Source organism: Streptomyces sp. NBC_00568 (assembly GCF_026341855.1).
In the GTDB taxonomy this organism is placed as follows: Bacteria; Actinomycetota; Actinomycetes; order Streptomycetales; family Streptomycetaceae; genus Streptomyces.
In genome coordinates, this window is sequence record NZ_JAPENW010000001.1 from 690000 (window position 1) to 746256 (window position 56257).

Sequence of the window (56257 nt, forward strand, 5' to 3'; positions counted from 1 at the left end):
GATCGTGACGATCGCGGTGAGTTCGGCTCATCTGCGGGCCGCGCACTTCACGCCCTTCCTCCCGCACGGCTGGTCCTCCGTCGGCAGCGCGGCGGGCGTCCTGTTCTTCGCCTTCGCCGGATGGGAGGCGATCAGCCATCTGTCCGGCGAGTTCACGGCGCCGCGGCGCGATCTGCCCCGCGTGACCCTGCTCGCCTGGGCCGTCGTCTCCTGCCTGTACCTGGGCCTCGCGGTGGTCACGACCGGCGTGCTCGGTGCCCGGGCCGGGACGACATCCACCCCGCTCACCCTCGTCCTGGAGCGCGGGATCGGCCCGTACGCCCATGGCGTCGCCGCCGGTGCGGCGGTGCTGCTGACCTTCGGCGCCGTCAACGCGTACCTGGCGGGCGGGGCGCGGCTGGGTGCGGCGCTCGCGCGGTCCGGGTCGCTCCCCGCTCCGGCGGGTCTCGGCACCAGGGGAAGCCTGGCCCTTCTCGCTGTCCCCTGCGCGGCCGTCCTGCTGATCGCGGCGCGGGGCGTGATCGGCCTGGAGGTGCTGCTCAGGGCGACTTCGGCGTGTCTGGCGGCGGTGACGCTGGCCGGAATGGCGGCTGCCGTCGTGCTGCTCCCCCGGCGCGGCGCCCTGCGCCGCGCCGCGGTCGCCGGGTGCGCGCTGGTCGCGGTGGTCGTTGCCTGCTGCGGGGTCTACCTGGTGGTTCCGGCGGTGCTAGGCGTCGCCGCGCTGTGCGCTGAGCGCCTGCACCTCCGCGTAGTCCGGGGCGCCGCCCCGCGGGGTTCCTCCGGCCCGGATGTCCAGGGCCGTGTCCAGGGCCGCGCCCAGCGCGCGCCGGTAGAGCAGGGAGCCGAGGCTGACCCGGCGTACGCCGAGGTCGCCGAGCTGGGGGAACGTCGGGCCGAGGGGTGAGTAGAGGATGTTGAGCGGCACGTCGAACGTCGTCACCAGATCGGCGATGCGGCCCGGGTCGCTCAGCCCGGGGACGAACACGCCGTCCGCTCCCGCCTGTACATAGGCGTCGAGGCGGCGGCAGGTCTCGGCGTGGCCGCCGTCGCCGAGCCAGTACGTGTCGGTCCGCGCGTTCACGAAGAGCTCGGGCACCGCGGCCTTGACGGCCGCGATCTTCGCCGCGTGCGGGCCCACCGGCCCGAGGCCGTCCTCGATGTTGATGCCCGCCGCCCCGGCGTCGGCCAGCTCGCGTGCCAGCCCGGCCACATCGTCCGGGTCCTGGCCGAACCCGTCCTCGGCGTCCACCGACAGGAGGAGACCTTCTCCGCCCAGCTGCCGGGCGAGCCGGAGCGTCAGATCGCGGGTGGCCGCCGCGCCGTCGGGCAGCCCGGCGGCAGCGGCGACGCCGAGGCTCGTCGTCCCGACGGCCGCGAAGCCCTGCCGGGCGAGGGCCAGCGCGGAGGCGTGGTCCCAGGCGTTGGGCAGAAGCAGCGGGGCGCCGGCGTGATGAAGGGCGGCGAACGGAGTGGCGACGGGAGTCATGACACCTTCCCCACGGCATCGGCGTAGTACGTGGATCCCCTCAGGTGCAGGGCGAGTTCACGGAACGACCAGCCCTCACCGGGCGACCGGTCGAGCTGGTCGTCGGTCAGTGCCCCGAGCCGGTTCGCCCAGATCCGGGCGAGCCGGGTCAGCCGGCTGCGGGCCTCGTCCAGATCGTCCTGGGTGAACGGGGCGAGATCCGCTTCCGTCGTGGTCGCCGAGGCGTGCCAGTGGTCGGGCAACGGCTCCTCGCCCACGAGGCGTGCCTCCAACTCGGCGAGGTGGTCGACGAGATGGTCGGCGACCCGGCGGATCGCCTTGTGCGGGGTGTACACGCGATCGTCGACATGGACCGGCCGGCCGTCCCAGGCGGTCCAGCTCGCCGCCAGGTCCAGCACCTGACCGACCATGGCGGTGACGGCCTCGGCCGGGTCTTCCCTCTGCGCATCGGTCATGCGGAAACGCTAACGGCGGAACAGTTCGGCGCGGGCCGAACCGTGCCTGGTCCCCCTGAACCGTGCCTGGTCCCGCAAGGCTCCTCCGTCGAGCTCGAGTCAGGGCCGTGAAGCGACCGGCTCGAGTTCGGGGCCGTGAAGCGACCGGCTCGAGTTCGGGCCCGTGAAGCGACCGGCTCGAGTTCGGGGCCGTGAAGCGACCGGCTCGAGTTCGGGCCCGTGAAGCGACCGGCTCGAGTTCGGGGCCCGTGAAGCGACCGGCTCGAGTTCGGGGCCCGTGAAGGGACCGGCTCGACGCCCGGTGCGCCGGCCGGTGCGGCCTACCATCACCTCTCATGGCCACAGTGATCTTGACAGTCGGGCTGGCGTTCATCGGCTACCTGGCGACCTATCTCAACGGACTGCGCCTCACACAGAGGCAGGCCCGCCTGGCTCGGGTCAACCTCCAGCTGAGCGACTTCTACGGCCCGCTGTTCGCGCTGATGGAAGCCAACAGCCGCGTCTACGACACCTTCTCCGAGATGTTCGCCCGGCCCGACGGCCGCGATCCCTTCGACCACGAGACACCTCCCACCGAGGAGGAGCTCACCCGGTGGCGTACCTGGGCCACCACCGTCTTCATCCCCAACATCCGGGCGATGCGCGACGTGGTGGTCACCAAGGCCGATCTCCTCATCGAGGAGGCGATGCCCCCGGCCCTGCTCCAGCTCTGCGCGCATGTCGCCGGCTACGAGATCACCGCCGCGCGGTGGGCCGAGGGCGGCTACGAAGACCACTTGTCCCTCATACCGTTCCCCGGCATGGAGTTGAGGGAGTACACCCGCGACCGGTTCACCCGGCTGAAGAGCGAGCAGGCCGGACTGCTGGGGCGCCGGCCCGGGCGCCCGGACCGCCGACGGCGCGGCGGAGGAGCTGACTTGGTGTGATCCGACAATCTCGCGCGACGAGGGATAGCCGCGGGTCGCCCATCGCGTCGTGATGGTTGCCAAGAAGGGGAGGGTCGATGAAGGCGTCGAGTCACGAAGAGTTCCGGGAGTTCGTAGCAATGCGCTCCACCGCGCTGCTGCGGCTCGCGGTGCTGCTCACCGGCGGGGACCGGCATGGCGCGGAAGACCTGCTGCAGATCGCGTTGATGAAGGCCTACGGGCGCTGGGCGCAGATCGAGCAGCCCGAGGCGTACATCCGCCAGGTCATGTACCGCCAGCAGGTCAACCGCTGGCGGCTGCGCAGACACAGTGCAGAGACGACCGTGCCCGTGGTGCCCGAGTCCGGCGGGGAGGCCGGCTCCGAGTCGGACTCCGAGTTGCGGATCGCGCTGTGGGCGGCACTGGGCCGTCTGACGAAGCGGCAGAGAGCCGTGGTCGTCCTGCGCTACTTCGAGGACCTGCCGGAGGCCGAGGTCGCGGCGCTGCTGAGGTGCCCGGTCGGCACCGTGCGCAGTACGGCGCACCGGTCGCTCGCGAAGCTCCGGGCGCTCGTGCCGGAGCTCGGGCCCGAAGGGCGCGCGAAGGAACAGATGCAGCCGCTCAGCTACACGTCGAAGGGGATCCAGGGATGACGACGGAGCAGGTGGAGGAGAAGGTCAGGGAGACACTGCACGCGGTCGACCTGGACCGGGTCCGGGCACCCGGGGACCTGGTCGAGAAGGTGGTGCGGCGGCGCGGCCGGCGCCGCTTCTCGCAGGCCGCGGGGGCGGCGGTGGCCGTTGCCGCGATCACCGTGGGAGCGGTGTTCGGCTTCGGGGGCGGCGGCGCGGCCGAGCAGGACAGGCCCGTGCGGCCGGCGGTGTCGCCGGAGGGCTGGAAGCCGTGGCAGAGCGACACCCCGGGCGCCAGCGAGCGGGGCTGCCTGGTGGACGGTTCCGCGCTGTACTGCAGCGGGTCCAAGTACGACGCCGCGAAGATCGACGCCAACACCGGCGAGCGGCTGTGGACCGTCAAGGTCAATCGCGAAGGCGACAGCATCGACCACGCGTTCGCCGTGCGCGACGGTGTCGTCTACGCCTACCGCAATCACACCGCGAAGAACGAGCCGGGCGGGGACTACGCGGGCGGTACCGATCTGATGGCGGTGGACGCCGATACCGGTGATGTGCTGTGGAAGGTCCAGATGCCGCAGGACGACCGCACCGACCAGGCCGCCATGCTCATCGACGGCGCCGTGCTGGCCAACACCCCGTCACTGCGCACGATGTCGGCCCTCGATCCGCTGACCGGCAAGGAGAAGTGGCACCACACCTGGGACAAGGGCATCGCATGCCAGCGGGCGGTGCTGGGCGGTGTGCCCTATCTCGTCTGCGTGCGGGACTCCGAGAACCCCGACCACACGGACGTCTTCCGTCTCGATCCCGCCACCGGAAACGCCACGAAGGTCATGACCCTTCCCGGCGGCCAGCAGCTCTTCGGGACCTCGGGGCCCTCGAGGACCCGGCTGGTCCTGGGCGGAAGGCGCGATGCCGCCGGCGACGTCCGGCTGACCAGCATCAGCGTCTCCGGGGAGCGGACCTCGCACACGTACCGGATCAAGGAGCAGCTGGCCAACGCGGATGTCGTCGGTGATCGTGTGATCGCGGTGTCCTGGAAGGGCAAGGCCTCGGCCTACTCGCTGACCACGGGAAAGACCCTGTGGACCGCTCCTGTGGGCGTCACGATGCCCGACAAGGCCATGTTGGCGGGCATCGCGTCTCCCGCGGTGTCGGCGGGGCAGGGCGTCGTGTACTTCTTCAGCCCGACCGGAGATCTGTCCGGCCTCGATCTCCGCACGGGTGAGCGGGTCTGGCGCGGTCACGTCGACCTGGGCAAGGGGACGCGCGACCGCGGGATGACGCCGCAAGTCCTGCTGTACGAGGATGCGCTGGTCGTCCGGAACGGCAGCAGGATCGTCTCTCTCCTGCCACGGATCGGGAACTGACCGAAGGGTCATGGGCCGGGCGGCACCCCGTCCGGCCCATGACCCAGGTCGTGCATCGGTCGCGCTAACGCCAGATCGTCTGGACCGAGTCGAACTGGACCCAGGTGATCGGGTTGCCGCTGGTGGCGCCGTAGATCGTCACGGAGCCGGCGGTGTTCACCTCGAAACGGCAGGCGTTGATGCCCTGGCTGTTGTTCCGGGGGCTCGTGGCGCGGACGTACCAGGTGGGCGGCGTCATGGCCGCCGGCAGCGTGGCGATCTTGGTGTCTGCGGCGAGGTTGCAGGTGATCGCGCCGCGGGCCTGGAGGAACGTGGTACCGAGGATGGTGACGGTGCGGACCTGCGGGGTCGCGCCGGGCTGCGGGGTGATACCGGTCTCCAGCTCCAGATTGGTCCACGCGGTGGCGTCGACGGCGGCGGCCGCCGCAGGGGTGGCGGTGGCGACGGTGCCGACGGCGACGGCGGCGGGCAGGCCGAGAGCGGCACCGAGGATGCTACGGCGGCTGTGGGACATGGTCGTTGGTCTCCTTGACGAGGCCGTGTGGGGAAGGGCGGAGGGGGCGGGTTCAGCGCCAGACGGCGCTGAAGCTGTCGAGCTGGGCCCAGGTGATGACGTTGGTGGAGTTCCCGCCGAACAGGCGCAGTTGGCGGTCGGTGCCGGCCTCCACGCGGGCGACGCAGTAGCCGCCGACGTTGTTGCGCGGGACGTTGCAGCGGGTCTCCATGCTCGGGGAGAGCGTGTCGGGCAGGGTGCCGATGACCGCGTCGGCGTCGAAGCTGCCCTTGATCCCGCCGCTGAGCTGGAGCGTCGTCACGCCGCTGACACTGATGAGGCGCCCCTTGGGAGCGTTCTGGTCGACGGTGACACCGGAGACGAGGGGGATCGTCTGCCAGTCGGTGAGCACCTTGACGCCGTCGACCTCGGGGGTCCCGGAGAACGACGAGATGGTGCAGGTGCGCGCCCCGCTTGCGTCGCCGGCGAAACCGAAGTGGAGGTAGGCGACCCCGCCCGCCACCTCGACGGCCATGCCTTCGGGCTCGCGCCATTCGAGACACGGCGCCGCGGTGATGGGCTGCCGGTCCAGGACATTCCCGGTGGCCCACTCGACAGCGGTGATGCAGGTGTTTCCGGGCGGAGCGACCTTGTCGTAGCTCTCTCCGTCGAGCAGGTAGAGAACGCCGCTGTGGGACGCGTACGCCTGGAAGGTGCCCATGACGCCCGTGGGCTCCGCCAGCCGCTGGCGAGCCTGGAAGACGCCGGCCGCCGCCTGGGCCAAGTCGTACCGCTCGTAGTACCTCACGCCGTCGACGGCGAACCGGATGACGAGCTCGTTGGTGCTGCGGTCGATGGTGGGGGTCACGGAGGTGGCGCCCGCCTGGGGGGTGTACGGCGTGCTGTGCAGGGAGGATCCGTAGTCCAGGACCGTCCCGCTCTGGAACGTGAAGTTGGTGACGGTGGTGCCGATACCGTCCACCTTGTTGTTGACCAGGGTTTCCTTGGATTTCGTCTCGGTCCACAGCCGGATGACGCCGCCACGGTTCTCGACACCGAGACTCACGCCGTGGCCGAACCCCCGCAGGTACATGTAACCGGTGATCGTGCCCGACCGGTTGAGGCGCGTCACGCACATGTCTCCGTGAATGCGCCGGTCGTCGCCGGAGACCGGCCCGGACTCACCGCTGAGGGTCAGACCGCCCTCCGCCACCTGGAGCACGAAGATGTCGCCGGACACCGGTTCGATGCCGAACGACTGCATCACGGTGCCGTTCTTCAGCGGGCGACGGTGGAGCAGCCTGCCCACCGGTCCCGCGATGTCAATCTGTCCTACAAGGGTCACGCTCAACGACGCTGCTCCTTCTCGCACGTTCCTGTGCTGTCATGCTCAGGGCGGCGCAAGTGTCGCATGAGCTGGGCCGATTCAAGACTGCGCTGGTCAGAGGCGGTTGGGTTCCATGAGGGCGCCTTCCCGGGTCATGGCGTTCGGATGCCGCCTCAGCTCGCCGCCCTGCCACCCGCGCTCCTGCCGATGGCCAGGTCCGAACGTGCCGCCTTGTGCAGCGCGTTGAGTGCCTCTATGAGCGCGGCGCTCAGTTCCCGGCGGTCGGCGGGAGAGCGGTCGGACGGGTCCCGAGCACACACCAGGATGGCCCAGAGACGCTCATTGACCGTCATCGCCACCCGCGAAGCCGCTTCGTCCCCCAGCAGCACCAGGCCTTCGAACAGGATGGAACGCCGGGCCTCCGCGGCGTCCATCGCCGACAGCGCCTCGGAATCGTCCTCGCCACGCTCGCGTGCTTCGACGGCCTGCCGGGCGGCCCGATTCGCTTCCTTCACGCAGGAGACGTACTCGATGTAGGTGTCGAGCTTGCGTTCGTCCCACCGCGTGGCCATGCTCTGCCGGAACTTGACGCGCTCCGCCATGCCGGTGGCGAGGAACGACGTGACCGCACCCAGCAGGACTCCGACCAACGTGATGATCTGACTTGCCATGCGGATCAAGTTAGCGGTCACCCGAGACGGGAGATCGGAGATCGGCTACAGCAGGCCGAGGTCGCCGAGTTCCTTGTGCAGGTCCGCGCGCGGGTTGTCGGCGCCCGGCTGCGGGGTGCGACGCGGGGTGGTGTCCAAGGCGCCGGGCGAGGGGGCGGCCGAGTGCACCCGTGCGCGACGGTCCCGGAAGAGCCAGGCCCCGAGCAGGCCGCCGATCAGGCCGCCGAGGTGTCCGAGCCAGCTCACCCCCGGCGTCCCGGGTACGGCGACGGTGAGCAGGTAGGCGAAGGAGGCCGCCATGACGACTCCGATCAGCGTGTCGATCAGATGCCGGTCGAAGATCCCGCGGACCACGACATAGCCGAAGTACCCGAAGATCAGCCCGCTGGCGCCCACCGTCTCCACGCTGCCGCGCTCGAAGAACCACACCACGAGCCCGCTGGTCACCGCCACGAGCAGACTCAGCCCGAGGAAGCGGACCACGCCTCGGTAGGCGGCGAGGAATCCGAAGACGAACAGGGGGCCGGAGTTGCTCTCGATGTGCGCCCAGCTCCAGTGCAGGAAGGGCGCGCTGAGGATGTCGGGCAAGGTGGCGAGGTCGCCGGACACGAGCCCGTAGTCCCGCGAGAGGGCGTAGTGGTCGGCGTAATTGGCCAGTTGCACCAGCCAGACGATCGCGAGGAACCCGAACATCACGAAGAACGCCTTCCGCGCCTCCGCGATCATCCGCTCGGCATCGACCGGGCCCCTGCCGGTCCGGTCCTGGTCCGACCCACCCATGGCACGCTCCCCTCCCCCGGCGGATCCGCTTCCGCTCACCCCGAACTCTAGGGAATCCCGGCCGCGACGACCGCCCCGGCCGTCACCTCCCGTCATCCGCGCCGGGCCTCCTCGCGCGCTCCTGTCTCACGACCACCGACGGCCCCGAGGTCGCGCCTTCCCCGCCGGGGGAAACCTCGAAACGGAAGCCGGCCGTGTCCCCCGGCGCCCAGGTGACCGTCACGTCGTGAGCGCCCGGCCCGCCTTCGTCGATCGCATCCACCCGTACGGACACCAGCTCCGCGAGCGGGACGGGCTCCGGCTCGGCGGTGAGGCGGACAAGGGCGACGAAGAGGGAGGCGTCGTCCCCGGTGACGCCTTCCCCCGCTCCGGACAGGCCGTGCACGGGCACGACTTCGGAGCGTACGCCGTCCCGCGCGGCCCAGCCCGTGACCCGTACCGGCGTCCCGGGCGCCGCGCCCGACACCAGATGGGCCCGCACCTCCACGGCACCGCGGGCGATCACGAGGGAGGCGGCCCGGATGCCCTCCGACACGGTGTGCCGGGACGCCGCCCAGCCCTCTCCGGCCCCCAGCGGCTCGATCCCCGTACGGCTCGCGTCGGCACCGACGATCACGCTGTTGTCGTTCGACGGCGAAGGCTTCGTCACCGTCGAGTAGGCGAGCCGTGTGTAGTACGGGTCGTAGCGGACGTCCTCGCTGCCGTGGTTGTGAAGGCGCACCAGACCGTCCGAACGCGTCGACTGGATCAGCCAGTTGGGTGGTCCGACCGGGGTCACCGCGTCAGCGAGTTCCGCCGGGCCCGGCTCCTCCGTGGCCGTCCAGACCTCGTGCTCAGGGGGCAGCAGCAGACCGACGAAGGCCTTGCCGGCCCAGTAGGGCGAGGCGGGGCCGGAATACTTCTGCAGGAACGCCTCGTCGGGGCCGTGCCAGCCGAGGGTGAGCAGTCCCTTGTCGTCCACCGCGCCCCGGTCGAGGAAGTAGCGCAGGGCACCCGACGCGAGGCGGCGGGTCTCGCCCGGGGACAGGGGTGTACGGCCGGTGAGCGCGCCGAGCCAGAGGGGGGCGGTGGTCGCGAAACGGTAGGTGAGCGAGCGGCCTTGGAGCATCGGCGCGCCGTCGCCGCCGAACAGGCGGGCGTAGTCGCCGAGATGGGTCTCCAGGCGGCCGGCGTACAGATCGAGGAGCCGGGTGTCGTCCGCCAGCCACGCGTGCAGCACCGGGTAGAGGTGCATCGCCCAGCCGTTGTAGTAGTCGAACTTGCGCCCGTGCCCGTCGGTGTACCAGCCGTCGCCGAGGTACCACTGCTCGATGCGCTCCAGGCCGCGGTCGATCGCGGCGCGCGACGCCTCGGGCTCGTACCCGATCTCCTGGAGGAAGCCGCCGACCGTCACCGGGAACAACTCCCAGTTGCAGGGCCAGGGTTCGGCCGTCAGCGCGTCGCCGAGCCACTCGGCGGCACGCTGCCGCACGCCGTCGTCCAGGCGGTCCCACAGCAGCGGCCGGGTCAGCCGCAGCGCGAGCGCGATCGACGCGGCCTCGACGAGTGGCTGGCTGCGGTCCTCGACTCGGGGCCAGACGCCCGCGGTTCCGGCGGCGAGCCCCTCCGCGTAGCGCTCCAGTACCTTCTCGTCACGGCGGAAGGCGGCCGGCAGCAGGGTACGGGCGTACCCCTCCAGGCCGTCGGAGAGCCTGCCGGACGCGCTCGTGTGCGTTCCGGGGAAGTGGTAGAGGGCTCCGTCGTCGCTGGCGTACGGCGCGACCGCGGCGAGCAGGGAATCGGCGACCGCCTCCCAATGCGCGCGGGTGCAGCCGGTGTAGGGGCTCAGGGCGCGGTCCTCGGACGGCTCGGAAGGCTCGGAGGGCTGGGAGAGCATCAAATGGGCTTCCTGTCCGGTCTGTTGGCGGACACCACGCCCCGGACGGCCGGGGTGGGTACCTGGGGCGCCCCGGTTCCGGTCGGAACGCCCCAGGGGCTCATCCCACCCGCACCAGAGCCTTCGGCACCAGATGCAGGGCGAGGAGTTCGTCGCGGACCAGGGCCGCGTACACCGTGGCGCCGTGCACCGAGGTGTGGGTGTTGTCCCGCTTCTCGTTGTAGAGGTAGATCGCCTTGGAACCCTCGACACCGAGCGATTCGACGAGGGCCTTGGTCTTCGCCGTGAGGTCGATGAGCGGCACGTCCTCGGCGGCGGCGACCGAGCGGATGACGGCCGGATGGTCCACGCCGAGGCCGTTCACCAGCAGCGCGGTGCCGTTGTTCAGGGTGCCGTCCGCGTTGAACCAGCGGCGGACGATCGGCGTGACGAGGACGGGCTCGCCGCCCCGGGCGCGGACACCCGCGACGAGTGTCTCGAGGTTCGTCCGGTACGTCGCCTCGTCGGTCGTCTTGTCGTTGTGGGCGAGCTGGATGAGCACCAGGTCGTGCTCGCGGACGAGCGGCTGGACGGTCGGGAAGAGCGCCGGGGTGGCGAGGTAGGTGACCGTACTCTCGCCGGAATCCGCGTAGTTGGCGACGGAGAGGCCCCTGCGGAGGTACTGCGGAAGCTGCTGGCCCCAGCCGGAGTACGGGTCACCGGGCTGGTCGCAGACCGTCGAGTCGCCGACCAGGAAGATCTGACGGGTATGCGCGCGAGTGTCCGCCGGCCGGGCGGAGCGGGGTGCCCGCGGAGCGGCCGGGGTCACCCGGATGTCGGTCAGCGCGGGCGCCGAACCTCCGACGACGAGGTCCAGACCCGGGGTGCCCTCGGGACCGGTCGGTTCGCCCTCGGGGGTACGGACGTTCACGGTGAAGCTGCGCACCGCGGGCCGGCCCGCCTCGGTGACGGTCTCGGGGAGCAGCGAGCGGCGGGTCTCGCCGCTGATCGACGTACTGGCCGCGGCATCACCGCCCAGCAGCACCGTCACGTCGTACGTTCCCGGCGGGACGTCGAAGTGACAGGCGGTCGCCGTGCAGTTCTCCCTGCCCAGCACGGGCCGCCCCGGTCGGGCCTGGGCCGGGGTGGCCGACAGCGCACCCGCGGCGGCCACCGCCAGCAGCGGCACGGCGATGGTGAGACGTCTCATGTGCGGCTCCTCCGGAGGGACGACAGGACGCCAGGGCGGCAGTGACAGCGACAGGGCCTGGCGGCAGGACCGTATCGTCATTGGCAAGCGCTTCCTAGTCCGCGGCCTCATTTCATGTGACTGTCAACTTCCACGAATCGAAAGCCCTTTCGCGAAGTCGATTCGACTGTCACCCTGCGAAACACCCGCACCCCCACCTCCCGAAGGAGGCACCCCCATGTCCGGATCCCTGAACAGACCGGTCCGACGCCGCGCCTTCGTACTCGGCGGAGCTGCCGCCGGCACCGCGGCCCTCGCCGGGCCGCTCGCGACCGCCGCGACCGCCGCGGCCTTCGGCTGGAGCGACGACGGCTCGAACTACGTCGTCGACACCGGCGCGAGCCTCGTCTTCAAAGTGAGCAAGAGCAATGGCGACCTGACCTCGCTGGTCTACCGGGGCACCGAGTACCAGGGCTACGGCGGCAAGAACTCGCACATCGAGTCCGGCCTCGGCACCTCCACCGTGACGATCACGCAGTCCGGTACGACGATCCTGATCTCTGTCGCCCACGGCACGCTCAGGCACTACTACGCGGCCCGCAGCGGCGAGAACAACATCTACCTGTGGACCCACAAGGCCGACACCTCCGTCAGCGCCACCCGCTACATCGTGCGCGTCAAGGCGGGCCTGTTCCTCAACGACGAGCCCGATTCCTACACTTACGCGCCCACCGTCATCGAGTCCGCGGACGTGTTCGCGAAGCCGGACGGCCAGACCCGCTCGAAGCACTACGCGAAGCGCCGCGTCATCGACTACTCCGCGATCGGCTGGACCACCGGAAGCGTCGGTCTGTACGTCGTCCGCTCCAACCACGAGAAGGCGTCCGGCGGCCCGTTCTACCGCTCCCTGCTGCGCCACCAGAGCGCGGACGGCGGCGGCCTGTACGAGATCCTGTACTACGGCGAGAACCAGACCGAGGCCGAACGCTTCGGCCTCCAGGGCCCGTACGTCATCGCCTTCACCGACGGTGGCACACCCTCCTCGTCGCTGTTTCCGGGCACCCTGACCACCCCGTGGGCGGACTCGCTCGGCATCTCCGGGTACGTCGCGGCGAGCGGCCGGGGCAGGGTCGCCGGCGTCGGCATCTCGGGACGCGACACCGCGTACGCGTACACCGTCGGGCTCGCCAACCCGGCTGCCCAGTACTGGGGTTCGGCGCGCTCCTCGGACGGCTGGTTCTCGATCGGGGGCGTCCTTCCGGGGACGTACACGCTGAAGGTCTTCAAGGGTGAACTCGCCGTCCACACCACCTCGGTGACGGTCACGGCCGGTGCCACGACCACGCTGAACACCATCGCCATCGCCTCCTCGAACGACCCGGCCAACGCGAGCGCCATCTGGCGGATCGGCACCTGGGACGGCACTCCCGCCGGGTTCAAGAACGCGGACCTGATGACGTACGCGCATCCGTCCGACGTCCGGGCGGCCGCGTGGACCGGCAACGTGGTCATCGGCGGCGGCGGCGGCGAGACCGCGTCCTTCCCGGCGTACATCTGGAAGGACGTCAACAGCGGCCTGCTGGTCTACTTCAAGCTGACGGCCGCACAGGCCGCCGCCGCGCACACCCTGCGGATCGGGGTGACCACCGCGTACGCGAACGGACGACCGCAGGTCACGGTCAACAGCTGGGTCTCGTCGATCCCCTCACCGCCCACCCAGCCGAGCACCCGTTCCCTGACGGTCGGTTCGTACCGCGGCAACAACAACACGTTCACGTACAGCGTCCCGGCCAGTGCCTGGCTCACCGACACCAGCCGGTACAACGTGCTGAGGATCGACGTGGTGAGCGGTTCGGGGACGACGTCGTATCTCAGCGCCGGCACGTCGATCGACGCGCTCGATCTGCTGGCCTGAAGCCGGTGTCGGTGATGCCGGAACTCACGTGCCGCGTGTCCACTGCTGGTTGGTGCCCGCGTTGCAGGTGTACGTGATCAGGGCCGCGGAGTTGGCGGTGGACGCGGCGGACACGTCCAGGCACTCGCCGGAGGCCCTGGCCTTCAGGAGCACATAGCCGCCGGAGGCCGTCACCGACCACTGCTGGGCGGTGGCGCCGGAGCAGTTCTCCTGTGTGACGCCGGTGGCCCCCTCGGTCAGACACAGGGAACTGCCCCGGCCCATCAGCTCGTAGTAGCCGCCGCCCAGGGACTTGAACCAGAACTTCTGGTTCGCCCCGCCGTTGCAGGTGTACTGGGCGAGCCCGACGCCCTGCCACAGCGACTGGTTGGGCACGTCGGCACACTTGGCGGAGTGACGCGCCGTCAGGGTCTCGTAGGCGGCGCTCGTTCCGCCGGTGGTCCCGGCGGTCGTGTCGACGGTGATCTCCGGGGACCAGGACAGGGACATCGTGGTCGTCGTCGGGAAGGCGACCGGCAGCCACACGTACCGGGAGTCGTTGACGGTGCCGCCGAAGGAGTTGCCCCAGCGGTCGCCCATATAGAGGTACGAGGTGCCCGAAGTCCCCTGCACGGGAAGGACGTACGCGGTCTGCGAGCCGTACGCCGTGGAGTCGCCGACGTTGGTCATCGCGGTCCAGGGACCGGCGAGCGAGGTCGCGGTGGCGTACTGCTGCTGGTTGGCGCTCCAGCCGGTGGCGGCCGACGTCAGCATGAAATAGACGCCGCCCCGCTTGAACAGCGCGGGCGCCTCGCGGTGTCCGCCGTGCCAGGGGTCGGCCACCAGGGCCGCGATGCCGGTGTAGTCGGCGGTGAGCCGGTAGATCTGGAGGTCGTAGTTCTCGCGGGCGGCGGAGACCATGTAGCCGGTGCCGTCGGTGTCGACGAAGGTCGTGATGTCGCGGGACATGTACTGGCCGAGCGGCTGGAAGCTGCCCCGGTAGGCGTAGGCGCCGTCCACCGTGTCCGACACGGCGACGGCGGCGCGCGCCTCGCTGTAGTCGACGCCGTTCTCCTTGTGCATCCACATGACGAACTTTCCGGTGGACGCGTTGTACATGACCTTGGGTCGCTCGATGTAGGCCGTGCCCAGCTCGGCGGCGCTCGACTGGGTCAGGACGTGGTTGCGGAACTCCCAGTTCTTCAGGTCGGTGGAGCGGTACGCGTCGACGTACCGGAAGGTGTTGTCGGCGTTGCGGTTCTCGCCGAACCAGTAGTAGTAGCTGCCCACCTTGACGACCCCGCCGCCGTGCGCGTGCAGCGCGGCGCCCGAAGTGTCGGTGAACCGGGTGCCGTTGGTGATGGTCTGGGCAGCCGCCTGGGCGGGCCCGGCGGCGAGGAGTCCCCCGGCGACGGCCAGACAGAGGGCGACGAGGAGGGCGTACGCACGTCTCAGCGCGTGACGCTTCGTGCGGCTCGTCCGAAGGGGACTGATGGTGCGGCTCATGCGGTGACCGTCCGTCCGGTATGCCGAACAATATCTGCGATTACGAACGTTGCCGCCGAAAAAGTAAGCGCGTGCTACGACGAGGTCAACGGTGCGGACGGGATCGGTCCCGCGCGGTGGGGCCCGTGGGCCGGACGGGCCGGTGCCCCGAGGCGAGGCGGCTCGCTTCCGCGTAGGCCCGGACGAGGGGGCGCCGGTCGTCCGCCCGCCAGGCGAGCGCCAGTCTGCTCGGCGCGATGCCGCGCACCGGACGGGTCACGACACCGCCCCGGGTGAGCAGCGGCGCGTTCCCCGCGGCGAGCAGGCAGACGCCCCGGCCGTCCACCAGGGCCTCGTACGTCTCGTCGGCGTTCGCGGCCTCGGCACCGATCCGCGGCGGGCGCCCCGCGCGGTCGTCGAGGGCGAGCCAGTACGCGCGCAGCACTCCGGCGGACTCGGGGATGGCGATGAACGGCTCGTCGAGGAGATCCGTGAAGTCGATCTCCTCGCGGTCCGCCAGGACGTGCGTGTCGGGCAGCGCGACATGGCGCGGTTCCTCGGCCACCACCACCCAGGCGTAGCGCTCCTCGTCGGGCACCGGCAGCCAGACGAACGCGACGTCCACCGAGCCGTCCGCGAGTCCGGCGCTGGAGTCCGCCCAACTCACCTGCCGCAGTTCGATCCTGGCCGCCGGGCACGCCTCGCCGAACCGGGACCTGATCGCCGGCAGCAGGCCGCCGCGCCCCGGGCTCGTGCTCATGCCGACGACCAGGGTCGCCAGTTGCTCGGCCTTGGCGCGCTCCACGGCCTCGGCCGCGCCGGCCCACTCGGCGAGAACCCGGCGCGCGTGGGGCAGCAGGGCGGTGCCCACGGGGGTCAACCGCACGCCCTGGTGGTCCCGTTCGAACAGTTCGGCGCCCAACCGCCTCTCCAGCATGCGGATCTGCTTGCTGAGGGCGGGCTGGGAGACGAAGAGGCGCTCGGCGGCGCGTGTGAAGTGCAGGTCCTCCGCGACGGCGACGAAGTAGCACAGGTCCCGCCCGTGAACGTCCATGGCCATAACCATGGGTTATCACGAAGGGTCTTGGACGGGCGACCGGGTGCGGGGCCAGGCTCGACTCATCGGAAGCGGAACAGCGGACGAAGAGACGACCAGGGAGTCGGACATGAGCAAGGTGTGGCTGGTCACGGGCGCGGGCAGCGGTTTCGGCCGGGCGTTCACCGAGGCGGCCGTCGGGCAGGGCGACGTCGTGGTGGCCACGGCCCGCAGGCCCGAGGCGCTGGCCGATCTGGTGGCGGCTCACCCCGATCAGGTCGAGGCGCTCGCCCTCGACGTGACGGACGCGGCGGGCATCGACTCCGTCGTGGCCGATGTCGTCGAGCGGCACGGGCGGATCGACGTGCTGGTCAACAACGCGGGCCGCACGCATGTCGGCGCCGCCGAGGAGACGACGGACGCGGAGCTGCGGTCCCTTTTCGAGCTGCACTTCTTCGGGCCCGCCGCACTGGTGCGGGCCGTGCTGCCGCACATGCGGGAGCGGCGCTCGGGGGCGATCGTCCAGATGAGCAGCATGGGCGGGCAGATGACGTACCCGGGTTTCTCCGCGTACTGCGCCACGAAGTTCGCGCTGGAGGGCTTCTCCGACGCGCTGGCGGGCGAGGTGGCGCCGCTCGGCATCAAGGTGCTGATCGTGGAGCCGGGCGCGTTCCGTACACACCTGATGGGCGCGGCCGGCGCGAGCGCGGAGATCGCCGACTACGCGGACACGGTCGGCCCGACCCGGCGGGCCGTGGCCGCCGGTGACGGGGACCAGCCCGGTGACCCCGCGAAGGGCGTGGCCGCGGTGCTGGCCGCTCTCGCCGACGACCGCACTCCGCTGCGGCTGCCGCTCGGCGGCGACGGGGTGGACGCCGTCCTCGGTCACCTGGACGCGCAGCGCGCGGAGATCACGGCCTGGGAGAAGGCCGCGCGGGACACGGCGTTCGAGGAGTGAGACGCCGGTGACGGTCGGGGCCACCCGCCCCGGCTACCCGCCCGCGCCGGTGATCAGGGCCTCGACCAAGGCCTCGACCAGGGCGGGCGGGTAGCCGGGGCGGGCGCGGTCGCAGAGCTCGGCGTCGTCCTCGAACGAACACGTCACGCAGCATCCCCCCTCAAGGGGGTGTCGCCGATGCCGTGGGGTGCCGTCCGGCCCGCCCCGCCTCCGTGACACCGGGCCCTGCCCGGCACACCCCGGCCGTGTCAGCCGTGCGAGCCACGGCACCCCGGTGGACGGGCCCGCCGTCTCATCCACCGGGACAGCCGCTCAGCGGGTGGACCGGCCCCGGCGCGGCAGCCCTCATCGACTAGCGTCGAGCCATGACCAGCGACTCCGCCCTCGCCGACGCGCTCTCCACCGGTCCGGTCGTGCTCGACGGAGGGATGTCCAACCAGCTCGAATCGGCCGGGCACGACCTGAGCGACGCGCTGTGGTCGGCGCGGCTGCTCGCGGAGCGGCCCGAGGCGATCGTCGAGGCGCATCTCGCCTACTACGAGGCGGGCGCGGACGTGGCGATCACGTCCAGCTACCAGGCGACGTTCGAGGGCTTCGCCCGGCGCGGCATCCCGCACGACCGGGCGGCCGAACTGCTCGGCCTGAGCGTCGGGCTGGCCCGCGAGGCCGCCGGGCGCGCGCACGCGAAGGGCGTCGCGCGGCCGCTGTGGGTCGCCGCGTCGGTGGGCCCGTACGGGGCGATGCTCGCGGACGGCTCGGAGTACCGGGGACGGTACGGGCTGAGCGTCGCGGAACTGGAGCGGTTCCACCGCCCGCGCCTGGAGGTGCTGGCCGCCGCCGCGCCCGACGCGCTGGCCCTGGAGACGGTCCCGGACACGGACGAGGCGCGGGCGCTGCTGCGGGGGGTGCGCGGGCTCGGCGTACCGGCGTGGCTGTCGTACAGCGTGGCCGGTGACCGCACGCGGGCCGGGCAGCCCCTGGAGGAGGCCTTCGCCCTGGCCGCCGAGGCCGACGAGGTCGTCGCGGTCGGGGTCAACTGCTGCGTCCCCGAGGACGTCGACGCGGCGGTCGCCACCGCCGCGCGCGTGACGGGAAAGCCGGTCGTGGTCTATCCGAACAGCGGCGAGGCCTGGGACGCCCGGGCCCGCGCCTGGACCGGCGGCTCCACGTTCACGGCCGCGCAGGTCGGCGGCTGGGAGCGGGCGGGGGCCCGGCTGATCGGCGGATGCTGCCGGGTGGGCCCGGAGGCGATCGCGGGGATCACGGCGGCTCTGCGGGCCGCGTAGTCCCCGGGCCTCCCCGGCTCCCGCCCGCCGTCGGGTCAGGTCCGGCCGGCGCCGCCGGAGCGGCGGAAGCGGCGTACGGCCGACAGCGGGGTCGCGATGCGTGCGGACGCGTCGACGGAGGGGCGTGACGTGGGCGCGTCCTCCACGGAGCCGACCGGCCGGACCGCGGGGTCGGCGGGCCCGGCCGCGGCCCTGGCCGATTCGTCCTCCCACAGGGCGAGCTCGCGGTCGCGCGGGCCCAGCACGGTGTGCGGGTCGCCCTCGCCGAAGATCCGGACCGGGTGCGAGGCGTCCCAGGCGGACCATCCCGGGTCCCCGTCGACCGCGAACCGCACCCACGCACCGTGCATGGCGTCCGCCAGCTCCCGCGGGGCGCCCTCGCCCGCGAGCTTCGCCGACGCCGGTACATCGGCGGTGTCGAAGACGAAGCCCAGTTCCAGGGCGTGACAGGCACCGAGGCCGGGAACGTTGGACGGCCAGGCGAACTCGTAGACATGGGCGGGGGCCCGGTGCTCGCCGGGGACGTCCGCGTCGAGGGACGCGGTGGGCCGGCCGCTCCGCGCGTCGGCGAGGCGGTGCAGCGGGACCCGCAGGAGATGATCGGTGATCATCTGCCCGACGAGATCGGCGGTGCCGCCCTCCGGGTGGAGGGCTCGGTAGCCGCGGGGCACCTCGTGGCCGCAGTGGCAGCGGGCCATCGCACCGGCCAGGGCGACCGGGCCGAGCCGGTCGACGCGTTCCACGAGCCCGCCCGGTACGAGCCACAGCCGGTACTCGTCACGGGTCCAGCCGAGCAGGAGGCCGACGTCCGGGGCGGCGCCCTCGACCAGGGCCTCCAGCGGGTCGCGCGGCACGAGGTCGCCGTCGACGACGATGCCGAAGGCGGGACCGCCGAGCACCGGGCTGCTGAGCCTGCCCACGTCGGCCTGGGTGCGCAGGAGCAGGTCGCGGTCGACGGCGGCGAACGCCTCCGCCGTCGCGGGGATCTTCAGCCGGGTGGCCATCCTGCGGACCATCCGGCGCACCTTGTCCCGGTCGCTCGCCTCGGGCGGCCCGCTCTGCAGGACCGCCCGGCGGAACAGGCCCTGGGCGCGCGGGCTCGCGAGCAGCGCGCCGATGCTGATGGCTCCGGCGGACTCGCCGAAGACGGTCACCCGGTCGGGGTCGCCGCCGAACCGGGCGACGGACTCCCGCACCCACTCCAGCGCGGCGAGCTGGTCGCGCAGCCCGGGGTTGGCGGGTGCGTCCGGGAACAGGCCGTAACCCTCCACGCCCAGGCGGTAGTTGACGGACACGAACACCACGCCGTCACGCGCGAAGGCGCGCCCGTCGTACACGGGCACGGCCGAGGAGCCGCGCGTCAGGGCTCCGCCGTGGATCCACACCATGACGGGGAGCCGGGCGCCGGGGTCCGGCGCCGGGGTCCACACATTCAGATTGAGGCAGTCGTCACCGGGCACGACGGGGTCGGAGAGGAGCCGGGCGAACGCTTCGGAGTACGGCGGCTTCGGCGGCGTCGGTCCGAACGCGCCGGCGTCCCGCACCCCGTCCCAGGGCTCGGGCGGCACGGGCGGGCGGAAGCGGCGGGCGCCGAAGGGCGGGGCGGCGTACGGGATGCCCCGGAAGACCGCGATCCCGTTCTCGTACCGGCCGCGCACCGCTCCGTACGGGGTGGCGACCACCGGGTCCTTCGTCTCCGCCAACGGATCCACCGCGTCCACCGCCATCCGGGACCAGCTCCTCATCGTCGCGAGTGGTAAGGATCAGAGCACCACATCACTTCCCGGTATTCCTGCGGAGGTCCCCATTCGGCCGATACGGCTGTGCGGCTACGGCTGTGCGGCGGGGGTCGACGCGACCTGGTCCGAACCGGCCGAGGGCCCCGTCGCCGCCCAGAGGACGCCGCCGAGCAGATGCCGGCGGAAGTCCGGGTCCTCGTACGCCCGCGAGGTGTGTCCGAGCGCGGTGTAGAAGACCCGGCCCGCGCCCTGTTCCCGGCACCACACCAGGGGGTGGTCGTCGCCCATTCCCCCGCCCTCGTAGGAGGTTTCGTCGGCGGAGGCGAGCACGCGTACCGAACCGCGCGGGCTGGAGCGGAAGTCGTACCACTCGTCCGTGAACTCCCAGACGGGCGGCAGGTGCCGGGTGGCGGGATGTCCGTGGTCCTCGACGAGGACGCGGCCCGGCTGGAGGTCGGGGTGCCGGTCGAAGCGGGCGCCGAGCAGTTCGCCGTAGCGGGGCCACTCATACTCGGTGCAGGCCGCGGCGTGCACCCCGACGAAGCCGCCGCCGCCCTCGACGTACGCCGCGAGCCGGTCGCGGCCCGCCGGCGTCAGCACCTCGCCGCTCGTCGAGAGGAAGAGGATCGCCGCGTAGGGGTCCAGCGGCGCCTCGAAGGCCGCGGGGTCCTCGGTGGCATCGGCCGCGAAGCCGTGCGCGTCACCGAGGGCGCGCACGGCGGCGACGGCGGCCGGAATGGAGTCGTGCCGGTAGCCGGTGGTACGGGTGTACACGAGAACGCGGAAGACCATGACGGAACCCTAGGGGCGACCGCCGCGGTGGTGTCCGTTTCGTTCAAGACCGGTCGCCCGCGGCCCGCCTACGGTGACCGTATGACTCCACGATTCGATGTGATCGGGCTGGCCGTCTCCGACATGGCCGCCTCCCTCGCCTTCTACGGCCGTCTCGGGCTCGTCTTCCCCGAAGGCGCGGAGAACGAGCCGCACGTCGAGGCAGAGCTGCCCGGCGGGCTGCGCCTCGCGCTGGACACGGAGGAGACCATCCGGTCGTTCCACGCCGGGTGGCGGCCTCCGAGCGGCGGCGGCAGGGCGTCGCTCGCCTTCCTCTGCGACAACCCCGCCGAGGTCGACTCCGTGTACGAGGAGCTCGTCGGCGCGGGTCACCACGGCGAGCTCAAGCCGTGGGACGCCTTCTGGGGCATGCGGTACGCCGTCGTGCACGACCCGGACGGCAACGGCGTCGACCTGTTCGCCCGCCTGCCCGGGGCGCAGGCTCCGGCACAGTAGTCCGGCTCGCTACCGGTGACCGACCAGTTCACCGAGCGTCGCTCCCGCCAACTCCTTCACGTCTCGCGCCAGATGGGCCTGGTCCGCGAACCCGGCGCGCAGCGCGGTCTCCGCGAAGGGCACGCCGGCACGGGCGAGGGCGAGCGCCCGCTGCAGTCGCAGGACCCGGGCCAGGGTCTTGGGTCCGTAGCCGAAGGCGGCGAGCGAGCGGCGGTGCAACTGCCGTGCGCCCAGGCCCAGTCCGTCGGCCGTCTCGCGGACCGGGCGCCCCGCGTCCAGGGCGGCCACCACCTCCCGGAGCAGCGGATCGGGGGGCTCGGCCTCGGCCGCCCGGAGCAGCGCGACCTCTTCGAGCGCTTCCACGGGGTCGGCGGCCGCGTCGATCCGCGCGGTGAGGCGGCGCACCTCGGAGGCGGGCCACAGGTCGGTCAACTCCACACGCCGGTCCCGGAGTTCGCTCGCGGGCACACCCAAGTAGGCGGGTGCCGTGCCGGGGAAGAAGCGGACTCCGGCCCAGCCGCCGGGCACTGCGTCCGGAATGTAGGGCCGTGTGTCGGGACCGGCGACGAGCAACCGCCCCTCGGTCCACAGCAGATCCATGCAGCCGTCGGGAAGCACGGCACTCCGGGCGGTCCCGGACCCGTCCTCGGTCCCGGCTCCGCGCCCGTCCCCATGCCCGGCTCCGCGCCCGTCCCCGTGCTCGGCTCCGGAGGCGAGCGCGGACATCGCTGCCGCCACCCGCGGGGACGCCGTCTCCGTCCGGAGCGCGGGTGCCGCCGCGGTCCCGCCGCTCGGTGCGGTACCGGCCAGGACGCGGGTCCAGACCACCGCGCCCGGCAACCGGGACGCCCGTTCCGCGTACATGTACGCCAGGCTACGCCGGGCGGGCCCGGTGCTCCTGCGGGCTGACGCCGTAGACCCGCTTGAAGGCGCTGGACAGCGCGAAGGCGCTGCCGTAGCCGACGTGGCGGGCGATCGTCTCCAGGGTGTCGTCGCTCTCGCGGAGCCGGTCGGCGGCGAGGGCGAGGCGCCATCCGGTCAGATACGTCATCGGGGGTTCCCCGACGAGTTCGCCGAAGCGCCTGGCCAGGGCGGCGCGCGACACCCCGGCCTTGGCGGCGAGACCGGCGACCGTCCAGGGGTGGGCCGGGTCGTCCTGGAGGAGCCGGAGCACGCGGCCCACGACCGGGTCCGCCAGCGCCTGGTACCAGGCGGGCGCCGCGGCCTCGGGGCGGGAGAACCAGGCCCGCAGGGCGGTGATCATCAACAGGTCGAGGAGCCGGTCGAGGACGACCTCCTGGCCGGGCTCGTCGCGCACCATCTCCTCGGCGAGGATCGGTGTCAGCGGGCACTCCCACACGTCGGAGGGGAGCGCGAGCAGCGGCGGCAGGGCGTCGAGCAGCCGGCCGTTGACCTCGCCCCGCATCATGTACGTCCCGATCAGCAGCACCGTGGAGCCGTCGAGCGTGTCGCCCCAGCTGCGGACTCCGAGGTCCCAGTGGCCCTTGAGCGAGCGCCCGTCCGGGTAGGTGCACTCGCCGCCCGGCAGGATCACGGCCTGCGGCGGGGTGCCGGGGTCGTCGGCGCAGAGGTACGCGTCCGGGCCGCGCGCGATGGCGACGTCACCGGCCCGCAGCCGCAGCCGCTCGCCCCGGTCCGGTACCACCCAGGCGTCGCCGCTGACCACCAGCATGATCGTCAGGGGGGCGCGGTCCTCGATGCGTACGCACCACGGCGGGTCGAAACACGCGCGGATCATGAAGGCGCCACGCGCGCGTGGACCCTCCAGCAGGCCTGCGAGGGGGTCCCCCCGCGTGAGCGTGTTCGAGCGTGGCGGAGCGTCCATGACGCCAGCGTAGACGGCGGTCCGAACGGCCGTGGACGTCCGCTTATGGGAATGAGCCGTTCACCGATGGTTCCTTGCCGGGGGCGGCAGTTGACTGGGCGCATGACAGACAACACGCGGAACATGACGGTGCTGGTGACAGGGGCCACGGGGCGGACCGGGAGCCGGGTCGCACAGGCGGCGCGGGCAGCGGGTCTGACGGTCCGGGCGGGATCGCGCGGCGAGGGCTTCGACTGGGAGGACGCCTCGACGTGGGCCGGGGCGCTGCGCGGCGCCGACGCGGCGTACCTGGTGTATCCCACGGACGTCGGCTCGCCGGCCGCCACGGAGGCGGTCGGGGCCCTGGCCCGGGAGGCGGTGGGGCTCGGCGTACGGCGGCTGGTGCTGCTGTCGTCGCGGGGCGAGGACCGGGCCCGGCCGACCGAGGAGGCGCTCAGGACGTCCGGCGCGGACTGGACGATCGTACGGGCCGCGTGGTTCGCGCAGAACTTCAGCGAGGGCCCGCTGGTCGAGGGGCTGCGCCATGGGGAGCTGGTCTTCCCGGCCGGTGAGGTGCGGGAGCCGTTCATCGACGTCCGGGACATCGCGGACGTCGTGGTGGCCGCGCTGACCGGGGGCGACCGGTACTCCGGTCGGGAGCTCGCGATCACGGGACCCCGGCTGCTGACCTTCCGGGAGGCGGTCGCGGAGATCTCGCGGGCCACGGGCGAGGAGCTGGCGTACACCCCGGTGACGGCGCGGCAGTACGGGGACACGCTGGCCGGATTCGGGGTGCCGGCCGAGGAGGTCGAGTTCCTCGTCGACCTCTTCGAGAGCCTCCTCGACGGCCGCAACTCCCACCTCTCGGACGGCGTCGGGGAGATCCTCGGCCGGGCGCCGCGGGACTTCACGGACTTCGCGCGGGAGGCCGCGGCGGCCGGGGTGTGGAAGGGCTGACGAGGGGCGGCCCCGGACTCAGTCCCGGGGAGGGCGCTCCTCGCCGTTCTTCGGGGCGCGGTGGGTGTGGTGGGTGTTCTTGGCGTGCGTGCGCAGGCGGGACGTCACGTCCTCCGGGGGCAGGAAGCGCGACCAGCGTTCCGGGAATTCGGAGGGCATGTCGGGGTCGTCGGGGTCGGCGTCGTAGGAGCGGTGCGCGGCGGCGCGGGCCACGAACTCGGCGGCCTGGGCCTCGCGCAGCCGCTCGTTGGCGGCACGGGCGGCGGCGGTGGCGGCGGCGGGCCAGACCCGGTCGATGGCGGCGTTGACGGCCGCGCCGACCAGGACGGCGAAGGCGGAGACACCGATCCACAGCAGGACGGCGACGGGTGCGGCGAGCGAGCCGTAGATGGTGGGGCCCTCGACGGTGTTGGTCAGGTAGATGCGGAGCAGGAAGCTGCCGAGCACCCACATGGCGAGGGCGACCAGGGCGCCCGGCACGTCCTCGACCCAGGGGGACCGGACGGGGACGGACACGTGGTAGAGGGTCGTCAGGAAGACGACCGACAGCACGATGACGACCGGCCAGTACAGGACCTGGACGACGGTCGTCGACCACGGCACGATGTTCACCACGGCGTCCGGGCCCGCCACCATCAGCGGCAGCGCGACCGAGCCGATCAGCAGCGCCACGATGAACAGCAGGAACGACATCACCCGGGTCTTCACGATGCCCCGGGTGCCGTCGAGGCCGTACATCACGGTGATGGTGTCGATGAAGACGTTCACCGCGCGCGAGCCCGACCACAGGGCGAACAGGAAACCGAGGGAGATGATGTCGGGCCGGCCGCCCTTCATCACGTCGTGCAGGATCGGCTCGGCGATCTGGTGCACGCCCTTCTGGGTCAGCACCGTGCGGGACGCCTCCAGGATGTTGGACTCCAGGCTGGCGATGGTGTCGGCGCCGGTCCAGTCGTCCACGTATCCGAGGAGCCCGATCATGCTCAGCAGCAGCGGCGGCACGGACAGGAGCGTGAAGAAGGCGGCCTCTGCCGCCAGTCCCAGGATCCGGTACTCCATGCACGAGTTGACGGTGTCCTTGATCAGCAGCCAGGCGGTCCTGCGCTTGGAAACGTTCCGGTAGAGCGCGCGAGCGCGGTGGAAGCGGCCCGAGCGAGGCCGTTCAGGTGTTTCTTTTGCCTGGTGCACGTCCTTACGGTAGCGGTATGGCAGCCAGCACCCACACCGTGACCAACCAGGTCCCGCCCCTGGTCGGATATGACGTATTCGCCGCCGACCGGGCCCTCGTCGAGGCGGTCGACCGACATCTCGATCCGGAACTTCTCGACGAGGCGCGCGAGGAGCTCTCGGCGCTCGGCAGGACTTCCGGTTCCGCCCAGGTGCAGGAGTGGGGTGCGCTGGCCAACGAGAATCCGCCCAAGCTGCGCACCCACGACCGCTACGGCAACCGGATCGACGAGGTCGACTTCCACCCGTCCTGGCACCGCCTCCTGGGCAAGGGCGTGTCGGCGGGACTGACCTCGGCCTGGAGCCGCCCCGGCGGACACCTCCGGCGCGCCGCGGGCTTCGTGATCTGGACCCAGGCCGAGGCGGGCAACGGCTGCCCGCTGTCGATGACCCACGCGGCGGTGCCCGCGCTGCGCACCGACCCGGCGCTCGCCGCCGAGTGGGAGCCGCGGCTGACGTCCACGATCTACGACCAGGAGCTGCGGCCCGCCGCTCAGAAGGCCGGCGTGCTCTTCGGTATGGGCATGACCGAGAAGCAGGGCGGCAGCGACGTACGCGCCAACACGACCGAGGCCCGGCCGCTCGCCGAGGACGGTACGTACGCGCTGACCGGGCACAAGTGGTTCTGCTCGGCGCCGATGTCGGACGGTTTCCTCGTGCTGGCGCAGGCCCCGGGCGGACTGACCTGCTTCCTGGTCCCGCGCGTCCTGGAGGACGGCACCCGTAACGTCTTCCGTATCCAGCGCCTCAAGGACAAGCTCGGCAACCGGTCCAACGCGTCGAGCGAGGTCGAGTTCGACGGGACCTGGGCGCGCCGGGTGGGCGACGAGGGGCGCGGGGTGCGGACCATCATCGAGATGGTCGCGGCGACCCGGCTGGACTGTGTGCTCGGTTCGGCCTCGCTGATGCGCCAGGCGGTCGCGCAGGCGATCCACCACTCCACCTACCGCGAGGCGTTCGGCGGCCGGCTTCTCGACAAGCCGCTGATGCGCAACGTCCTCGCCGATCTGGCGCTGGAGTCGGAGGCGGCGACCACGCTGGCGATGCGGCTGGCCGCGGCCTACGACGACGGGAGCGAGCAGGAGCGGGCGTTCCTGCGGCTCGCGGTGCCGGCCGCCAAGTACTGGGTGACCAAGCGGTGTACGCCGGTCGCGGTGGAGGCGCTGGAGTGTCTGGGCGGCAACGGCTACGTCGAGGAGTCGGGCATGCCGCGGCTGCTGCGGGAGTCGCCGCTCAACTCCATCTGGGAGGGCGCGGGCAATGTGCAGGCGCTGGACGTCCTGCGCGCGCTGCAGCGGGAGCCGGGGGCCCTGGACGCGTATCTGCGGGAGGTGGGCCAGGCCCGCGGCGCCGACCACCGGCTGGACGGGGCCATCAAGAACCTGCTGGCCGAACTCGCCGACCTGGACGGCATCGAGGCCCGTGCCCGCCGTCTGGTCGAACGGATCGCGCTGGTGCTCCAGGGTTCGCTGCTCGTCCGGTACGCGCCCCCGGAGGTCGCCGACGCGTTCTGCGCCTCGCGCCTGGGCGGTGACTGGGGCGCGGCGTTCGGCACGCTGCCGCACAGTCTGGATCTGGCCACGGTCGTGGAGCGGGCCCGGCCGGTGTCCTGAGGAAGGCGCTGAAGCGGGGGTGGTGCTGCGCCGACACGGCACCACCCCCGCCTCCGGCCCCGTGCAGGAGCTCGGACGCCGCACGGGCGGCGTCGCTGTCAGTTTCAAGGAACCTTGTGACCGTTGGCGAGAGTTGCAGACCGTTGCATTCCTTTGTGCACCTTGCGCGAAGGCCCGGCGAACCCGGCCGAGAGCAGGCACGATGTGGGACGACGGCGGCGTCGCGGCTCGTACGCGGTCCTGGTTTCGGGAGTGCCCTGTGAAGACGACATCGTTCAACCCCGCCCGTTTCGCACCGCTGGACGCGCCCGAAACAGCCGGGCACCTCCAGGAGACCTGGGCCGCGTCGGTCAAGGGGGAACGCGGCCCGATCGCTCCGCGTCCGGTGATCGGCCGGTCATGGCAGAGAGTGAAGCGATTCGGTGTCGATCCCGAACAGGGAACGGACAGTGTGCTGTTGCAGACGGCCGAACTCGAACACCGGCGGACCTCCACGGCGCTCGCCGATGTGATGCCGACCCTCCGCGGCGGACTCGGAGCGGTCGCCGATGCCTCCCTGCAGATCATGGTGGTCACCGACCCCGAGGGCCGGGTGCTGTGGCGCGAGGGCAACCCGGGCGTGCTGCGCCGGGCCGACACCATCTGTCTGGAGGAAGGCGCCGCCTGGAGCGAGGACACCACCGGCACCAACGCCATCGGCACGGCCCTGACCGCGGGCACCCCCGTCCAGGTGCACTCCGCCGAGCACTTCGTGCGCACCCTGCACGACTGGACGTGCGCCGCCGCGCCCGTGCACGACCCGCGCGACGGGCGGCTGCTCGGGATCATCGACGTGAGCGGCCCGGACAGCACCTTTCATCCGGCCACGCTCGCCCTGGTCGACTCGGTGTCCAGACTGGCCGAAAGCGAACTGCGCGACAGACATCTGACAGCCATCGAACGGCTGCGCGCCGTGGCCGCTCCCCTGCTGTGCCGGCTGGACGGCCCGGCGCTCGTCGTGGACACCCACGGCTGGCTCGCCGCCGTCACCGGAATGCCGCCCGTCGACCGGGTCCCGCTGCCCGACCCCTTCGGCGCGGGCCCGGCCTGGCTGCCCTCCCTCGGGATGTGCGTCGCCGAACCGATGCCGGGCGGCTGGCTGCTGCGTGTCACCCCCGCCGACGACGACGGGAGCGCCGGCCGAGTGGTCCTCGACCTCGGCGACCCACGGCGGCCGCACGTCACCGTCTCGGGCATGGCGGGCAGTTGGGCCCAGGACCTGAGCCCGCGCCACGCGGAACTGCTCTACGTCCTCGCCGTGCACCGGCAGGGGCGCAGCGCGGCCCAGCTCGCGGTCGAGCTCTTCGGCGATCCGACCCGCACGGTCACGGTCCGCGCCGAACTCTCCCGCGTGCGCCGCCGGCTCATCGGGCTCCTCGACCACCGCCCGTACCGCTTCCGCGAGGAGGTCGAGGTCGACGTGCTGCTGCCGGACGACCCCCGGGACCTGCTGCCGCACTCGACGGCACCGGCGGTGCTCGGAGCGCGGGGGGCGGGCGAGCCGGCGCCGTCCTGAGCGCGGGGAGGGGTGGGGGAGGGGTGAAGGAGCGTATTTCGTGAGCGTCTTCCGCCGTCTTTGTCCTGGCCGGGGGGTCTCTGCCGTAGCATCCCCTCACAGGCCACCCCACCCGTCTCTCCGTCAACGCCCTCGGCGGGGGAGGCAGTTGGCCTATTCGGGAGGACGCATGAAGCAGCGCGGCAGGCACCGTCGTCGCAGAAGGGGACAGGCGCTGCGCGCCACCCTGGCCGGAACCGCGCTCGCGCTCACCGCGGCCGCCACCCTGATCAGCACCTCGCAGGCCACCGGCAGCAACAGTCCGGGCGGACTCACCGAGCTCCGCTCCAGCTCCGCGGCACAGCAGCTGCGCCTCCACGAGAACCTCACCTCCCGGGACACGCTCGACACGCTCAGCGGGAACATGGGCGGCAATGTGGGCGTCGACGGAGTCCTCGACGACACCGACCACGCGATGCGGAACACCGCCGACTGCACCACCGGTGAGCGGGCCGCGCTGCCCGTCGAGCCCACCGCCACCCGCGCGTACTGCTGGGACGACGCCGACGCGCGGACCGGGCAGTGGCAGCCGCGTTCCGTGACCACGTCCGGTGACGCCGACGGCAGCGGCCGGTGGGGCACCCGCCCGGTGATCCTGGCCGGGTGGACGCACCGCGACGGGCAGGCGGCCGCGCCGACCCGCGACGAGGGCCTGGCCAGGATCGCCTTCGTCGACGCGACCGACCCGGACGCCCTCACCTATCGCTGGGTCCTGCTGGTCGCCCCGCGCTCCGGTGGCGAGGACTTCACGGCGGTCCACTCGGGCCTCGGCGGCATGGCCTGGTACCAGGACAAGCTGATCGTCACGGCGGAGCACGGCGAGGGCCTTCTCGTCTTCGACCTGCACCGGCTGCTGCGGGCCGACGTGGACAGCGGCGCCGTGGGCCGGGTGGGCGACGGCTACTCCGCCGCCGGCCACCGGTACGTGCTCCCCGCCATCGGCTCGTACGACCAGGAGGGCGGCGCCTGTACGCGCGGCCGGGACCGCGCGGTCCCCTGCTTCGGCTCGCTCTCCCTGGACCGCACGACCGCCCCGGACAGCCTCGTCGCGACGGAGGCCGCGGGCAGCCGTTCGGAGCGCACCCGTGTCTGGCGGTACGCGTTCAGCACCGCCGCGTACCGCACGGGACTGCTCGCGGACGCCCAGGGCCACGTGGACGCGGTGGAGGCCTACTCGTCCAAGGGCACCGGAGTGTCCGGGGTCCTCTCCCACCGGGCCGCCGGCACGCACGAGACCCGGTGGTACGCCGTGCGGCCGTCCGACAGCCGCGCCCGGCACGGCTCCCTGTGGCGGCAGACCGGACACGGCGCCGAGGCGGCCACGTGCACCGCGGACCAGTCGCACGCCTGCTGGGGCCTGGGCACCGGATCGCTCTCCTACTGGCAGCGGACCGGCGAACTGTGGACACTCACCGACACCACGGCCCAGCGGGTGCTCTACGCGGTGCCGCTGTCGTCGGTCGACGGCTCGCTCGAGTAGCCGCCCGCCTTCCGGACCCCTTTTGGAGGGGCACGGGCCCCCATGGTTCCCTGGCGCTCATGAGCAACGTCATTGTGACCACCTGGTCCCTTGAGCAGACGGCCCCGACCGACCTGCTCCCCGCGGGCGCGCCCGGCGGGGACCTGCGGATCGTCCGCGCCGAGGTCCCCTCGCCCGAGTTCAGCCGCTTCCTGTACGCGTCGGTCGGCGGGGACATCCGCTGGACGGACCGGCTCGCGTGGACGTACGCGCAGTGGCAGGAGGCGCTCGACAGGCCGGGCGTGGAGACCTGGGTCGCCTACGACCGGGGGACGCCCGCGGGCTACGTCGAACTCGACCCTCAGGACGACGGGGCCGTCGAGGTCGTCTACTTCGGCCTCATCCCCGCGTTCCGCGGGCGCCGCATCGGCGGCCACCTCCTCTCGTACGGCGTCGCGCGCGCCTGGGACCTGGCCGGACGCTGGCCCGGGCGGGCCGAGACGAAGCGCGTCTGGCTGCACACGTGCAGCAAGGACGGGGAGCACGCGATGGACAACTATCTGCGCCGCGGCTTCACGCTCTTCGACACCAAGGTCGAGGAGGAGCCGGAGGTGACCACACCGGGGCCGTGGCCGGGGGCGGGGCACTCCTGAGCGGGTCACTCCTGTACGAGGGGCAGCACCATGGAGGGCAGTCCCTCGTCGAGGAATTCCTCCAGTGCCCGAGGCGTCGCGAGAGGCGCCAGGAGGCCGACGATGCCCGCGAAGATCGCCAGGCCCATGGCGCCCGACGCCCAGGTACCCCACCACTCGACCACTGCGACGCATCCGGCGAGCGGCACCACGCAGACCATCCAGGTCCAGATGTCGCCCCGGACGGCCTGATCCCGGTCCACGACGTCCGGCGCATTCCTGCGAGGAGCCCGGACAAGGGTGAAGTAGATCAGTCCGCCCGCGTTGAGGGCCAGGAAGACGATGCCCAGCCGGCCCTGCACACCCCAGGAAGAGCCGCCCAGGAGAACCGCGCCGACTCTGGCGCAGGGGGCGACGGCCAGCAGCGCGTACAGCAGCAGGGCCGTAGAGAACCTGCCGACGAAATAGGAGTTACCCAGGCGTGTGGTGCCTTCCCTCCAACTCTCCGTGCGCGCGATGCCGGTGTGGGTGAGCACCCGCACCGCGCGTAGGCATACCTCCGGCCGGAGCCACTCCAGCAGCTTCACGCGCGCTGAGGACAGGCCGGCCGCCGCCACCAGGCGGCGGCCCAGCTCGGCACGGACATCGGCCGAAGCGCGTCCACTCACGCCCGGGCCGTCGGCGAGAGCCAGTTGCATCCCCAGCTCAGTCAGTCCGTGCCGACCCGAGCCAAGCAGACGCGCCGCTCCTCCGGGGTCACCGAGAAAGGCGTCGAGGTCACCAAGGAGGGCCTGATCGACAGGCCTGTCCGTCAGGCTCAGCTCCCTCGGTCCGGCACCGCCGTAGTCCACCAGCGCGAGCGGCACGACGAGACGGGGGTCGGGCTCCACACCGGGAGGCGGGGCCGTACCGGACTCGGCGGCCTCGCGAAGGAGCATGGCCAGGGTGGCGGTGATTCCCCACAGCCGCAGCCAGTCGCCCTTGATCCAGTAGGGCGACCACACCCAGGTGAAATCCCACCAGGAAAGCTGGCGCCAGGCGCGAGACCGCCGGGTTCGCTCCCGGAAACAGTCACCCATGGCCACGGCCGTCTCACGGTCCTTCAGGAGGTCTGCCAGGTGGAAAGCGGCGCACCACGCGGTTTCCCGTTCCTCCGAGCCGAGCAGCTCGCACAGCGAGTCGATCGCCCTGGGCGTGCGGACGGTCCACAGCAGCTCCCCGACCAGCGCATCGGGCAGATCCAGCTCCGCATCGAGCAGCGCCGCCACCGCGACATCGCCCATCGACGCCAACGCCGCCTTCGCGCCGGGCAGTCGGGTGAGCTCGGACGCAAGGAACCGTGCAGCCCCCGGCAGATGCGTCGCCGCGAGTGCCCGGACCGCCGCCCGCGCCCGCTCGGGGTCCCCGAAGTCCTCGGCCGTCTCCAGCAGCAGCGTGAACACGGCTCGCCCGCGCAGGCGCCGGTCCGCGGCGACGAGCCCGAACGCGGCCACGACACCGTCCTGCCCCCGCCTCTCTCCGCTCGCCCCTCCCTCCCCGAGGCGGTCGTGGAACATCGTCACGATCTCGTCCGCGAGCCCGTCCTCCACCACCTGTGCGTCGGCCAGGCATTGGAAGGCGAGCAGCGGATCGGTGCGCAAGATCTCGCCTACCAGTCCGGAGCAGTCGTGGGAGACGACGCCGCACCACAGCCGGAGCGTCTCGCGCCATACCTCAGGATTCTGGTGGTAGTGCTCCAGGAGTGCGGCGGGTTCGTCGGCGAGGGCCGTGGCCGCCAAGTACTCCTGCAGCGTGAGGTGGGCGAACTGGAAGCGTTCGCCGTTGTCGGCGGACAGAAGCAGGCCGCTGCGGTCGACGATCTCGTCGAGCATGTCCTCGCCGCCGTCGGCCGGGTGTCCGTACCGCTCCAGGGTCTCGCGCATCACCGGCGCCACCTTGTCGTACGGCATCGCGAGCCGGTCGTACGCGTCCGGTGAGACGGCCTGGGCGGCGAGCGCGAGCCGCTGAAGCGCCGCCCGCTTCACGGGCTGGGCGAAGCGCGCGTCGCGTTGCCGGTCGCGCAGCAAGCTGACGGTGACCTGCTCGTAGAAATCGGCGCGGTTGTGCGGAAGGACCTGGCCGGTCCCCGCGTACTCGTGGCTGTAGAGGGTCGCGATCATCGTGAGCAGCAGCGGATTGCGGGCCAAGGTCATCAGCTGCGGGGTGTCGCGCAGAGCGCCGAGGAGCTGTTCCACCATGTCCGTCTCCAGCCTCGGGGGCCAGGGCCAGCCCCGCAGGAAGCGGGCGACGAGACGGTCGTCGAACTCCTCGACGCGCAGGGTCCGGTCTGCCTCCTCGTTGAACTCGCCCCGGTACACGGCGACCCGGCAGGTGACCACGGCACGGCAGCGGCCGTACCCGGTCATGAACTTCCTGATCGCCGCGGCCACCTGGGCGCGCTGCCCGGTCGGAACCTCGTCGAGTCCGTCGAAGTAGAGGGCGAGGCGACCCTCGTCGAGGGCCCGCGCAACCCACTTGTCCGCGTTCGGGAAGCCGTGATCGGCGAAGTGCCCGACGATGTGCCGGACGAGATCGCCCTGGGTCAGGTCCACCGAGTGCAGGGAGAGCAGGACGGGGACATCGGTCGCTGAGCCGAGGTCGACGCGGTGTCTTCGACGCGGGTCGTACCAGGTGCGCTCGGGCGGCAGGTCGGGCCGATAGCGATCGCCGGCCCAGGCCAGCACCGTGTGACGCAGCAGCATCGTCTTCCCCGCACCGGGGACCCCCAGCACGACGGCCCGGCGCGCCTCGCCCAGCGTCGCCGTGGCCTCTCCCCGCTCCGCGACGGCGCCGAAGCCGAACGCGGTACGCAGCGGGACATAGACGGAGGCCATGTCCATGACGCTGGACTCTTCCGGGCGGAAGGAGACGGAGAAGCGGTGGTGGCGTTCGTACATCCGGACCGTGTACCGGCGCAGCGCGGTGCGGGCGAGAAGCGCGCTGCCCGCGAGCCGGTTGTAGAGCGCGGTGGCGACCAGGTCGGCGAGGCGCTTGAACCAATCCTTGAGCTTCAGGACGAGCACGCCGAGGACGAAGGCGATCATGGCCAGGAACAAGTCGTGCGCCCGGTCCCCCATCGGCTCCCCCTCCGGCCACCGCGCCGTACCGGAAGGGCAGAATACGAGGGGCCGTCCGCATCTGTCCCCCGACCGACAGAAGTGCCTGCGCGGACTCCCGGGCAGGCAGCAGTGACAGACGCCACATCATCCCAATATTTGGGACATTCACGTCCGCATAATGGACGGTGGTGGACTGCCCCGAGATCCCCGTGACACGCTTCCGTCATGTCTGGAACTGGAATTGCCTTGGTGAGTCGGCGGCACGTCGACCTCGGCCGCATGTCCAGCGCCATCTGTCCGGCGAGCTGACCAGCCCAGCAGCGCCGACTCTCCCCCTTTTTGCGATTCTTGCGCAGTGCTGCGCCCATTCTTCCGTATGCACCCGTATGCGCAGGTCAGAGCCGCAGTCAGACCTGTCCCGCAGTCTCGAAGGACGTATCAACCATGGCCGCCACCCCCGAGAATCCTGCCGCCGCGCCCCGCCGCAAGGTGAGCCGTCACCGTGGCGAGGGTCAGTGGGCCGTAGGTCACTTCACCCCGCTCAACGGCAACGAGCAGTTCAAGAAGGACGACGACGGTCTCAACGTGCGGACACGCATTGAGACGGTCTACTCCAAGCGGGGCTTCGACTCGATCGACCCCAACGACCTGCGCGGACGGATGCGCTGGTGGGGCCTCTACACCCAGCGCAAGCCCGGGATCGACGGCGGCAAGACCGCGATCCTGGAGCCGGAGGAGCTGGACGACAAGTACTTCATGCTGCGCGTCCGCATCGACGGCGGCCGGCTGACCACGCAGCAGCTGCGCGTCATCGGCGAGATCTCGCAGGAGTTCGCGCGCGGCACCGCCGACCTCACCGACCGGCAGAACGTCCAGTACCACTGGATCCGCATCGAGGACGTCCCGGAGATCTGGGACCGCCTGGAGGCCGTGGGCCTGTCCACGACCGAGGCCTGCGGTGACACGCCCCGCGTCATCCTCGGCTCGCCCGTCGCCGGCATCGCCGAGGACGAGATCCTCGACGGCACCCCGGCCATCGAGGAGATCCACCGCCGGGTCATCGGCAACAAGGACTTCTCGAACCTGCCCCGCAAGTTCAAGACCGCGATCTCGGGCTCGCCGCTGCTCGACGTGGCGCACGAGATCAACGACGTCGCCTTCGTCGGCGTGAACCACCCGGAGCACGGCCCCGGCTTCGACCTCTGGGTCGGCGGCGGCCTCTCCACCAACCCGAAGATCGGCCAGCGTCTCGGCGCCTGGGTCCCGCTCGACGAGGTCGCGGACGTCCACATCGGCGTCCTCTCGATCTTCCGCGACTACGGCTACCGGCGGCTGCGCACCCGCGCCCGTCTGAAGTTCCTGGTCGCCGACTGGGGCGTGGAGAAGTTCCGCCAGGTCCTGGAGGACGAGTACCTGCAGCGCAAGCTCGTCGACGGCCCCGCCCCCGACCAGCCGGTCGCCCGCTGGCGCGACCACGTCGGCGTGCACCGGCAGCAGGACGGCCGGTACTACGTCGGCTTCGCCCCGCGCGTCGGCCGCGTGGACGGCGCGACCCTGACGAAGATCGCCGAACTGGCCGAGGCGCACGGCTCGGGCCGGCTGCGCACCACCGTCGAGCAGAAGATGATCGTGCTCGACGTGGACGAGACGCGGATCGAATCGCTCGTCGAGGGCCTGGAGGCGCTCGACCTGACCGCGAAGCCCTCCACCTTCCGGCGCGGCACGATGGCCTGCACCGGTATCGAGTACTGCAAGCTCGCGATCGTCGAGACCAAGGCGCGCGGTGCTTCCCTGATCGACGAACTCGAGCGCCGCATCCCCGAGTTCGACGAGCCCATCACCATCAACATCAACGGCTGCCCGAACGCCTGCGCCCGCATCCAGGTCGCGGACATCGGTCTCAAGGGCCAGTTGGTCCTGGACGAGCGCGGCGAGCAGGTCGAGGGATACCAGGTGCACCTGGGCGGCGCGCTCGGCCTGGAGGCCGGGTTCGGCCGCAAGGTCCGTGGCCTGAAGGTGACTTCGGACGAACTGCCCGACTACATCGAGCGCGTCCTCAAGCGTTTCCAGGCGGAGCGCGAGGACGGCGAGCGCTTCGCCACCTGGGCCTCGCGCGCCTCCGAGGAGGCCCTGTCGTGAGTGAGCGTGCCGCGCCGTTCTACTGCCCCTACTGCGGGGACGAGGATCTGCGACCCAGCGAGGAGGGCCACGGCGCGTGGGAATGCGCGTCGTGCAACCGAGCCTTTCAGCTGAAGTTCCTCGGGCTGCTGTCCCGGGGCCTTCGGCAGGAAGAGCGTGGAGGGGCGGAGATATGACGACGATTCAGGAAGAGCGTACGGGCGAGGACTTGAGGAGCCTGGCCGAGCAGGCCGGGCGTGACCTGGAGGACGCCTCCGCGCTGGAGATCCTCCGATGGGCCGTGGACACCTTCGGCGAGAAGTTCTGTGTCACCTCCTCCATGGAGGACGCCGTCGTCGCCCATCTCGCCTCCCGCGCGGTGCCCGGCGACAGCCGCGTCGGCGTGGTCTTCCTCGACACCGGCTACCACTTCCCGGAGACGATCGGCACCCGTGACGCGGTCGAGGCCGTGATGGACGTCGACGTCATCACGCTCACCCCGCGCCAGACGGTCGCCGAACAGGACGCCGAGTACGGCCCGAAGCTGCACGACCGCGACCCGGACCTGTGCTGCGCCCTGCGCAAGGTCAAGCCCCTCGAAGAGGGCCTGACCGCGTACGACGCCTGGGCGACCGGGCTGCGCCGCGACGAGTCCCCGACCCGGGCGAACACCCCGGTGGTCGGCTGGGACGAGAAGCGGCAGAAGGTCAAGGTCTCGCCCATCGCGCGCTGGACGCAGGACGACGTCGACGCGTATGTCGCCGAGCACGGGGTCCTCACCAACCCGCTGCTGACGGACGGTTACGCCTCCGTCGGCTGCGCGCCCTGCACCCGCCGGGTGCTGGAGGGCGAGGACGCGCGCGCCGGCCGCTGGGCGGGCCGCTCGAAGACCGAGTGCGGGCTGCACGGATGACGGCGACGACGACGGCACCCACGACGACCGCGCCCGCCGCGGACCCCACGAATTCTCAGGAGCAGCAAGTGACGACCGGAGCCACCGTCTGGCTCACGGGTCTGCCGAGTGCCGGCAAGACCACCATCGCGTACGAGCTGGCAGGCCGGCTGCGCGAGGAGGGCCACCGTGTCGAGGTGCTCGACGGCGACGAGATCCGCGAGTTCCTCTCGGCGGGCCTCGGCTTCAGCCGCGCCGACCGGCACACCAACGTGCAGCGCGTCGGCTTCCTCGCCGAACTCCTCGCCCGCAACGGCGTCAAGGCGCTCGTCCCGGTGATCGCGCCCTACGCGGACAGCCGCGAGGCCGTGCGGGGGCGCCACCAGACCGGGGGCACCCCCTACCTGGAGGTGCACGTGGCGACCCCGGTGGAGGTCTGCTCCGTACGCGATGTGAAGGGGCTGTACGCCAAGCAGGCCGCGGGCGAGATCTCGGGGCTGACCGGCGTCGACGACCCGTACGAGGAGCCCGAGTCGCCCGATCTGCGGATCGAGTCGCACACCCAGACCGTGCAGGAGTCCGCTGCCGCGCTGCACGCGCTGCTCACCGAGAGGGGTCTCGCATGACGACCGTCGCCAGTGTCTCCGAGGAGACGCAGCGCAGCCCGTACGCGCTGTCGCACCTGGACGCGCTGGAGTCCGAGGCCGTGCACATCTTCCGTGAGGTCGCGGGCGAGTTCGAACGGCCGGTGATCCTCTTCTCCGGCGGCAAGGACTCCATCGTCATGCTGCACCTGGCGCTGAAGGCCTTCGCGCCCGCCGCGATCCCCTTCACGCTGCTGCACGTCGACACGGGACACAACTTCCCCGAGGTCCTCGGCTACCGCGACCGGACCGTGGAACAGCACGGCCTGCGTCTGCACGTCGCCTCGGTGCAGGACTACATCGACCGCGGAGTGCTGCGCGAGCGCCCGGACGGGACCCGCAACCCGCTCCAGACCCTCCCGCTCACCGAGAAGATCCAGGCCGAGCGCTTCGACGCGGTCTTCGGCGGCGGACGCCGCGACGAGGAGAAGGCCCGCGCCAAGGAGCGGGTGTTCTCGCTGCGGGACGAGTTCTCGCAGTGGGACCCCCGCCGCCAGCGCCCCGAGCTCTGGCAGCTCTACAACGGCCGCCACGCACCCGGCGAGCACGTCCGCGTGTTCCCGCTCTCCAACTGGACCGAGCTGGACGTCTGGCAGTACATCGCCCGCGAGGGCATCGAACTCCCCGACATCTACTTCGCGCACGAGCGTGAGGTCTTCCGGCGGGGCGGCATGTGGCTGACCGCCGGCGAGTGGGGCGGGCCCCGCGCGAGCGAGACTGTAGAGAAACGACAGGTGCGCTACCGGACAGTGGGCGACATGTCCTGCACCGGTGCGGTCGACTCCGACGCGACCACCCTGGACGCCGTCATCGCCGAGATCGCCGCCTCCCGCCTGACCGAGCGCGGCGCCACCCGCGCCGACGACAAGGTGTCCGAGGCCGCGATGGAAGACCGCAAGCGCGAGGGGTACTTCTAGACATGACCAGCACCACCGAACCCACCGAGCCCCTGTCGGTCGAGCAGTTGTCGGCGACGACCCTGCTGCGTTTCGCGACCGCGGGCTCCGTCGACGACGGCAAGTCCACGCTCGTCGGACGACTGCTGCACGACTCCAAGTCGATCCTCACGGACCAGCTGGAGGCCGTCGAGCGCGCCTCGGCGAGCCGCGGGCAGGACGCTCCGGACCTCGCGCTGCTCACCGACGGCCTGCGCGCCGAGCGCGAGCAGGGCATCACCATCGACGTCGCCTACCGCTACTTCGCCACCGCGCGCCGCCGTTTCATCCTCGCCGACACCCCCGGCCATGTGCAGTACACCCGCAACATGGTCACCGGCGCCTCCACCGCCGACCTGGCCGTCGTGCTCGTGGACGCCCGCAACGGCGTCATCGAGCAGACCCGCCGGCACGCCGCCGTCGCCGCGCTGCTGCGCGTCCCGCACGTCGTCCTCGCCGTGAACAAGATGGACCTCGTCGAGTACAAGGAGTCCGTCTTCGCGGCGATCGCCGAGGAGTTCACGGCGTACGCCTCCGAGCTGGGCGTCCCCGAGATCACCGCGATCCCGATCTCGGCTCTCGCCGGTGACAACGTGGTGGACGCCTCCGCGAACATGGACTGGTACGGCGGCCCGACGGTCCTGGAGCACCTGGAGACCGTGCCGGTCAGCCACGACCTGGCGCACTGCCACGCACGGCTGCCCGTGCAGTACGTGATCCGCCCGCAGACCGCCGAGCACCCGGACTACCGGGGGTACGCCGGTCAGATCGCGGCCGGTTCCTTCCGCGTCGGCGAGAGCGTCACCGTGCTGCCGTCCGGGCGCACCTCGAAGGTCGCCGGGATCGACCTGCTGGGCAAGCCGGTCGACATCGCGTGGACCCCGCAGTCGGTGACCCTCCTGCTGGAGGACGACATCGACATCTCGCGCGGTGATCTGCTCGTGCCGAGCAAGGACGCGCCCCCGACCACGCAGGACGTCGAGGCGACCGTCTGCCATGTGGCGGACGAGCCGCTCACCGTCGGCCACCGGGTGCTGCTCAAGCACGGCACCCGCACGGTCAAGGCGATCGTCAAGGACATCCCCTCCCGGCTGACCCTGGACGACCTCTCGCTGCACCCGCACCCGGGCCGGCTGGTCGCCAACGACATCGGCCGCGTCAAGATCCGCACCGCCGAGCCGCTCCCGCTCGACGCGTACGCCGACTCCCGGCGCACCGGCGCGTTCATCCTGATCGACCCGGCCGACGGCACCACGCTGACCGCGGGCATGGTCGGCGAGTCCTTCGCCGCGCCGCAGCCGGTCAAGGACGAGTCCGACGACGACGGTTGGGACTTCTGACATGAACCCCATCGACATCTACTCCACGTTCGCGAAGGAGGGCGGCCGCGTCGGCAGCGGCGCCCTCGGCAGCGGGCAGGGCGGAGTCGCGCGATGTGCGCGATGACGTACGCGCACTGCCTGCGCGCCCCGTCCCCCCACCCTCCCCCAAGTTCTCGGCTTCGCTCGAACAGGGCGGTACCCCCACCCCGGATGAGACGAAGACCTGCCGACCTTCCCGGCCACGACTGAAAACGTGACCGCCGGGCCAACGAGAGGAACACCTCCCGTGCCTGCCATCCGCTCCAACCGCTCCGCTCTGGTGCGCCGCGGCATCGCCGCCGCCACCGCTCTCCCCCTCCTCGCCCTCGCCGCCTGCAGCTACGGCTCCGACGCGAAGGACGACACCAAGGCGAAGGTCGCCGCCGGTTCGAAGAAGATCGACGGTCTCGACTCCGTGAAGATCGGCTACTTCGGCAACCTCACGCACGCCACCGCGCTGGTCGGCAACCAGAAGGGCTTCTTCCAGAAGAAGCTCGGCGCCACCGAGGCGAAGTACCAGATCTTCAACGCCGGCCCGTCCGAGATCGAGGCGCTCAACTCGGGCTCCATCGACATCGGCTGGATCGGCCCCTCGCCGTCGATCAACGGCTTCACGAAGTCCGAGGGCAAGAGCCTGCGCATCATCGGCGGTTCGGCCTCGGGCGGCGTCAAGCTCGTGGTCAACCCCAAGAAGATCAAGTCCCTGAAGGACGTCAAGGGCAAGAAGATCGCGACGCCGCAGCTCGGCAACACGCAGGACGTCGCGTTCCTCAACTGGGCCGCGGAGCAGGGCTGGAAGGTCGACGCGCAGAGCGGCAAGGGTGATGTGTCGGTCGTCCGCACCGACAACAAGATCACTCCGGACGCCTACAAGTCCGGCTCCATCGACGGCGCCTGGGTGCCGGAGCCGACCGCGTCCAAGCTGGTCGCCGAGGGCGGCAAGGTGCTGCTCGACGAGCGGGACCTGTGGCCCGACAAGAAGTTCGTGATCACGAACATCATCGTGTCGCAGAAGTTCCTCAAGGAGCACCCGAAGGTCGTCGAGGCGGTCCTCGAGGGCTCGGTCGAGACCAACAAGTGGATCAACGCCAACCCGGACGACGCGAAGGCCTCGGCGAACAAGCAGCTGGAGGCCGACTCGGGCAAGGCGCTGCCGGCCGACGTCCTCGACCCGGCCTGGAAGTCCATCCAGATCACCAACGACCCGCTGGCCTCGACGCTGAACTCCGAGGCGGACCACGCGGTGAAGGCCGGTCTCCTGGAGAAGCCGAACCTGACCGGCATCTATGACCTCACGCTCCTGAACAAGGTCCTCGCGGCCGCGGGCGAGAGCACGGTCGACGACGCCGGTCTCGGCGTCAAGTAAGTCCGGATCCCAGTGAGTTCCCAGGAGGTGACGACCATGGCCACGACGCTCGCCAAGGCCGCCGACGGCGCCGACACGACGGAGTACGCCGCCCGCATCGAGCACGTCTCGAAGTCCTTCGCCGGACCGGCGGGGCCCCAGCTCGTCCTCGACGACATCACTCTCGATGTCGCGCCGGGTGAGTTCGTCACCCTCCTGGGGGCCTCGGGGTGTGGCAAGTCCACGCTGCTGAACCTGGTGGCGGGGCTCGACAAGCCCTCCGCCGGAGGCATAACCACCAACGGGCGCCCGGCTCTGATGTTCCAGGAGCACGCCCTCTTCCCGTGGCTGACCGCGGGCAAGAACATCGAACTCGCCCTGAAGCTCAGGGGGGTTCCGAAGGCCGAGCGGCAGGGCCGGACCGAGGAACTGCTCGAACTCGTCCGCCTGAAGGGCGCGTACGGCAAGCGGGTGCACGAGCTGTCCGGCGGTATGCGCCAGCGCGTGGCGCTGGCCCGGGCGCTCGCGCAGGACAGCCAGATCCTGCTGATGGACGAGCCGTTCGCGGCGCTGGACGCGATCACCCGGGACGTGCTGCACGACGAGCTGACCCGGATCTGGCGCGAGACGGGTCTGTCCGTCCTGTTCGTCACGCACAACGTCCGCGAGGCGGTGCGACTCGCGCAGCGCGTGGTCCTGCTGTCCTCGCGCCCGGGGCGCATCGCCCGCGAGTGGACGGTGGACATTCCGCAGCCGCGCCGCATCGAGGACGCCCCCGTGGCGGAACTGTCCATCGAGATCACCGAAGAACTGCGTGGGGAGATCCGCCGCCATGGCCAGCACTGAGACGAAGGCCGACGCCGCCGTCAAGGACAACGACGGGCTGGGCGGTCTGGAGGCGGGCCTCGACGCGCTCGAGTCCTCCGTCGCCGGCCGCAGGTCCTTCGGCACGACGTTCCGGCAGAAGGTGCTCCCGCCGCTCGTCGCGTTCGCGATCGTCCTCGTGGCGTGGCAGGCACTGATCACGTTCAAGATCGTCGATGACCCGACCAAGCTGCCCTCGCCGTCCGACGTCTGGGCCGAGGTCCAGGACGCCTGGCTCCAGGGCACGCTGCTCGACTACATCTGGACCAGCGTCTCGCGGGGTCTGCTCGGCTTCCTGTTCGCCCTGGTGATCGGGACCCCGCTGGGCCTGCTGGTGGCCCGGGTGAGGTTCGTGCGCGCCGCGATCGGCCCGATCCTGTCGGGCCTGCAGTCCCTGCCCTCGGTGGCCTGGGTGCCGCCGGCCGTGATCTGGCTGGGTCTGAACAACTCGATGATGTACGCGGTGATCCTGCTCGGCGCCGTCCCGTCGATCGCCAACGGGCTGGTGTCGGGCGTGGACCAGGTGCCGCCGCTGTTCCTGCGGGCGGGCCGCACGATGGGTGCTACGGGCCTGCGCGGGACCTGGCACATCGTGATGCCGGCCGCGCTGCCCGGCTACCTGGCCGGTCTGAAGCAGGGCTGGGCGTTCTCGTGGCGCTCCCTGATGGCCGCGGAGATCATCGCCTCCTCCCCCGACCTCGGCGTGGGCCTCGGCCAGTTGCTGGAGAACGGCCGCAACGCCAGCTCCATGCCGATGGTCTTCCTCGCCATCTTCCTCATCCTGTTCGTCGGTATCGCCATCGACCTGCTGATCTTCAGCCCGGTGGAGCGGCGGGTACTGCGCAGCCGCGGACTCCTGGTGAAGGGCTGACCCCGTCATGAGCAGGCCGGAGCGCCCCGTCCTCGTCGTCATCGCCCACGGCAGCCGCGACCCGCGGCACGCCGCGACGGTGCATGCCCTGGTACGAAGGGTGCGCGCCCAGCGCCCCGGCCTGCGCGTGGAGACCGCCTTCCTGGACTTCAACATCCCTTCCGTGCAGGGGGTGCTGAACTCCCTGGCGGCCGAGGGCGTTCGCGACGTGGTGGCCCTGCCGCTGCTGCTGACCCGCGCCTTCCACGCCAAGTCGGACATCCCGGCGGTGCTGCGGGAGGCACCGTCGCGCCTGCGCGTCCGGCAGGCGGAGGTGCTCGGCCCCTCCCCGCTGCTGACGGCCGCGCTCGAACGCCGCCTGTACGAGGCCGGGCTGACGCCCGCCGACAAGTCCTCGACCGGGGTCGTGCTGGCCTCGGCGGGGTCCACCGACCCGGAGGCGATCGCAGTGATCGCAGAAATCGCGCGGGAGTGGCGGCACACCGGTTGGTGCGCCGTGCGGCCTGCGTTCGCCTCCGCATCCCTTCCCCGCACCGAGGACGCCGTCCGCGAACTCCGCGCCCTCGGCTGTGAGCGCGTCGCCGTCGCCCCGTACGTCCTGGCCCCCGGTTTCCTGCCGGACCGGATCGCCCGGGGTGCCGCCGGGGCCGACGTCCTCGCCGATGTCCTCGGTCCCGCGCCGGAGGTCGCGCGGGTCCTGCTGGACCGCTACGACGAGGCCCGGATGCCGTCCTTGCAGGCGATCGGCGCCTGAATCCCCCGGCTGCCGCGGGGCGGGATCAGTCGAAGGCGAGCCCGCCCGTGCGGGTCCTCTTGAGCTCGAAGAAGTCGGGGTGGGCGGCGAGGACACGGAAGCTGTCGAACAGTTCGGCGGCCTTCTCACCGCGCGGGACGGCCCGGAGCACCGGGCCGAACCACACCGTTCCATCGACGTGAAGGGTGGGAGTCCCCACATAGGCGCCGGAGTCCCGCTCGGTGCCGGCGTCATGGCTGCGGCGCACCGCCTCGTCGTACGAGGGGTCGTGGGCCGCGTCGGCCAGTTCGGCCGGGAGTCCGAGCTCGGCGAGCGACTCGGCGACGACGGCGTCGAAGTCCTTCACCTCGCGCAGATGGATGCGGGTGCCGAAGGCGGTGTAGAGATCGCGCAGCACCTTCTCGCCGTGCTGCTCGGCCGCGGCCACCGCGACCCGTACCGGACCGATGGACTTGTCCACCAACTCGCGGTACCAGCCGGGCAGTTCGTTGCCGATGTTGTGCAGGTACAGGCTCATCGCGTGGAAGCGGAGGTCGAGCGGACGCTCCCGCTCGACCTCCAGCATCCAGCGTGAGGTGATCCAGGCGAAGGGACAGGCGGGGTCGAACCAGAAGTCGACGCGGGTGGGCGAGGTGGTCGTCATGCGGTCGAGGCTAGTCACGCATTGGCACAGAATCCCGGCCCAATTGCTCGCGGAATCCTTGGCCCAATCGCCGCCGGACCGCGTCTTCGCCTGCGCCGGACCAGCGGCGGCCGACCGGGAGCCTCCGTCCGCCCGCACGGCGGACCAGGTCTCCTCACTCGGCTGCCCCGGCGTCTCTCCTCACACGCCGGACCAGGCCTTCTCATCCGCCGGACCAGGCTTCCTACGCCGTGGACCAGCGCGGATCGCGGCCGCTGTGGGCGAGGGCGCGCTCGAACACGGGCGCGTCGTCGGGCACGTCCACCGGGTCGGCGAAGCCGTCGTAGCGGCGGTAGAGCTCGGCATGGGTGTCGACCACGTCCAGGACGAACCGTGCCGCGCCGTCCGAGACACGGAACGGCTGGCCGGTGGCCGCGGCGACGTCCCAGCCGTGCACCGCCATCTCCTTCACGACCATCGAGGCGATCTCCGCGGCGGGCATCTTCGCCACGCCGATGTCGACCTCGCCGTCCCACACGGCGGGGTCGTCCCAGGCGGCGACCGCGCGGTCGAGCTGCTCGGCGTAGGCCTCGGCCCAGCCGGGTTCGGCCGTGAAGTCGCGCGCGGTCAGCTCCTCGGGGAGCTGCTTGCGCAGGGCCCGGTGCTCGAGTCCGTGCGCCGTGTAGAGGACCCAGTGGTTGACCAGGGTGCGGACGTCCCAGTCCGTGCAGTGCGAGGACCGGGACAGCTGCGCCGCCGTGACACCGCGGGCCACACGGGCGGCCTCGGCGGCGCATTCGACCATGTGCGGATACACGTTCTTGTACGGATCGTTCATGGGTTCCACGCTAGGGACGCGGCGCCCGCTCCTCTTGAACAAACGCGACAGCCTCGTCGGCCAGCCGCACGAGCTCCGTCACCGGCATCGACCCCGCCGCCCGGCGTTCGCGCGCGAAGGTGTTGGCCAGCCGCTGGAGCAGGTCGTTGAGCGGGGTCGGTACGCCGTGCAGCCGGCCCAGGAGCGCGATCTCGCCGTTCAGGTAGTCGGCCTCGATGGTGCCGGTGCCGCGGTGCAGGGACTGCCAGGAGGAGCCCGCGCCGCGCTCGGAGCCGTCGAAGGGCTTGAAGGTGATCTTGTCGGCGCGGGCCCGGCTCTGCTCCTCCTCGCCGGCGTAGGCGATACCGGCCGCGTCGAGCACCGCCGCGCCCTCCGCCCGTACCCGCGCGAAGAGCGCCAGGCCCTCCTCGCCGGTGAGGACCCCGCTGACCGCCTCGATCGCGTTGGCGAGATTGCCCAGGAGCTTGGCGTACTGCCAGCGCGCCACGTCCGGAACGACCGGCGCCTCGAAGTGCGCCGTCTCCAGGTCCGCGGCGATCCGGCGGACCGTGTCGTCGGTGCCGTGCGGAACCCGGCCGAGGTGCAGGATGCCGGTGAGCGGGGAGCCGGGCGCCGCGACGACGCCGGGTTCGACGAAGGTGGCGGGGAGCCAGACGCAGACCCCGTACACCCGGCGGAAGCGGCGCAGCGCCAGACGGCGGCTCTCGACGCCGTTCTGCGCGCAGACCACCGGCAGCCGCTCGGCGGCCGTGCCGCCGCCCGCGACCGGACTCGGTCCCCAGTCCCGCAGGGCCGCCTCGCTGTCCTGGGTCTTCACGGTGAGGACCAGCACGTCGTCCGCGCGCAGTTCCCCGAGCGCCTCCGGTCCGTCGACCGCGGGGAGCCGGTGGGTGCGCGGGCCCTCGGGGGTCACGAACCGCAGCCCGTCGGCACGCAGCGCCGCGAGATGCGCGCCCCGGGCCACGAGGACGACCTCGTGCCCCGCCTCGGCGAGCCGGCCCCCGACAGCTCCGCCGACCGCCCCGGCCCCGATGATGACGTAGCGCATACGACGAGCCTCGCACAGAAGGGTGTAGCGGGCAGCGGGTTCGGCGGGTCACCCTTCGACGACGCCGAACGGGGTGCCCTGGTGGAAGTACAGGAGCCATTCGTTCCCGGTCAGCCGCCACAGCGAACTCCGGTGCGCGCGGCGGCCGTTGTTCTCGGTGTCGAACGTCAGATGGACCAGGTCGGCGGCGAGCTGGACACCCCTCATGCGCGAGGTCGTACTGCGGCTCCCGGTCTCCGTCTCCGCGGCCAGCGACGCGACGATCGAGGCGCGGTCCCAGATGCGTCCGGACAGGCCGAACTCGTAGAACTCGGGGTGCAGCAGCGCGCCGACGAGGTCGGGCGAGCGGCGGACCGCCGGGTCGAGCAGGCGCAGTTCGCCCTCGATGGCGGCCTCGACGGCGGCATTGCGCTCAGGCACCGGTCAGTTCCTCCAGTTTGACGACGGTGTTCCAGTTCCGTGTGGTGGCGAGGACGCCCTTGAGGAGCCTGGGCTTCGCCAGGGCCTCCGCCAGCTTGGAGCGGCCGAGACCGTCGGGTGCGTACAGGTAGAGGACGCGGTCCCCCAGGCGGAACTCCTCGGGGAGGAAGACCGCGGGCTCGACGGAGGCGAAGCGCCCGGCGTCGACGGGGTCCGAGAAGTACGTGATGTGCAGCTGCTTGGCCTCCAGTTCGGCGGCCGGGAACGGGCACGCCTCCCGGACGGTCCGCAGATAGCCGTGATCACGGACGAGCACGCCGACGCCGAACCCGAAGTGCTTCTCGATGGCCCCGGAGAGTTCCTCGGCGAGGGAGTCCTCGTCGCCGTGGCCGCTGCTGAACACCGCGTTCCCGCTCTGGAGATACGTACGGACGTCGCCGTACCCAAGTCCTTCCATCAGGGTGCGGAGCTCGGCCATCGGCACCTTCTTCGCACCGCCCACATTGATGCCGCGCAACAGCGCCGCGTACGTCGTCGTCATCCGCACACCATAAAACGGGCGTCGTGCCCCGCGGGGGTGGGCACGACGGCCGGGGTGCCACGGGGCCGCGCGGCGGCCTCCAGGACGTGATCGTCCCTGAGCGGCGTCCCCGAGAAGGGCCAATACGTGTAAGGGGCCTCCGTCCTCCCCAGTGCGGAGACCCCGGGGTCCGCGGGGAGGAGCCGGGGCACGGAGGGTTCACCAGGCAGTACGAGGAGACGGGCTTGTCCGCCCCATACCGTCAGTACGAAAGGTGACGGCAGGGGGTTGTCACCGTGCACAAGGGGGCTGGCCCGTCATGGGGAACGGAGACACACGGGTGCGGGGCATCGCCGCGCGAGCAGGCGGCTGGAGCGCCCGCCACCGATGGGCGGCCGTCGGAATCTGGGTGCTGTTCGTCGTCCTGGCGATGGGCCTCGGCTCCGCGGCGGGCCGCGTCGACGTCAAGGAGAGCGACCAGCTCAAGGGCGAGACGCACACCGCGGCCAAGATCATCGAGGACGCCGACATCAAGGAGCCGGCCGGCGAGACGGTCCTGATCCAGGCGAAGGACGCGGGCACCAAGGCCACGGACGCGGAGTTCCGGAGCGCGGTCGCCGCGGTCGTCGAGGCGGTCGGCGCCACCGGCAAGGTCACGGACGTGACATCGCCGTACGACACGAAGACGATCTCGAAGGACGGCCGCAGCGCGCTCGTGCAGTTCGACATGCGCGGCGACTCCGAGACGGCGGGCGAGCGCGTCGAGCCCGTGCTGAACGCCGTGAAGGGCGTGCAGAAGGACCATGCCGGGCTGCGGATCGAGGAGATCGGCGGCGCCAGCATGATGAAGCAGTACGACGACGCGTTCGGCGACGACTTCCAGAAGGCCGAACTCTCCGCCGTGCCCGTCGCGCTCGGCATCCTGCTGATCGCGTTCGGCGCGCTGGTCGCCGCGCTGCTTCCGGTGGCGCTCGCGGTCACCGCCATCATGGCGACGATGGGTCTGATGGGCGTCGTCAGCCACCTGATGCCGATGAGCGACACGGCCAACTCCGTGATGCTGCTGGTGGGTCTGGCCGTCGGTGTCGACTACTGCCTGTTCTATCTGCGGCGTGAGCGCGAGGAGCGCGAGGCGGGCCGCGACGCCGCCACCGCGCTGCGGATCGCCGCCGCGACCAGTGGCCGCGCCATCATCGTCTCCGGTGTCACCGTGTGCGTGGCGATGGCGGGCATGCTCTTCACCGGGCTCGCCGAGTTCGAGGCGATGGGCCTGGCCTCGCTGATGGTCGTCGCCGTCGCCATGGTCGGTTCGGTCACCGTGCTGCCCGCGCTGCTCTCCCTGCTCGGCGAGCGGGTCGAGAAGGGCCGCCTCCCGTTCCTGCGCCGGGCCAAGCGGCGCGGCGCGAACGGCGGCCGGAGCAACCGTCGTCCGGCCGACCAGGGCAGCCGGTTCTGGAGTGCCGTCCTGCGCGTCGTGCTCGCCCGGCCCGCGATCTCCCTGGTCGTCGCGACGGGCACGCTGCTCGCCATCGCCGCTCCGGCACTCGGCATGAAGACCCAGCAGCTCACCCTGGACAAGGAGTTCGGCGACTCGCTGCCGATCGTGGGCACGTACAACCGGGTCAACGACGCCTTCCCCGGCGGCTCCGAGCCGGCCGAGGTGGTCGTCAAGGCGCGGGACATCAACGCCGCCGATGTGAAGGCGGCGCTCACCGACTTCCGTGCGGCGGCGATCAGTTCGGGCGCCTCGCGCGGTCCGGTCGACATCAAGGTGCACGCGGAGCACAACGTCGCCTTCGTCTACGTCCCGCTGGTCGGCGGTTCCGATCAGGACAAGGCGGAGAAGAGCCTGGAGCTGCTGCGCGACACGGTGCGCCCGGAGACACTCGGCAAGGTCGACGGCGTGGAGGCTCCGATCACCGGGCAGGTCGCGGGATCGCACGACTTCAACGACCAGCTGGTCGGCTCGGTGACCCCGGTCTTCGCCTTCGTGGTCGTCTTCGCCTTCATCCTGATGCTGCTCTCCTTCCGCTCGCTGACGATCGCCATCACCTCGATCGTCCTCAACCTCCTCTCCGTGGCGGCCGCCTACGGCATCCTGGTCGCGGTCTTCCAGCACGGCTGGGGCGCGTCCCTGGTGGGCGCGGAGGGCGTCGGCGCGATCGTCACCTGGCTGCCGCTGTTCCTCTTCGTGATCCTCTTCGGGCTCTCGATGGACTACCACGTGTTCGTGGTCTCCCGGATCCGTGAGGCACGGCTGCGGGGCCGCAGCACCAAGGACGCGATCCGGCACGGAGTGGTCACCACGGCCGGTGTCGTCACCAGCGCCGCCGTCATCATGGTCGCCGTCTTCGCGATCTTCGGAACGCTGTCCATGCAGTCCATGAAGCAGATGGGTGTGGGCCTGGCGGCCGCGGTGCTCATCGACGCGACGATCATCCGGGGTGTGCTGCTCCCCGCGGTGATGGCGCTGCTCGGCGAGCACAACTGGTACCTGCCGAAGTGGCTGGACCGGATGCCCGACCTCACGCACGACGAGTCACCGGAGGCCGTCGCGGCTCCGGCGCCGGTGACGATCGAGGGCGAGCGGGCCGGGGTGTAGCAGGCCACCGGAACCACCGGCCGGAGCGACTCGGCGTCCTCCAGGGCCTGTCGGTCTCTCAGGGCCCGTCGGCCCCCTCCCTCCGGGGAAGGGGCCGACGGGCCCTTCGCGCGTGGTTCACGTCCGCGCGCGCAGTTCCGCCTCGATGAGGTCGGCGGCCCGCCGGGTGCCTCCCTCCTCGGCCATCCGTTCGCGGATCTCCCGCAGCCGGCGCACCACTTCGGGATCGTCGGCCACCGCGAGGACGGCCTCGCGCAGGGTGGCGGCGGTGGCCTCCTCCATGGGGAGGTGGCGGGCGACGCCGAGCGCCTGGAGCATGTCGGCGTTGCCGAACTGGTCGACCGCCTGCGGTACGGCCACCATCGGCGTGCCGGTGGCCAGTCCCTCCTGGCTGCCGCCCGCGCCCGCGTGGGTGATGAACGCGTCGGCCTGCCGGAGGACCGAGAGCTGCGGCACCCACGGGTGCACCTCCACGTTGCCGGGCAGCTCGCCCAGCTCCGCCGGGTCGACGAACTTTCCGATCTGCAGCACGACATGCCAGTCCGGCACGTCTTCGAAGGCCTCGGCGCACGCGCGGTAGAAGGCGGGCTGCTTGGTGAAGCTGGAACCCAGTGACACGAGCAGCACCCGCCCGGCACCGGCGGGCCGCCGCCACTCCCCCTGCGCGGCACGGTCGCCCTGACAGGCTCCGACGAAGGAGTAGCGCCGCTCGTCGACGCGGTCGGCGTTCGGCTGAAGGACCCGCGGGATGAGGACGAGGCAGCGGTCGGGGCGGCCCATGAAGTCCTCGACGCTCAGGTCCATGCCGTTCTCGGCGATCCAGCCGGCGAAGGTCTCGTAGAACGCCTTGCCGCGCGGGGTCTGCTTGAGCGGCTCGAACAGCGGCTTGCCGACCTCCTCCTCGTAGCCCTCCCAGGCCACCAGGTTCGGTGAGAGCTGCACGATCGGGACACCCCAGCGATGGGCGAGCACCCGGGCGGGATAGGCGGTGATGTCGTACAGCACCAGATCCGGCTCGTCCCCCGCGTAGGCCGCCGCGAGCTGCGGCTCGGCCTGCAGGGCGTCCGCCAGGAACGGCTCGATGTTGTCGATCAGCTCGGTCCCCCACGCGTCCGGATCGTCGTCGGTGGGCAGCGTCGAGTTCCACGGCTTCGGTTCCGCGCCCGTCTCGGCGATCCGGTCGGCGAACGCGGGCGGAATCGCGTACGTGACACGGTGGCCGCGGGCGACGAGTTCCCTGATCACTTCGATGCTCGGGTTCACATGGCCCTGGGCGGCGATGGAGAACATGGCGATATGGGCGGGTCGAGTGGTCATGCGCCGAGCCTAAGCGAGACGATACGTATCGTCCAGCCAATAGACGTCTGCGGTCGCGGCCCACGTGCGGATCGGGTACCACGGAAAGCGGGGCCCACCGCGACGAAGGGGCGGCTCACCGTGCAGACGCGTCTCGACGAGATCGCCGACGGCATCTACCGGATCTCGACCCACGTCCCCGAGATCGCCCCGCCGGCGGGTTTCACCTTCAACCAGTTCCTGGTGGCGGCGGAGGAACCCCTGCTCTTCCACACCGGGATGCGCGCCCTCTTCCCGTCGGTCTCCGAGGCCATCACGCGGGTGATGCCGGTCGACCGGCTGCGCTGGATCACGTTCGGGCATGTCGAGGCCGACGAGTGCGGCGCGGTGAACGAGTTCCTGGCCGAGGCCCAGCACGCCGAGGTCGCACACAACACCCTGGGCTGCCTGGTCACGCTGAACGACCTGGTCTCCCGGCCGCCGCGGCCGATGGGCGGGGGAGAGCGTCTGGACATCGGCGGCCACGAGGTGCGGCGGGTCGTGCGGAACATCAACACCCCGCACGTACCCCACAATTGGGAGGCCCGGCTGCTCTTCGAGGAGCACACCCGCACCCTCTTCTGCGGTGACCTGTTCACCCACCTCGGGAACGGTCCCGCTGTCACCGGCGACAATCTCGTCGAACTCTGCCTGGAGGCGGAGGAGTTGTTCCGCCAGATCTCGTGCCTGACGGCGATGACGGCCACGCTGCGCTCACTCGCGGAGCTGCGGCCCGCCACCCTCGCCGTGATGCACGGCTCCTCGTTCAACGGTGACTGCCCCCGCGCGCTGAACGACCTCGCGGACGCCCTCGACTCCCGCTTCGGCCCCGAGGCCGCGTTCGTGTCCCGCCCGAGCGTGCTGGCGGGACCGCATCCCGGTTCGGCGTGACCCACGCCCGGACGGCGAACCTCATACGTGGCCGGGGTGCGGGCGCCCCGGCCACCGTGCCGTCCGCCGGGAGAGTAGGGCTCAGGCGGCCTTGGTCACCGCGTCGCGCTCGAACGAGTTGATCGTGCGCGTGAAATCCCGGGTGGACAGCAGAAGTTTGTAGATGATGGCGAGTTCGAAGACGAGAAGCAGCGCTCCGGAGACGACGGTCGCCTCCACGACGGAGTCGAGAAGCGGGCCGATGATGAAGGCGCCCATCTGGAATTCGATTCCGCTCACCAGGTGGGGACGAATCCGGTGCCGCAACAGGAGAGAGCGCATCCGCAGATAGGTCGGAAAACGGTGCCGGAACTCCCGCTGCAGATCGATGACCTGGGCCGAGGGAACGGCCGTCACGCTCTCCGTGGCCTCCGCCCCGGCGGCCGCCTCGGCCTTGCCCAAGTCCTGCTCGATGTCGGCCTCGGGGTTGTCGCGCAGCAGGTCCTCCATGAAGGTCAGCTCGGCCTGGTTCTCGGCGCGGCGCGCCTCCCGCAGCCGCGACTTGATCTGCTTCCGCATGGAGTGACGGATCTTGAAGATCTCCAGGGAGTTGATGTAGCGCAGGGTGTCGAGTCCCACGACGGCGAGGGCAAGCCAGATGTACAGCGTCTCCCCGGTGCGCTGATACTGGCCGGCCATCAGCGCCACCGCGCACACGGCCACCCGGATGCGGTCGAAGACGAAGTCCAGCCAGGCGCCGAACACCGAGCCCTGACCGGTGAGCCGGGCGAGCTTGCCGTCCATGCAGTCGAAGATGAAGCTGACGTGGTAGACCACCGCACCCGCGACGAGCCAGCGCCAGTCGCCGAGCGCGAAGCAGGCCGCCGAGACCAGGCCGAGCAGGAACGCGCCCCAGGTGATCTGGTTCGGCGTGATCCTCGTCCGCATGGCGAGCTGCCTGACCAGGGGGGTGGCGACCGGGTCGACGAGCAGCACGGTCCACCACGCGTCACGCTTCTTCTCCGTGATGCGCCGCACCTCGGAGAGGTCCGGAATGTCTCGACGTATGAGTCGCATGGGTCAACTTCCTGATGTTCGACTGGAATTAACCTCACGCTAGGAATCCCCTTGCCCAAGGCACAAGATCCGCTCCGTGCAACCTTTTCAAGGGGGTAACGGTCCCATCAGTACCCGAGTCGATGGGACTTTCCGGCAGGCCCCGCGTTACCCGAGCGTTATGCAATGACCCGACCGTTATTCAACGTGCGCCAGGACTTCACCGTCCGAGCGCAACCGTGACGGAAGGGCGTCGCGGCACTCGTGGACGGTGACATTCCGGTGGCCCCTGCCGTGCTTGTGGCCCTCCCCCGCGCAATTCCGCTTCGCCGGGATCCGTTTCCCCCGGGTGCCGCTCCCATGGTGACCTCCCCGACCGGATCCCGTTGCGCGCCGGGTGGCACCGCGCGACTCCGGACACCGGACACCACGCACCGGGTCCGACCTGTGGGAATGGGACACTGGCCGACGGATGGCGTGACCCCGCGCCGTCGTACGCGAGGGCAGCGCGGGCGGCGCGCGAGGACACGGAGGCGAGCGATGGACGAGGCACGGGCGCGGGACGTACTGGCGGCGGCGAAGGTGCTGCCGGGGCCGGCGCGGGACGCGTCGCTCCTCGCCCTCGGCGAGAACGCGGTGTTCGCCGCCGGCGAGCTGGTCGTCAAGGTGGGGCGGGATGCCGAACTCCTCGACCGCGCGCGCCGGGAGCTGGACATCGCCGCGTGGCTGGCCGGGTCGGGCGTCCCCGCCGTGCGGGCCGCCGAGCCGGAGCCGCTGCTGGTCGAAGGGCACCCCGTGACGGTGTGGCACCGGCTGCCCGATCCCGTCCGCCCCGCCGAGCCGCGCGACCTGGCCGGACTCCTCCGGGTGGTGCACGCACTGCCCTCCCCCTCCTTCACCCTGCCGCCCCGCGAACTCCTCGGCGGTGTGGAGCGCTGGCTGCGCCTGGCGGGCGACGCGATCGACCCCGGGGACGCCGCGTATCTGCGGGAGCGGCGCGACGGGTTCGCCGCGGCCGCCGCCGCGCTCGCCTCGCATCTGCCGCCGGGCCCGATCCACGGCGACGCGCTGCCCCGCAACGTCCATGTCGGCCCGGACGGACCGGTCCTGGTCGACCTGGAGACCTTCTCCGCCGATCTGCGCGAGCACGACCTGGTGGTCATGGCCCTCTCCCGTGACCGTTACGGGCTTCCCGCCGAGGCGTACGACTCCTTCACCGCGGCGTACGGCTGGGACGTCCGCGCGTGGGAGGGCTGCTCCGTCCTCCGGGGCGCCCGTGAGACGGCCAGCTGCGCCTGGGTCGCCCAGCACGCGCCGGCCAACCCCGAGGCGCTGGCGGAGTTCGAACGCAGGGTGGCGTCCCTGCGGGACGGCGACGAGACGGTGCGCTGGTACCCGTTCTGACCGGACGCCCGGCCGACCGCGCGATCGACGGAGTCGTCCTCCACACCGACGACCGCCTCTCGGCGAAGATCGCGGGTGCCTCCGGTCTCGCCCCCGCGCGGCGCCCTGCAGGCCCCGGCGTCCTCTACGGCGCCGGCTCCCACCGGCAGACGATCACGGTCCCTCCGGTCTCGCCCCGGCACGGGCTCCCCGGTACGCCCTGGCGCCCGCTCCGGGCCTGCTACGGCGCCGGCTTCGACCAGCCCGCGGTGCCCGCTCCCCGGTCCCGCGGCGCGCCCGCTCCGGGCAGGACCCGGTGACCCCGGTTCCATGTCGGGTGGCGGGTGGCAGGGCGCGGGAGGCGGTCGGGTCAGACTCTGTCGTCCGCCAGGTCCCGCAACGGCCAGGTCCCGTCCACCACCGCGTCCGCGTCGCCCTTGCGGCGCAGGAAGCCCTGGAAGTCGGCCGCCCATTCCGCGTACCAGTCGATCTGGCGGCGGTGCAGCTCGGCGGGGCCGAGGGCCGCGACCTTGGGGTGGCGGCCGGCTATGGCGCAGGCGAGCCGGGCCGCGGCGAGCGCGTCGGCCGAGGCGTCGTGGGCGGAGTCCAGGACCACTCCGTACTCGGTGCAGACCGCTTCGAGGTTGCGCTTGCCCCGGCGGTAGCGGTCCACCGAGCGGTCGATCGTGTACGGGTCGATGACGGGGGCCGGGTCGATGCCGCCGAGCCGCTCGCGCAGCGACGGCAGTCCGTACCGGCGCAGTTCGGCGGAGAGCAGCGTGAGGTCGAAGGCCGCGTTGTACGCGACGACCGGGACGCCGGTCCGCCAGTAGGTGACGAGGACGCCCGCTATCGCGTCGGCGACCTCGTCGGCGGGCCGGCCCTCGGTGGCCGCCCGCTCATTGGTGATCCCGTGCACGGCCACCGCGTCGACGGGGATCTCCACGCCCGGATCGGCCAGCCACTCGCGGCGCCCTCCCGGCTCTCCGTCCTTGACCTCGATCACGGCACCCGTGACGATGCGCGCCTCGCGCGGATCGGTCCCGGTCGTCTCCAGGTCGAAGCCGATCAGCAGCTCCCGGTGCCAGCCCATGGGCGGCCCCCCTTCTTCGTGGTGCTTTCCCCCAGTGGTCTCCACGATCCCATGAGCCACTGACAATCCGAGGACCGCATTCCGCCCGGCCGAGGGGAGAGCCTCTTCAGGACACAGGCCGCGAATCGGCCCAGGCCACCTCGAACTCCTCGCGATAGGTGGGGAAAAGTCCCTCTTCATTACTTTCGTCCGGTTTGACGAGCCGGCTGCCGCCGCGCAGCACCAGGACCGGCGCCTCCATGCCGCGCGTCCGGCGCAGATACGACTGCACGACCGCGATGCCGTCCGAGCCGTCCCCGTCCACGAGGTAGGCGGTGAAGCGGGGCGTCTCGTCGTAGACCTGGATCTCGAAGGCGTCCGGGTCACGCAGCCTGGACCGGACCCGTCGCATGTGCAGGATGTTCATCTCGACGGCCCGGCTCAACTCGCCGCGTTTGATGCCGAGTTCACGCTCCCGCCGTTTGACGGCGCTGGACGCGGGGTTCAGGAACAGCAGCCGCGTCCGGCAGCCGGACTCGGCGAGGCGGACCAGCCGGCGCCCGGAGAAGTTCTGCACCAGCAGGTTCAGGCCGATGCCGATCGCGTCGAGGCGGCGGGCTCCGCCGAAGAGGTCCTCGGCGGGGAACTGGCGCAGCAGCCGCACCCGGTCGGAGTGCACCCCGACGACGTCCGCGTACCGGTCGCCCACGAGGTCCTCGACGGCGTCCACGGGCAGCCGACGCGCGGAGGGCACGTCGCTCCCGGCGCCGAGGATCTCCAGGAGCTTGGCCGCGGCCCGCTCGGCCTGGCCCAGCACGGCCTCGGACAGGGCGCGGTTGCGCGACACGACGTTCCGGGTCACTTCCAGTTCGTCCAGGGCCAGTTCGACGTCCCTGCGCTCGTCGAAGTAGGGCTCGAAGCACGGCCAGTGCTGCACCATCAGCTCGCGCAGCTGGGGCAACGTGAGGAAACTGAGCACGTTGTCGTCGGCCGGGTCGAGCAAGTACCCCTTGCGGCGGCTGACTTCGCGGACGGCGACCGCCCGCTGCACCCACTCCTGCCCGGCGGGACCCGCGGCGGCGACCACCCAGTCGTCGCCGTGGACGGGTTCGTAGATGGGACGGAGAACAGCGGCCACGACCGCGCGCAGCCGCTGTTCGACCAGGTTCAGCCAGATGTAGGCGCGCCCGGCTCGCTGGGCGCGCGTACGCACCTCGCGCCAGGCGTCGGCGCCCCAGTCCAGTTCCGGTCCAATGGATCCCATTTCCATCGGCCGTGCCAGGGACACCGCGCCGGGTGGGACATCTGTGGAGTTCCCCTCGTGACCCTCGTCACCAGGAGGCAACTCCAGCCCTCCCGAGCCCACCCGCGCACCGCCTTCCGCTCCCCCGAGCACTCCCCAGGGGCCAGGCCCCAATCAACGATCAAGGAAGGGTACTCCGGGAGCGGCG

At 71.5% G+C, this 56257-nt stretch carries 51 protein-coding genes and 1 pseudogene (1 of these 52 running past the window's edge); 27 read left to right on the forward strand and 25 right to left on the reverse strand.

Annotated elements, in window-relative coordinates:
* Positions 1-688: pseudogene (locus OOK38_RS02940) on the forward strand (APC family permease) (its annotated part extends 524 nt beyond the left edge of the window); the annotation flags it as partial.
* Between the two features lie 18 nt (positions 689-706).
* Here the strand turns inward: OOK38_RS02940 and OOK38_RS02945 are convergent.
* Both OOK38_RS02945 and OOK38_RS02950 read right to left on the reverse strand, forming a co-directional pair.
* A complete protein-coding gene (locus OOK38_RS02945; protein WP_266763646.1) occupies positions 707-1486 on the reverse strand; it encodes an isocitrate lyase/phosphoenolpyruvate mutase family protein in 780 nt (259 codons plus the stop codon).
* Positions 1483-1941, reverse strand: coding sequence for a hypothetical protein (locus OOK38_RS02950; RefSeq protein WP_266763645.1), 459 nt, complete (start codon positions 1939-1941; stop codon positions 1483-1485). Before OOK38_RS02950 ends, OOK38_RS02945 begins: the two co-directional genes overlap by 4 nt.
* A 335-nt stretch (positions 1942-2276) precedes the next feature.
* Between OOK38_RS02950 and OOK38_RS02955 the strand changes: the two genes are divergently transcribed.
* From OOK38_RS02955 to OOK38_RS02965, 3 genes are all read left to right on the forward strand, one after another.
* On the forward strand, positions 2277-2867 hold the full coding sequence (locus OOK38_RS02955; RefSeq protein WP_266763644.1) for a hypothetical protein: 591 nt from the start codon (positions 2277-2279) through the stop codon (positions 2865-2867).
* A 77-nt stretch (positions 2868-2944) separates the two neighbouring features.
* A complete protein-coding gene (locus OOK38_RS02960) occupies positions 2945-3499 on the forward strand; it encodes a SigE family RNA polymerase sigma factor (RefSeq protein WP_266763643.1) in 555 nt (184 codons plus the stop codon).
* Positions 3496-4851: a PQQ-binding-like beta-propeller repeat protein gene (locus tag OOK38_RS02965; RefSeq protein WP_266763642.1), complete on the forward strand. Its 1356-nt coding sequence runs from the start codon at positions 3496-3498 to the stop codon at positions 4849-4851. Before OOK38_RS02960 ends, OOK38_RS02965 begins: the two co-directional genes overlap by 4 nt.
* A gap of 64 nt (positions 4852-4915) precedes the next feature.
* On the opposite strand, the gene OOK38_RS02970 is transcribed toward OOK38_RS02965, so the two are convergent.
* The 6 genes from OOK38_RS02970 to OOK38_RS02995 form a co-directional block, all read right to left on the reverse strand.
* On the reverse strand, positions 4916-5365 hold the full coding sequence (locus tag OOK38_RS02970; RefSeq protein WP_266763641.1) for a hypothetical protein: 450 nt from the start codon (positions 5363-5365) through the stop codon (positions 4916-4918).
* Positions 5366-5417: 52 nt separating this feature from the next.
* On the reverse strand, positions 5418-6689 hold the full coding sequence (locus tag OOK38_RS02975; protein WP_266763640.1) for a hypothetical protein: 1272 nt from the start codon (positions 6687-6689) through the stop codon (positions 5418-5420).
* Positions 6690-6844: 155 nt separating this feature from the next.
* Positions 6845-7342 (reverse strand): hypothetical protein, encoded by a 498-nt coding sequence (locus tag OOK38_RS02980; protein ID WP_266763639.1) that lies wholly within the window; start codon positions 7340-7342, stop codon positions 6845-6847.
* 45 nt (positions 7343-7387) lie between these two features.
* On the reverse strand, positions 7388-8122 hold the full coding sequence (locus tag OOK38_RS02985; RefSeq protein ID WP_266763638.1) for a rhomboid family intramembrane serine protease: 735 nt from the start codon (positions 8120-8122) through the stop codon (positions 7388-7390).
* Between the two features lie 82 nt (positions 8123-8204).
* Positions 8205-9998 (reverse strand): DUF2264 domain-containing protein, encoded by a 1794-nt coding sequence (locus OOK38_RS02990; protein ID WP_266763637.1) that lies wholly within the window; start codon positions 9996-9998, stop codon positions 8205-8207.
* 100 nt (positions 9999-10098) lie between these two features.
* The gene (locus tag OOK38_RS02995; protein WP_266763636.1) at positions 10099-11187 is read right to left on the reverse strand and encodes a rhamnogalacturonan acetylesterase; all 1089 of its coding nucleotides are present in this window, start codon (positions 11185-11187) and stop codon (positions 10099-10101) included.
* 217 nt (positions 11188-11404) lie between these two features.
* On the opposite strand from OOK38_RS02995, the gene OOK38_RS03000 reads away from it, so the two are divergent.
* The gene (locus OOK38_RS03000) at positions 11405-13081 is read left to right on the forward strand and encodes a rhamnogalacturonan lyase B N-terminal domain-containing protein (RefSeq protein WP_266763635.1); all 1677 of its coding nucleotides are present in this window, start codon (positions 11405-11407) and stop codon (positions 13079-13081) included.
* Between the two features lie 24 nt (positions 13082-13105).
* Here the strand turns inward: OOK38_RS03000 and OOK38_RS03005 are convergent, their stop codons facing one another.
* Together OOK38_RS03005 and OOK38_RS03010 are read right to left on the reverse strand one after the other, a co-directional pair.
* On the reverse strand, positions 13106-14515 hold the full coding sequence (locus tag OOK38_RS03005; RefSeq protein ID WP_266765907.1) for an RICIN domain-containing protein: 1410 nt from the start codon (positions 14513-14515) through the stop codon (positions 13106-13108).
* 136 nt (positions 14516-14651) lie between these two features.
* Positions 14652-15605, reverse strand: coding sequence for a LysR family transcriptional regulator (locus OOK38_RS03010; protein WP_266763634.1), 954 nt, complete (start codon positions 15603-15605; stop codon positions 14652-14654).
* A gap of 106 nt (positions 15606-15711) precedes the next feature.
* Between OOK38_RS03010 and OOK38_RS03015 the strand changes: the two genes are divergently transcribed.
* Together OOK38_RS03015 and mmuM are read left to right on the forward strand one after the other, a co-directional pair.
* Entirely contained in the window at positions 15712-16539 is an 828-nt protein-coding gene (locus tag OOK38_RS03015) for an oxidoreductase (protein ID WP_266763633.1), read from the forward strand.
* A 365-nt stretch (positions 16540-16904) separates the two neighbouring features.
* On the forward strand, positions 16905-17825 hold the full coding sequence (gene mmuM, locus OOK38_RS03020; protein ID WP_266763632.1) for a homocysteine S-methyltransferase: 921 nt from the start codon (positions 16905-16907) through the stop codon (positions 17823-17825).
* A 35-nt stretch (positions 17826-17860) separates the two neighbouring features.
* On the opposite strand, the gene OOK38_RS03025 is transcribed toward mmuM, so the two are convergent.
* Together OOK38_RS03025 and OOK38_RS03030 are read right to left on the reverse strand one after the other, a co-directional pair.
* Positions 17861-19552 (reverse strand): carboxylesterase/lipase family protein, encoded by a 1692-nt coding sequence (locus OOK38_RS03025; protein WP_266765906.1) that lies wholly within the window; start codon positions 19550-19552, stop codon positions 17861-17863.
* Between the two features lie 102 nt (positions 19553-19654).
* A complete protein-coding gene (locus tag OOK38_RS03030; RefSeq protein WP_266763631.1) occupies positions 19655-20356 on the reverse strand; it encodes a ThuA domain-containing protein in 702 nt (233 codons plus the stop codon).
* 81 nt (positions 20357-20437) lie between these two features.
* Between OOK38_RS03030 and OOK38_RS03035 the strand changes: the two genes are divergently transcribed.
* Positions 20438-20851: a VOC family protein gene (locus OOK38_RS03035; protein ID WP_266763630.1), complete on the forward strand. Its 414-nt coding sequence runs from the start codon at positions 20438-20440 to the stop codon at positions 20849-20851.
* Between the two features lie 9 nt (positions 20852-20860).
* On the opposite strand, the gene OOK38_RS03040 is transcribed toward OOK38_RS03035, so the two are convergent.
* Both OOK38_RS03040 and OOK38_RS03045 read right to left on the reverse strand, forming a co-directional pair.
* Positions 20861-21715: a helix-turn-helix domain-containing protein gene (locus OOK38_RS03040; protein ID WP_266763629.1), complete on the reverse strand. Its 855-nt coding sequence runs from the start codon at positions 21713-21715 to the stop codon at positions 20861-20863.
* 10 nt (positions 21716-21725) lie between these two features.
* Positions 21726-22697: an AraC family transcriptional regulator gene (locus OOK38_RS03045; RefSeq protein ID WP_266763628.1), complete on the reverse strand. Its 972-nt coding sequence runs from the start codon at positions 22695-22697 to the stop codon at positions 21726-21728.
* 102 nt (positions 22698-22799) lie between these two features.
* Here OOK38_RS03045 and OOK38_RS03050 point away from each other — a divergent pair, with 102 nt between their 5' ends.
* Positions 22800-23633 carry an NAD(P)H-binding protein gene (locus tag OOK38_RS03050; protein WP_266763627.1) on the forward strand — a complete coding sequence of 278 codons (834 nt, stop codon included), beginning with the start codon at positions 22800-22802 and terminating at the stop codon, positions 23631-23633.
* A gap of 18 nt (positions 23634-23651) precedes the next feature.
* Here OOK38_RS03050 and OOK38_RS03055 read toward each other — a convergent pair whose 3' ends face one another.
* Entirely contained in the window at positions 23652-24821 is a 1170-nt protein-coding gene (locus tag OOK38_RS03055) for a YihY/virulence factor BrkB family protein (RefSeq protein ID WP_266763626.1), read from the reverse strand.
* A gap of 17 nt (positions 24822-24838) precedes the next feature.
* Between OOK38_RS03055 and OOK38_RS03060 the strand changes: the two genes are divergently transcribed.
* The 4 genes from OOK38_RS03060 (at position 24839) to OOK38_RS03075 (ending at position 30179) form a co-directional block, all read left to right on the forward strand.
* Positions 24839-26473, forward strand: coding sequence for an acyl-CoA dehydrogenase family protein (locus OOK38_RS03060; RefSeq protein ID WP_266763625.1), 1635 nt, complete (start codon positions 24839-24841; stop codon positions 26471-26473).
* A 298-nt stretch (positions 26474-26771) separates the two neighbouring features.
* The gene (locus tag OOK38_RS03065) at positions 26772-28028 is read left to right on the forward strand and encodes a GAF domain-containing protein (RefSeq protein WP_266765905.1); all 1257 of its coding nucleotides are present in this window, start codon (positions 26772-26774) and stop codon (positions 28026-28028) included.
* Between the two features lie 169 nt (positions 28029-28197).
* Positions 28198-29547, forward strand: a complete 1350-nt coding sequence (locus OOK38_RS03070) for a hypothetical protein (RefSeq protein ID WP_266763624.1) — start codon at positions 28198-28200, stop codon at positions 29545-29547.
* Between the two features lie 59 nt (positions 29548-29606).
* A complete protein-coding gene (locus tag OOK38_RS03075; RefSeq protein ID WP_266763623.1) occupies positions 29607-30179 on the forward strand; it encodes a GNAT family N-acetyltransferase in 573 nt (190 codons plus the stop codon).
* A gap of 5 nt (positions 30180-30184) precedes the next feature.
* Here OOK38_RS03075 and OOK38_RS03080 read toward each other — a convergent pair whose 3' ends face one another.
* Entirely contained in the window at positions 30185-33274 is a 3090-nt protein-coding gene (locus tag OOK38_RS03080; protein WP_266763622.1) for an NACHT domain-containing NTPase, read from the reverse strand.
* A 207-nt stretch (positions 33275-33481) separates the two neighbouring features.
* Here OOK38_RS03080 and OOK38_RS34485 point away from each other — a divergent pair, with 207 nt between their 5' ends.
* The 11 genes from OOK38_RS34485 (at position 33482) to OOK38_RS03130 (ending at position 43040) form a co-directional block, all read left to right on the forward strand.
* Positions 33482-33565, forward strand: a complete 84-nt coding sequence (locus OOK38_RS34485; protein ID WP_309486338.1) for a putative leader peptide — start codon at positions 33482-33484, stop codon at positions 33563-33565.
* Between the two features lie 135 nt (positions 33566-33700).
* Entirely contained in the window at positions 33701-35395 is a 1695-nt protein-coding gene (locus tag OOK38_RS03085; RefSeq protein WP_266763621.1) for a nitrite/sulfite reductase, read from the forward strand.
* Complete coding sequence (locus OOK38_RS03090; RefSeq protein WP_266763620.1) at positions 35392-35571, forward strand: hypothetical protein; 180 nt, start codon at positions 35392-35394, stop codon at positions 35569-35571. The genes OOK38_RS03085 and OOK38_RS03090 overlap by 4 nt, the downstream gene beginning before the upstream one ends.
* Entirely contained in the window at positions 35568-36287 is a 720-nt protein-coding gene (locus OOK38_RS03095; RefSeq protein WP_266763619.1) for a phosphoadenylyl-sulfate reductase, read from the forward strand. Before OOK38_RS03090 ends, OOK38_RS03095 begins: the two co-directional genes overlap by 4 nt.
* Complete coding sequence (gene cysC / locus OOK38_RS03100) at positions 36284-36892, forward strand: adenylyl-sulfate kinase (protein WP_266763618.1); 609 nt, start codon at positions 36284-36286, stop codon at positions 36890-36892. Before OOK38_RS03095 ends, cysC begins: the two co-directional genes overlap by 4 nt.
* Positions 36889-37827, forward strand: a complete 939-nt coding sequence (gene cysD, locus OOK38_RS03105; protein WP_266763617.1) for a sulfate adenylyltransferase subunit CysD — start codon at positions 36889-36891, stop codon at positions 37825-37827. Before cysC ends, cysD begins: the two co-directional genes overlap by 4 nt.
* Positions 37828-37829: 2 nt before the next feature.
* Positions 37830-39185: a sulfate adenylyltransferase subunit 1 gene (locus OOK38_RS03110; RefSeq protein WP_266763616.1), complete on the forward strand. Its 1356-nt coding sequence runs from the start codon at positions 37830-37832 to the stop codon at positions 39183-39185.
* Between the two features lie 277 nt (positions 39186-39462).
* Entirely contained in the window at positions 39463-40572 is a 1110-nt protein-coding gene (locus OOK38_RS03115) for an aliphatic sulfonate ABC transporter substrate-binding protein (RefSeq protein WP_266765904.1), read from the forward strand.
* 36 nt (positions 40573-40608) lie between these two features.
* On the forward strand, positions 40609-41397 hold the full coding sequence (locus OOK38_RS03120; protein ID WP_266763615.1) for an ABC transporter ATP-binding protein: 789 nt from the start codon (positions 40609-40611) through the stop codon (positions 41395-41397).
* Positions 41384-42286 carry an ABC transporter permease gene (locus OOK38_RS03125; protein ID WP_266763614.1) on the forward strand — a complete coding sequence of 301 codons (903 nt, stop codon included), beginning with the start codon at positions 41384-41386 and terminating at the stop codon, positions 42284-42286. Before OOK38_RS03120 ends, OOK38_RS03125 begins: the two co-directional genes overlap by 14 nt.
* 7 nt (positions 42287-42293) lie before the next feature.
* On the forward strand, positions 42294-43040 hold the full coding sequence (locus tag OOK38_RS03130; RefSeq protein ID WP_266763613.1) for a sirohydrochlorin chelatase: 747 nt from the start codon (positions 42294-42296) through the stop codon (positions 43038-43040).
* Between the two features lie 25 nt (positions 43041-43065).
* Here OOK38_RS03130 and OOK38_RS03135 read toward each other — a convergent pair whose 3' ends face one another.
* The 5 genes from OOK38_RS03135 to OOK38_RS03155 form a co-directional block, all read right to left on the reverse strand.
* Positions 43066-43683, reverse strand: coding sequence for a DsbA family protein (locus OOK38_RS03135; protein WP_266763612.1), 618 nt, complete (start codon positions 43681-43683; stop codon positions 43066-43068).
* Between the two features lie 223 nt (positions 43684-43906).
* Positions 43907-44500, reverse strand: a complete 594-nt coding sequence (locus OOK38_RS03140; RefSeq protein WP_266763611.1) for a TIGR03086 family metal-binding protein — start codon at positions 44498-44500, stop codon at positions 43907-43909.
* Positions 44501-44510: 10 nt separating this feature from the next.
* Positions 44511-45548: a ketopantoate reductase family protein gene (locus tag OOK38_RS03145; RefSeq protein WP_266763610.1), complete on the reverse strand. Its 1038-nt coding sequence runs from the start codon at positions 45546-45548 to the stop codon at positions 44511-44513.
* 48 nt (positions 45549-45596) lie between these two features.
* Positions 45597-45968, reverse strand: coding sequence for a nuclear transport factor 2 family protein (locus OOK38_RS03150; protein WP_266763609.1), 372 nt, complete (start codon positions 45966-45968; stop codon positions 45597-45599).
* Entirely contained in the window at positions 45961-46509 is a 549-nt protein-coding gene (locus OOK38_RS03155; protein ID WP_266763608.1) for a DUF1697 domain-containing protein, read from the reverse strand. The genes OOK38_RS03150 and OOK38_RS03155 overlap by 8 nt, the downstream gene beginning before the upstream one ends.
* A 298-nt stretch (positions 46510-46807) precedes the next feature.
* Here OOK38_RS03155 and OOK38_RS03160 point away from each other — a divergent pair, with 298 nt between their 5' ends.
* Positions 46808-49090, forward strand: coding sequence for an MMPL family transporter (locus OOK38_RS03160; RefSeq protein ID WP_266763607.1), 2283 nt, complete (start codon positions 46808-46810; stop codon positions 49088-49090).
* Between the two features lie 117 nt (positions 49091-49207).
* Here the strand turns inward: OOK38_RS03160 and mgt are convergent, their stop codons facing one another.
* Positions 49208-50407, reverse strand: a complete 1200-nt coding sequence (gene mgt / locus OOK38_RS03165; RefSeq protein WP_266763606.1) for a macrolide-inactivating glycosyltransferase — start codon at positions 50405-50407, stop codon at positions 49208-49210.
* Positions 50408-50527: 120 nt separating this feature from the next.
* Between mgt and OOK38_RS03170 the strand changes: the two genes are divergently transcribed.
* Positions 50528-51316, forward strand: coding sequence for an MBL fold metallo-hydrolase (locus OOK38_RS03170; protein WP_266763605.1), 789 nt, complete (start codon positions 50528-50530; stop codon positions 51314-51316).
* Between the two features lie 81 nt (positions 51317-51397).
* Here OOK38_RS03170 and OOK38_RS03175 read toward each other — a convergent pair whose 3' ends face one another.
* Positions 51398-52372: a CDP-alcohol phosphatidyltransferase family protein gene (locus tag OOK38_RS03175; protein ID WP_266763604.1), complete on the reverse strand. Its 975-nt coding sequence runs from the start codon at positions 52370-52372 to the stop codon at positions 51398-51400.
* A gap of 519 nt (positions 52373-52891) precedes the next feature.
* Between OOK38_RS03175 and OOK38_RS03180 the strand changes: the two genes are divergently transcribed.
* Positions 52892-53755: a phosphotransferase enzyme family protein gene (locus OOK38_RS03180; protein ID WP_266763603.1), complete on the forward strand. Its 864-nt coding sequence runs from the start codon at positions 52892-52894 to the stop codon at positions 53753-53755.
* 349 nt (positions 53756-54104) lie between these two features.
* Here OOK38_RS03180 and OOK38_RS03185 read toward each other — a convergent pair whose 3' ends face one another.
* Both OOK38_RS03185 and OOK38_RS03190 read right to left on the reverse strand, forming a co-directional pair.
* Positions 54105-54827, reverse strand: coding sequence for a 3'-5' exonuclease (locus OOK38_RS03185; protein WP_266763602.1), 723 nt, complete (start codon positions 54825-54827; stop codon positions 54105-54107).
* A 106-nt stretch (positions 54828-54933) separates the two neighbouring features.
* Positions 54934-56172, reverse strand: a complete 1239-nt coding sequence (locus OOK38_RS03190; RefSeq protein WP_266763601.1) for an SAV2148 family HEPN domain-containing protein — start codon at positions 56170-56172, stop codon at positions 54934-54936.
* Positions 56173-56257 lie beyond the last annotated feature (85 nt).

Excerpts from the sequence above, each read along its gene's own strand:
- OOK38_RS02945 (WP_266763646.1), bottom strand. The coding sequence starts at position 1,486 with ATGACTCCCGTCGCCACTCCGTTCGCCGCCCTTCATCACGCCGGCGCC.
- OOK38_RS02950 (WP_266763645.1), bottom strand. The coding sequence starts at position 1,941 with ATGACCGATGCGCAGAGGGAAGACCCGGCCGAGGCCGTCACCGCCATG.
- OOK38_RS02955 (WP_266763644.1), top strand. The coding sequence starts at position 2,277 with ATGGCCACAGTGATCTTGACAGTCGGGCTGGCGTTCATCGGCTACCTG.
- OOK38_RS02960 (WP_266763643.1), top strand. The coding sequence starts at position 2,945 with ATGAAGGCGTCGAGTCACGAAGAGTTCCGGGAGTTCGTAGCAATGCGC.
- OOK38_RS02965 (WP_266763642.1), top strand. The coding sequence starts at position 3,496 with ATGACGACGGAGCAGGTGGAGGAGAAGGTCAGGGAGACACTGCACGCG.
- OOK38_RS02970 (WP_266763641.1), bottom strand. The coding sequence starts at position 5,365 with ATGTCCCACAGCCGCCGTAGCATCCTCGGTGCCGCTCTCGGCCTGCCC.
- OOK38_RS02980 (WP_266763639.1), bottom strand. The coding sequence starts at position 7,342 with ATGGCAAGTCAGATCATCACGTTGGTCGGAGTCCTGCTGGGTGCGGTC.
- OOK38_RS02985 (WP_266763638.1), bottom strand. The coding sequence starts at position 8,122 with ATGGGTGGGTCGGACCAGGACCGGACCGGCAGGGGCCCGGTCGATGCC.
- OOK38_RS02990 (WP_266763637.1), bottom strand. The coding sequence starts at position 9,998 with ATGCTCTCCCAGCCCTCCGAGCCTTCCGAGCCGTCCGAGGACCGCGCC.
- OOK38_RS02995 (WP_266763636.1), bottom strand. The coding sequence starts at position 11,187 with ATGAGACGTCTCACCATCGCCGTGCCGCTGCTGGCGGTGGCCGCCGCG.
- OOK38_RS03000 (WP_266763635.1), top strand. The coding sequence starts at position 11,405 with ATGTCCGGATCCCTGAACAGACCGGTCCGACGCCGCGCCTTCGTACTC.
- OOK38_RS03010 (WP_266763634.1), bottom strand. The coding sequence starts at position 15,605 with ATGGCCATGGACGTTCACGGGCGGGACCTGTGCTACTTCGTCGCCGTC.
- OOK38_RS03015 (WP_266763633.1), top strand. The coding sequence starts at position 15,712 with ATGAGCAAGGTGTGGCTGGTCACGGGCGCGGGCAGCGGTTTCGGCCGG.
- mmuM (WP_266763632.1), top strand. The coding sequence starts at position 16,905 with ATGACCAGCGACTCCGCCCTCGCCGACGCGCTCTCCACCGGTCCGGTC.
- OOK38_RS03025 (WP_266765906.1), bottom strand. The coding sequence starts at position 19,552 with ATGGCGGTGGACGCGGTGGATCCGTTGGCGGAGACGAAGGACCCGGTG.
- OOK38_RS03030 (WP_266763631.1), bottom strand. The coding sequence starts at position 20,356 with ATGGTCTTCCGCGTTCTCGTGTACACCCGTACCACCGGCTACCGGCAC.
- OOK38_RS03035 (WP_266763630.1), top strand. The coding sequence starts at position 20,438 with ATGACTCCACGATTCGATGTGATCGGGCTGGCCGTCTCCGACATGGCC.
- OOK38_RS03040 (WP_266763629.1), bottom strand. The coding sequence starts at position 21,715 with ATGTACGCGGAACGGGCGTCCCGGTTGCCGGGCGCGGTGGTCTGGACC.
- OOK38_RS03045 (WP_266763628.1), bottom strand. The coding sequence starts at position 22,697 with ATGGACGCTCCGCCACGCTCGAACACGCTCACGCGGGGGGACCCCCTC.
- OOK38_RS03050 (WP_266763627.1), top strand. The coding sequence starts at position 22,800 with ATGACAGACAACACGCGGAACATGACGGTGCTGGTGACAGGGGCCACG.
- OOK38_RS03060 (WP_266763625.1), top strand. The coding sequence starts at position 24,839 with ATGGCAGCCAGCACCCACACCGTGACCAACCAGGTCCCGCCCCTGGTC.
- OOK38_RS03070 (WP_266763624.1), top strand. The coding sequence starts at position 28,198 with ATGAAGCAGCGCGGCAGGCACCGTCGTCGCAGAAGGGGACAGGCGCTG.
- OOK38_RS03075 (WP_266763623.1), top strand. The coding sequence starts at position 29,607 with ATGAGCAACGTCATTGTGACCACCTGGTCCCTTGAGCAGACGGCCCCG.
- OOK38_RS03080 (WP_266763622.1), bottom strand. The coding sequence starts at position 33,274 with ATGGGGGACCGGGCGCACGACTTGTTCCTGGCCATGATCGCCTTCGTC.
- OOK38_RS34485 (WP_309486338.1), top strand. The coding sequence starts at position 33,482 with ATGTCTGGAACTGGAATTGCCTTGGTGAGTCGGCGGCACGTCGACCTC.
- OOK38_RS03085 (WP_266763621.1), top strand. The coding sequence starts at position 33,701 with ATGGCCGCCACCCCCGAGAATCCTGCCGCCGCGCCCCGCCGCAAGGTG.
- OOK38_RS03095 (WP_266763619.1), top strand. The coding sequence starts at position 35,568 with ATGACGACGATTCAGGAAGAGCGTACGGGCGAGGACTTGAGGAGCCTG.
- cysC (WP_266763618.1), top strand. The coding sequence starts at position 36,284 with ATGACGGCGACGACGACGGCACCCACGACGACCGCGCCCGCCGCGGAC.
- cysD (WP_266763617.1), top strand. The coding sequence starts at position 36,889 with ATGACGACCGTCGCCAGTGTCTCCGAGGAGACGCAGCGCAGCCCGTAC.
- OOK38_RS03110 (WP_266763616.1), top strand. The coding sequence starts at position 37,830 with ATGACCAGCACCACCGAACCCACCGAGCCCCTGTCGGTCGAGCAGTTG.
- OOK38_RS03120 (WP_266763615.1), top strand. The coding sequence starts at position 40,609 with ATGGCCACGACGCTCGCCAAGGCCGCCGACGGCGCCGACACGACGGAG.
- OOK38_RS03125 (WP_266763614.1), top strand. The coding sequence starts at position 41,384 with ATGGCCAGCACTGAGACGAAGGCCGACGCCGCCGTCAAGGACAACGAC.
- OOK38_RS03130 (WP_266763613.1), top strand. The coding sequence starts at position 42,294 with ATGAGCAGGCCGGAGCGCCCCGTCCTCGTCGTCATCGCCCACGGCAGC.
- OOK38_RS03135 (WP_266763612.1), bottom strand. The coding sequence starts at position 43,683 with ATGACGACCACCTCGCCCACCCGCGTCGACTTCTGGTTCGACCCCGCC.
- OOK38_RS03140 (WP_266763611.1), bottom strand. The coding sequence starts at position 44,500 with ATGAACGATCCGTACAAGAACGTGTATCCGCACATGGTCGAATGCGCC.
- OOK38_RS03145 (WP_266763610.1), bottom strand. The coding sequence starts at position 45,548 with ATGCGCTACGTCATCATCGGGGCCGGGGCGGTCGGCGGAGCTGTCGGG.
- OOK38_RS03155 (WP_266763608.1), bottom strand. The coding sequence starts at position 46,509 with ATGACGACGACGTACGCGGCGCTGTTGCGCGGCATCAATGTGGGCGGT.
- OOK38_RS03160 (WP_266763607.1), top strand. The coding sequence starts at position 46,808 with ATGGGGAACGGAGACACACGGGTGCGGGGCATCGCCGCGCGAGCAGGC.
- mgt (WP_266763606.1), bottom strand. The coding sequence starts at position 50,407 with ATGACCACTCGACCCGCCCATATCGCCATGTTCTCCATCGCCGCCCAG.
- OOK38_RS03175 (WP_266763604.1), bottom strand. The coding sequence starts at position 52,372 with ATGCGACTCATACGTCGAGACATTCCGGACCTCTCCGAGGTGCGGCGC.
- OOK38_RS03180 (WP_266763603.1), top strand. The coding sequence starts at position 52,892 with ATGGACGAGGCACGGGCGCGGGACGTACTGGCGGCGGCGAAGGTGCTG.
- OOK38_RS03185 (WP_266763602.1), bottom strand. The coding sequence starts at position 54,827 with ATGGGCTGGCACCGGGAGCTGCTGATCGGCTTCGACCTGGAGACGACC.